Origin of the sequence: Moritella sp. 24 (assembly GCF_018219155.1) — a bacterium.
Classification (GTDB): domain Bacteria; phylum Pseudomonadota; class Gammaproteobacteria; order Enterobacterales; family Moritellaceae; genus Moritella.
In genome coordinates this window covers 2,998,917-3,056,587 of sequence record NZ_CP056123.1, presented here as the reverse complement: position 1 = coordinate 3,056,587, position 57,671 = coordinate 2,998,917, and the positions used below count along the sequence as shown (strand labels likewise).

The following is a 57,671-nucleotide window of genomic DNA, read 5'->3' as shown; positions in this document are numbered from 1 at the left end:
ATCTTCTGTTGCTGGTGGTAAAGGTGTGTATCCCCTAAGGTTAACTGACCATTATCAGGTGTTGATAACCCGCCAAGAATATTCACTAATGACGTTTTACCCGCCCCAGAACGACCAAATACAGCGCAAATCCCTTGCATCGGAATTTGTGCATTCACCTGTAACTCTAAATCGCCCAGTTGTTTATTTATATCAATCGTTAACATTATGAGGCAACTCGCTGTTGGGCTTTTTTGGCTAACCACTGTGATGCAGTTAATGATAATACGGCAATAATAATCGCAATGACACACAGGCGTGCGGCTTCATGTTCTGCGCCTGGGGTTTGAATAAAAGAGTACATGGCGAGTGGGATAGTACGTGTTTCACCCGGAATATTAGACACAAAGGTAATGGTTGAACCAAACTCGCCTAAGCTGCGGGCAAAGGCTAATACCATTCCTGAGACAATACCGGGCAAGGTTAATGGCAGGGTAATGGTAAAAAATACTCGTAAACGATTACTACCCAGCGTACGTGCTGCTTGTTCTAGGCGTATATCAACACTTTCAAATGACAAACGGATCGCACGTACCATTAACGGAAACGAGACGATCGCGGCTGCGAGTGCTGCACCACGCCAGCTAAAGCTGAAACTCCAACCAAACCAATCATAAAGAGCCGCGCCGATACTGCCTTGACGCCCCATCGAGATCAACAAAATGTAGCCAATCACTACCGGTGGAAGTACTAAAGGTAAGTGAATCAGGCTATCAAATAACGACTTACCCGGAAATTCACAGCGGGCTAGTATCCACGCGCACACGATACCAAAGGGCAAGCTGAATAATACGGCTACACCGGATACTTTTAAACTGAGCAGCAAGGCTGCAACTTCATAATCACTTAACAAAGTTATTACCTTAAAATAGAGTTGACCTTAAATAGAGAGTGACCTTAAACAGATCATTGACCTTAAATAGAGAGTTGACCTTAAACAGATCGTTGACCTTAAATAGAAAGCACCTCAAAACCGTATTTTACAAATATTGCTTGTACTGCTTTTGTTTGCAAGTATCGGTAGAATATTCGGGTGGCAAAATTAGTATTATGACCGACAATGACCAGCGGGTATTCAATGGCTTTGTGGCTATTTTCTGGGAAGGTTGCCACCGTTTTTACTTTTTGGGATACAAGTGCGTCAGTTGCATAAACAATGCCTAGTGGTGACTCACCACGCTCGACTAGCGCTAGGGCACCGCGCACATTACTTGCACGGGCTAATAGCGGCATCGCTTCTTGCCATAAATCTAAACTTTCTAATGCTTGTTTAGCATAGCGACCAGCAGGTACGTGGTCGGGATCGCCAACTGCGATACGACTAGAACTTACTGCGCTTGTGATATCCCAGTCTTTATTTAATTCTACGTTATTTAATAAACTTGAATTAGGGGCGACGAGTACTAAGGAATTACGTAATAAGGTTACCCTAGAATCAGCTGCTACCACTTTTTGTTTAACGAGGTAATCCATCCACTTTTGATTCGCTGATAGATAGATTTGTGCGGGTGCTCCTTGGGCAATTTGTCTTGCCAAGGCTGAAGATGAGGCAAAAGAGAACACTGGGTTTATTTTTGTTGGGTTGGCGATAGTGTCGGCTTTAAAAGTATCACCAACTTCAGTTAAGGCATTGGTTAATGATGCTGCAGCAAAGATGAGTACGCGATCTTCGGCCATGACACTACTACTGAAGGTAATCAGAATCATGGCGATGAGTTGTTTGAATCTACTGCTGTGTCGTTGTCTCATGAACTATCCCTTTGTATCGCTGGCTTAATATGAGTAGCGTATATGATATCGATGTATAGTTAACTATATATCGATTGGCAAATTTTAGCCCTGTTAACGTAAATTAACAAGGCTATTTTTAATCACTCCAACGTTAAGCTAGATCATAACGCGGTTACGGCCACGTTCTTTTGCTTCATATAATTTCATATCAGCATCAATGAGTGTTTCGTCAAATGAGGTTTGTGAGTGTTCATGTAAGGCGATACCCGCACTTAACGTGATCGTAAATTCTTTATCGTCATGCGTAAATACTAATTCAGACACTTGCTGTCTTATACGCTCTGCGATCGCAATCACATTCTTATTGTCGTCACAGGGACCAATAATAACAAACTCTTCACCACCATAGCGGATACAGTAATCACCTGTGCGTGTGCACTCCATCATCACTGCTGCAACTTGCTCTAATACTTTGTCGCCACAGTTATGACCATAAGTATCATTTACTTTTTTGAAATGATCGATGTCTAAAAATATGGCCGCTATCGCCCTGTTGTGACGTTTTTCATTTTCTAACATACCCGGAATAACTTCTTCTAAAAAACGCTTAGTATAGAGCTTCGTAAGTGAGTCTTTAACGGACTGCTCTGAGAGTTTATGCACAAAGTAATGGATGATGATAATGGCAGCGAAGATGAAGACAACAAAGCCAAAAAGTAAAAAACCGGATGCTTTTGCGACAGTCCAAAAGACATTTTTTTCCATATCGTCCAAGTAGATACCTGTGCCAACTAACCATTCCCAAGGTTCAAAATAGGTTACATAACCTATTTTAGGGAACTGCTCTAATGAATCGTTTTTAGACCAGTAATAATTGACCCAGCCTCCACTTTTGCGAATTTCTTTATCAATATTACGAAACGGATAAGTGCCATCGGAGTACTGCCAGTCTAATAAGCTCATACCTATCAGTTCTGGTTTATAAGGCTGTAATAATATTTCGCCTTCTAATCCCATGATCCAAAAATAACCATTGTCTCCATAGAGTGCATATTTTAACGCATCCATCGCGTATTTTTTAGCATCCTCATCTGATAGTTCACTTGATAAACTGAGGTCATGAAAATACTGAATGACACCCAATGCAGATTGGGTAAGGTGCTTGGACTGTGCTTTTTTTTCATTTTCTAAGCTAGTAGAAAAAGAATGATAAAAAAAGATCAAAAAGGCGATGAGGACTAAAAAAATTAACGCTGATAAACCGATCAATTTATTTTGAATTGGCAGGCGGTGCGATTTTATTGAGAGGTTGTACATGATGACACCGTGTCTGTTATAAGTATTGATATCTTATAATATCAATCGTCCTTGAATATATCGTCTAGAGAAAATTTACTGAAAATGAAATATTTAAATTGCGTAAATAGATGCTTTTAGACTATTAGACCGCTACACGATTACGTCCAGCTGTTTTTGCTTCATAGAGCTTCATATCTGCTCGTTTTAATGTGTGTTCAAAGCTGTCATTGCTGTGGCTATTATGCAGTGCAATACCTGCACTTAATGTGACGCCAAATTCAGAGTCATCGCTCATAAAACGAAGTTCAGATACTTGATGACGGATCATCTCAGCCATATTAACGGCCGACATTTCAGTATCGAAAAAGCCGATAAGAACGAATTCCTCACCACCGTAACGCATGCAGTAATCACTTTGTTTAGCGTTTTTATTCATTACGTTAGCAATGTGTTGAAGTACGTTATCACCATTATCATGGCCGTGTATATCATTGACTGATTTGAAATGATCAAGGTCGATAAATATTGCAGCAAGGTGATGTCCGGTGACTTTATCATGATTCAACAATGTCGGAATAATTTCTTTTAAGAAGCGTTTTGTATACAAACTCGTTAACGCATCTCGCACGGATAATTCACTTAATTGATGAACAAAATAATTAATAATTACAACAGTTGTAAAAATAAAAATGAGAAAACCAAATAATAAAACGCCAGAGGTTCTTAGTACGGCCCAGAAAATATTCGATTTCATATCATCAAGGTAAAGTCCCGTTCCAATGAGCCAATCCCAAGGTGCGTAGTGAGCCACATATGATATTTTAGGGTATTCTTTAGATGTATTTAATTTAGGCCAAGTATAAGAAACCCAGCCACCGCCTTTTCTGGCTTCTCGGTCGAACTCTTGAAAAATATACTTGCCGGTACTGTCTGCCCAGTTTGTCATATTTAAACCAACGAGATTAGGCATGTAAGGTTGAACAAGGATCTTGCCTTCGCTGTCGTTGATCCAAAAATAACCGTCATCACCATAAGTCGCAGAATCTAATGTTTGCATGGCCATTTGTTGTGCGTCGGCTCTGCTTAGTTTTTCAGATAACTCTAATTGATGAAAATGTTGAACGATACCAAGTGCTGATTCAATAAAATTTTTGGATTGGGCTTTTTTTTCTTCTTCTAGACTGGTTGAAAAAGAGTGGTAAAAAAATAATACAAAGGCAACGATCCCAATAATAATCATAACGGACAGGCCAACCAATTTATTTTGGAGTGGCAGTCGATACGATTTTGAAGATAGGTTGTGCATTATTACTCCAGAAAAGTGGAAACAGGCTAATTTCGACATCGTTATTTAAGATAAAAACGAGACTGGAATTATATACGTTATTGTTGTAACTCGCGCTATAAATTGTAATTAATTTACTTATTTGGGGGAATAAACTCAAATTGAGTCGATATCTCCGAAAGTGGTATCAGCACAATAATATGGTTAATATTGTGTGCTGATTTTTTTATAGCCTTTACGTCTATGCTGACATGATATTAATAATCGTGGTGTCTGTATTCATCATACCTGTTGTGACTAGCATTCCAATATTACGGATACTACTTTCAATGTCATGCGCGATGATGCCTTGATCAAATGCTTGAGTATCATTCATTGCCAACATAAATGCAGTAACAGCACTACTCGTCGATGTTTTTACTTTCATTGCACAGGTTGATTTTGCACCGTCACACACCATGCCAGAGCAATCACTGAGTACATTTTGAATGGCATAACATGATTGCTCATAGTTACCACCTGCAAGATAAACCATCGCCATCGCGGCCGCTGCACTTGTTACCGTATTACCACAGAATGCAGAGAGAGGCGGGTAATGCTGTTTAATATAAATTGCCCCTAAGTGGCTTAATATAAGTGCGCGGGCAAGTTGCTCGTCATTAACTTTATAATGTTTTGCAATCATTTCGACAGGGATTGTTGCTGCAATACCTTGATTACCACTGCCGTAATTACTCATTGCAGGTAATGTTGCACCACCCATTCTGGCATCGGATGCCGCGGATGTACGCATAATAATGTTGTTATTAAGATCGGCCGTCATAAATCCACTTTGGATATTTTTATTGATAGTACGACCAACTTGTAGACCGTAAGCACCTTTTAGCCCTTCATCGGCTAAATCTAAGTTTAATTTAGCGGCTTCAAGAATAAAGGCAATATCGACAAAATCAGCGCCCATGGCATAATCGTAAATGCCTTGGATACTGATATCGATATCGTTACAGATATTGCCTGTCGACTTAGCTGTACCGCTATTATTACTGAATACCATTTTGCCATTAAAGGTTGTTTTCGTTATTTTAGTGTGACCACCACTGATCTCTACGATTGCGATATCATTCTGATACTGCGCTTCTACATGGCAATAAATAAACTCGCTTGAACTTGTGCGTTTAACAGTGACCTTGCCTGTATCAATTAATGCTTGAGCTTCTTCAACTTGGCTTGCGTTTATTTTAGCAAGTACTTCTAGACCTGCGTTGGGATCACCTGCAATCGCGCCAACGGCAGCTGCAATAGGTAAACCTATTTTCCCTGTACCTGGTACAAATACACCCATTGAATTTTTATATAAGTTGTCTGAAACTTGAACGGTGATTCTTTCAGGTGTTTGTGGGAGCATGCTTGCTGCAACGGCAGAAGCATAAGCGGCTGAAATCGGCTCTGTACAACCAAGTGCTGGTTTAACAAAGGTGTTAAGTAGAAGTTTGTATTGCTGCCATTGATTATTCATTGGTATTCCTCATTGATGCTGAAGAACACCTTCAGCAACGCCGTGGTTGACGTTAATATACATTGGTTTACATTCCCTTACATTCTTATACTTTACGCCTATGCTTGGAGAATATTTTTTCTTATATCGACGGTTTTATACGATTTAAGAGAATAATATTTCCTATTTCAGCCCTGTTACTACCTATTTGTGGAGTGGTTCACACTTATTTAAGCTGTTTATTCTTTGCTATATAGCGGGGGGGGGGATTTGGTTGTGTGGTTTTAACACGTCTATTATTGACTGATACAGCCCTCTAGATAGAGTTGTTATTATTTTTCTGATAGCGCACAATATAAATCTTCTATTTAAGCTTAAGCTGATGATACACCATGGATTTGAAAGCATTATTGACCATTTCAGTCGCAGATAAAGTGTTTGCTAACCCAAAGCGGATCGTATTGCTGCAACAGATACAAGCCTGTGGTTCGATTAGTCAGGGAGCTAAACTTGCAGGAATGAGTTATAAAACCGCGTGGGATTCGGTTAAAGATATGAATACACGTTTATCTGAGCCTGTTGTTTTGAGTGAAAAGGGCGGTAAAGGCGGTGGCGGTGCAAAGTTAACTGCTTTTGGCGCACGTTTATTGCAAATGTATGCACTGACTGATCAAATGCAAGACATGGTATTAGCAGCATTACAAGATCAAGCGATACCCATGAACAGTTTACTGGATGTAATGGGCCATTTATCACTAAAGACCAGTGCGCGTAATCAGTTATCAGGGACTATTTTGTCTTTAGATAATAGTGTGGCTAACCTAAGTTCAGATCATGATAATTTAAATGTAAACCTTGAGGTTGAGTTGACGAGTGGACTCCGGCTTAATGCGTGTGTGACACAAAGTAGTTGCGCGCGTTTAGCATTAGTTGTCGGTAAGCCTGTATTATTACTTTTTAAAGCCCCTGCAGTCAGTATTTCCCTAAATAAAGAACATGGCGAACATCAAAATCAACTGCAAGGTCGCGTGCATGAAATCCATAGCAACAGCCAGACGACAGAGGTGAGTTTTGCTATAAATAAAGGGTTAAATAATGGTTCTGCCACTCAAATGATTTATGCTTCTATTGATACAGTATTAGCGAATGAACTTAAATTGGTTGTGGGTGGTGAGTATTATGCGGTGTTCTCATCAAGTCAAACCATCGTGGCTTGTATGAATTAGTCATCTATTTACCTATTTAGTCATCTATTTAGTCACCTATTTATCTCGTAACCAATTCAGTTATCTCCGTTCTATTTAACGCCAGTCTAGCCAGTAGTTGTAGTCAATACGTGCTGAGTTATCTAACGTTGTCAGGTATTGAGGACTGGGTTGTGTTGCACATTGCACCGGAATAAACTCTGGCTCAGTCCATCCTGTCATTCCCCCCAAATAATCACGACGAAACCCCCATGTACCACAAGAAAGTAATTGGTCATATTGCTGCTCACGCTGACAAACGACGCAGGTTTCAAATGTTACCTGTATATCTTCGCCTTCAGTGCCATAAGCATCAGATACATAAGGTGTATCATAAATTGCAACAGATGACGCGCGCATGACAGGTTTTGTCCACGGTTTATCTTGGTTATCTTTGGGCGTTTGATGCATACCATGACCGTGCTCTAGTGTGTGATTATCATAAAAAGGGAGTGTAAATGTATCTGGAATATCGATTTGCACAGGCAGTTCATTGATGAGATGTTTAATATTGGTTTGGCGCAGCTGAATGATACGATACTGCTGACAGTCAGCCACATTTTTACCTTTTATAAAGCCATTGTCATTTGCAAGAAAATGAATTTCAATGCCCACGCCAGTAGCATTGTCACGCGCTTGATAGCTCGCATTGCTGCCACCATCATGAAACCAGTGTTGAGAAAAAGCCAAAATACCCATCGATTTATTAGCAATGCCGGAGGTTGTTGAATTGACAGGACATACAGTACCCACTAACAGCTCATTTTCAGAGTGTTGATTATTACCCAACCCTTGTTCGTTGGCACTTAGTTGTCCAGAGTTAGTGGCACAAACTAATAAAATCACGGTATTGACGTAGTTACTCATGAGCGTTATCCGATTTCGATACTGACTATCTGAATAATAGTCAGCAACCATCACTTTGCTATGGATTACGGCACGATAACGGCAGTATGTGGGGATATTTCTAGGACTTACTGACATACTCTTACAATTACTTTTCGAAAGCTTATATAATATAACGTTATATCATATGTTGATTTATGTATTTTTATGGTTATAATGCGCGCAAATTAGCAGGCTTTAGCGAGTAGTTAGTTTGTAGATCTTTATTGATTGTGAATAAAACTAAATATTTTACGCTGGTGTGATACCGCTAACATTTCGAGCGTTTTTCGTATAAATGTTTCCTATAGGAGTTGTTATGAATCGATTTGTAATTGCACTAATATTACTGCTATCAGTGAGTGCGAATGCACAACAAGCTCAAGATGCTAGAGTGTTAACGTTGAAGTCGATTGAGCTGAATACGGTAGAGTTTAAAGCGATTGAAACATCGACAGCAGAATTTGTGAATTATACAGCCACTGGCCCTGAATCTAAGCGTATCATGGCGTTAGGTAAAGAAATTATCAGTGTGATTGATGCTGGGCTTGTCGCGTTACACAAAGTGAACCCAAAACAAGTAAAAGCAATACATCATTTGATGGAATATGTTGAAGGTGATCATCATCGATACATGAAACCGTATAATTTTGTTGTTGAAAGCACTCTGAATAGCAAGGCATTGTATGCAACACACGACACAGCTTTTAAAGTACGCGGATTATGGTTAAAAGATCTTTCTTATCGTTATACCAATGATACTTTTACTTATCAGGTGAATACTGACTCTAAATCAGCATTATATGTATCCTATCGTTTAACCGTAAACTTATCTGGTGCTATTACATTATGTAAAACAGATGGTATTGAAGAGCACTGTTTGCGTGAAAACTTGAAAGAAGAACGTGTAATTTATACCGATGGCTTAACGACGATCACAGGTGTTGTTGATTTTAATGGCTTTGATGGTGAATCATTTATTCATTTTTATAGTGATGATTCATAAATTTAAAATTATTTAAGTAATGCTAGATACTGATTAATAAAATCCATGACAAGTAATACATGATTATATTAAAAATATAACCATGTATTACTTTTTATTTTTTCTCTTTCTCTTCCTATTTCTATTATCTCTTCCATATCTAATACCTCTATTTGACTATTTACCCCTCGTTTATATTATATCTCCCCATTAGTTTGTTTTGTGCCTGATTTATATAGTGATAATTCACGATTAACCCATTTAAGTATATCTTTATAACTTCATTCCCATCGCTTACATTTGATTACAGTTGATTACATTTCAATAAATTCAGATAGTGTATATTGCTAGTTATTGTATGTTCGATCTATTGAGTGATTTGTAATTTAAATTATTCTGCATTATGGGTTGTTTTATTAATAAACAGGGACAATGATGAAATCACAAGTAGATAATTTAATTATGTTTATTTCAGCAGCAGAAAAGGGTTCTTTTAGTGCTGCAGCAAAAGAAATGAAAAAGAGTCAGGCATCAATAAGTATTGCAATTCAAAATCTAGAAATAGATTTTGGTTTCGAATTATTTAATCGAAATAAAAAATACCCAGTTTTAACCGAGAAGGGTGAAAAACTATTTAAGAACACTAAATTAATGATGTCTCAATATGACGAATTTATATCGCAGTCTCGTGAAATAGAAGAAATTAGTGATGTTAAAATACGAATTGGTATTGATCCATTAGTGTGTTCTGAAAAGATAACAAAAATATTATGTGAATTTTCAGAACTGTACCCGTTAGTCGACCTGTACATTATCCAGCAGAATAGCAAACAGCTTTATAATGAAGTAGTTGAAAATAAAATAGATTTTGCAGTCGGACTTTTTTCTGGTCTAGAAACGTTGAATTGTGAATTTGCGAGTGCATTTCACATGCAGAGTTCCTGGGTAGCGTCACCTGATTATAAAGGCGGTCATATTTCTAATGTCAATTTGACTGACATGGATAACACGCGATTGTTAACGCCAATAGACCTCAAGTATCCCGCTATGAGTGAGCTGAGTGTGGCTTCTCATGTATGGTATGTTGAAGATATACATACGATACTATCATTCTGTCGAAACAGTGTCGGCATTTGTAACTTACCTAATTTTGTGACTAAACATGACTTAAATGAAGGGCGCTTATCTAAAGCTTCGTTTGCATTTAATCAGCTTAATAATGAGCATTGGGTTGCATCTATTATCTGGCCTAAAAATGAAAACTTGAGTCCCTTACTTAATTGGATGCGTGACAAAATATCTAGTATTGACTTTATTTAGCCTTTATATCCCTCCTTTTTAGTATTAATTATCTTTCACTACACATATTTAATTGTAAGGGATGTAAGCAGTGTAAGGTTGAAGGCTAAGTTTTAACCATCTATATTAAAATGTAATAGGTTGTATTTGTATTAATTGAAAAATAAAGAATAGTATTCACTATTATTAAAAGTTGGCCTATTAATTAAGTAAATAAGGAATATAACATGTTCACTAAAATGTATGTAAACACAACCTCATTTCTAGCAACGTATAAAAATGATGAACGCGGTGTAACTGCGATTGAGTACGGTCTTATTGGTGTTGCGATGGCAACTCTATTAGGTGTTACGTTTGGTACTGGTGGTTCATTACTTACTGCGTTAACAACTGCCTTTGCTAATATTACAACTGCAATCGGTAAAATTGGTTAAGTTGACTTTAATAATGATGGCACTCTATTTTATTGGGGTTGTGTCAATTGGTGTTATCTATTCTGATTGCCGATATCGACATATATCAAATAAAATCTGCGCCATCATTTTTTTTACCTCTCTATATGTTTCGATAGAAAGAAATAATATACCCACCAGTCTGTTTAGTTGCTTTATTGTATTTTTGTCTACAGCTATGTTATTTAAATTTAATATCATGGGTGCTGGAGATAGTAAATTAGCAACAGCTTTTTCTATTGCGTTATTACCGAGTGAAATAGTTGATGCCGCAATGTTGGTTTTATTTCTAGGTGGTTTATTAGCGTTGTTTTATTTAATTAAAGACCGGCTGATTTTAAAACTATCACGAGAACATGAACGGGGTTTACCTTACGGTGTTGCGATATCGTTCGGATTTTACATAACAATTATTAACAGCTTAATTTGACGTGGTAGCGATATGAACTCGAAGATTATATTTATTGTTGCATTCTTAGCCATTGTTAGCGGTATCTACGGGGTTGTGGATATATTGTTTTTAACGACTGAAAAAGTGGAAGATGAAACACTTATTCAGGCAGAACCGCAGGCGCGTTACGTTACGCTTTGGCGAGCAAAACAATCGATAATGAAAGGTGAAAGCCTCACCGCTAGTATGGTTCAGCGTGAGCAAGTGCTGCTGAATGACGCGCTTGTACTCGGTATTAAGCAAGATGTGACTCTGGATTTTCAGTCTTCAACCTTAATAAATACGCCAGTTAAGACCGGTGAACTTGTTTTTGTTGAGTATCAAACAAGTAAAGATCAACCCGGCTATTTAGATCTATTAATTGTCGATGGAATGACTTTATATCCATTGACCATCTCTTCTAAAAATCTTATTTCTGGTTATATCAAACCAGGTGACAATATTGACATTATGGCAATAAGCTCACCAAAAACGAATTTATCAAATACGACCAATGAACTTGAAATATTTGAAGGTGTTACTGCGAGCCTACTACTGACTAAAGTACGGGTCATGTCAGTGAATACAAACGATGCTGATGTGATTAATCCGCAAATGAGCAGTGACGCGAATAGTGAATTAACGATTGTGATAGAAGTAAAACCGGATGACTTAGGCCGATTAGCGTTAGCACAACGCACGATGTATTTAGAAATAGTACGCAGTCAAACATACCAACAACCGCCTTATGCAGATGTCAGCGATATAGTACCTCACTATAACGGCGTTGTTGAATTACGTGGTCAGGCTAATGCAAGCTTTGAAGGGATATTATAATGCACCATCGGTTAGTTTATTTTATAGCAATTATCTTTTCCTTATGTGTTAACGCAAGTATCGCCTCTGAGCGGTACATTCCGTTAAACAGTGCCGTTAATATCGAATTTGATGATGACATTGCTACCGTGTTTATCAGTCAACCTAATATCGCTGATTACAAGATCATTAATAAACGTACTCTTGTTTTGTTCACCAATGAGATAGGGCAAAGCCAAATCGTGGTGTATGGCACTCAGCATCAGCCTTTGCTATCTCAGCTTATACACGTGGATATTAATCTGACAGACATTCGTCGTCAGATTGCGATCTACTATCCCAAGTTAGACCTTAAACTCACTTCTATCGGACGTAAGGTTGTAGTGAGCGGTAAGGTTTACAGTGAAGCGCAGCGTGATGATATTTATAGAAGTGTTGCAGAGTTGCTAGGTCGAGAAAAAGTAACGCGTTATAACGATGCTGATAACGTCACCATTAAGAATGGCGAAAGCGAATTTGATGAAATGCAATGGGTTAGCTTTCAGCGCAATTACAGCTGGGATGGCATTGTTGAGCGTTTAGAACTTGATAGTGTTAAACAGATTAATGTCAAAATATCGGTTGTTCAAGTGTCTAAAGAGTTCAATGAAACCTTGGGTGTTGACTGGAGTACGCTTGGTCGCTCGAATGGGCAATTCGCTTTCCAACAATTTGATGCTGCAAGCTTAACGACCATTGTGAGTGCGATCGGAAATGACAACATTGCTGAAGTACTTGCAGAGCCAAATTTAACCGTTATGTCAGGTGAGAGTGCGAGTTTTCTTGTGGGTGGAGAAGTGCCTGTCATTGTGACGAATCAGAATACAACCAACATTAGTTTTAAAGAGTTCGGTATTAAATTGAGCCTTTCTGCAAAGGTCGAAAGTAATCAAAAAATTAAACTTAATATAGCGCCAGAGGTGAGTGCTATTGAACGGATAATCAAAGCTGCGGGGATTGAAGTTCCGCAATTAAGTACGCGTCGGGCTTTGACGACGATAGCGCTTGCTGATGGCGATAGCTTTATGATTGGTGGCTTAATGAGTAGTGAAGACATTGAAGAAATAAGCCGTGTTCCATTACTCGGAGACATTCCGGTACTAGGGGCTGCTTTCCGTAAGGCAAGTACGAAGCGTAAAAAAACGGAGTTAATTATTGTTGCGACGGTGAATATTGTGAAACCAATTAAAAGTCAGCAAGTACGTCTTCCTACAATACATAAAACATCAACGCTTAGTCGTTTATTTCGTATCTATGGCCGTAAAGGTAGCCGTATTAATCGGGCTCAAGATGCATTAACTATCGAGATGTTAAATCGTGGAGGGTTTATTCAATGATACGACCAATATTATGTTTTATTGGGCTGTTGTTTTTACAAGGTTGTGCTGACCGGGTAATAGAAACACAAGGCGCAGAAGCAGTTATTTACCCTGAATTACAACGCTTTGATATTGATTTTAAAAAGAATGACTTAGCTGGTAAACATCGAGAGATTATCAGCATTATCGATGACGTGTTACCAGTTGCGCCTGATACGCAGTGGATTATTTCTTATCGCTTAAAACGAGACGCTGATGTTGTAAGAAATGCGGTTAAAAAATTGAAAGTCGTCGGTGTGATACCGGATCAAATTAGCGTGGCACTCTCGCCTGAATTAAGAACCGACATTGCGCTAGAAGTCAGACAATACCGTCTGATAACAAGTACCTGTCAGCCTTTTTCGTTTGAGAATAATCAGACCAAGAGTGGCTGCTTTGTTGATGTATTACGTATGCAGCAAATCGTGTCGCCAAGTCGATTGATTAACGAGAGTAAGGAATAGCTATGTTTGATCTTGCTAAAGCGGTAAGTAAATCGACAGAGAAGGAAAAGGTTCAAAGAGGTCCTTCTGGATGCAGTTTGTTTTATCAAACAAATGAATGCAAAGACTTATTACAAGAAGTTTTTCGTTTTGAAGGTTGGTCTGATCCTGATTGTTTACGCAATAATGTGTCCGCCGCGGATATGAATATTGGCAACCTGCAAGAAATTATCATTCTTGAACTTAATCAATCAAAAAATGTAGTTGAGGACGCTAAAGCGTTTGCGAGTCGCTTACCCAATCATAAAGGCATCGTTGTTATTGGCAAAGAAGATGCCATCACGACCTTACGTGGTTTAAAAGAGATGGGACTGTATTACTTGTTTTGGCCGATTAACAAACAAGATACCAGTGACTTCTTACGTCATATGCATAACAACATTGCACGTTTTGCTGGGGTTAGCCAAAACCGTAAAGCGAAGAAAGTGGCTGTCGTCGGCTCGAAAGGCGGTGTGGGTTCAACATTGATTAGTGCTGAAATAGCGTCAAAACTATCAAGCTTAGGCACTGATACTATTTTGGTTGACCATCAATATCATGATAGCAATATCGATATTATTCTGGGGTTGAAAAACTTTGAGAAACAGAATGTCGAGAACCTCGGCCTACAATTTCATGATGCAGACGAAGATAGCGCGGCTGACTATCTCTTACCCGTTAATCAAAAGTTACGCATATTAGCGTTGCAGGGGGAAAGCTCTGTCACGGACCTCCTTGGTTATAGCCACAATATTATTGATGTATTACACCGTGAAGCGAACTTCATCATTGAAGATTATTCCGCATCTGTTGACTTTACATTAGATATTCCATTATTGGTCAAACGTGTAGATATGGTTGTATTGGTTGTAGAACCAAGCGTGTCATCCGTTAGAAATGCAAAGAAGATGATTGACTCGATTACATTACAGCAGCAGTTGGGTATGAAAGAATTACGCTTATTTATCATGATTAATACACATCGCTCTGAGCATTATTTCCCATTGACGCCGAAAGAAATTGCAGATCACTTAGAGCATCCGGTTGATGTTGTACTGCCTTACTGTCGGCACGCTGCTGGCATGTTGTTACAAGGTAAGCGTTTGTACAAGCACAACGCGATGTTATCTAGTGCCTTTACTGATATTAGCCAGCTCTTAAATGGAAAATTATTGGATGGGCGTAAGAATAAATCAGTTATGAAAAATGTAATAAATTGGATCAAACGATGAATAATAACAAATCAATCTATCTTGATTTTAGAAATAAGATCTTTGAAGTACTCGATCCTCAAGCTGTTTCAAATATGGATAAGTCTGATCTTGAAGTGCAGATCAAGCAAGCGATTGAGATCTTAGCGAACAATTATTCACGCCCTATACCGAGCGTTATTCGTAGTGGCTTGGTTAAAAATTTAATTGATGAACTCGTTGGCTTAGGTCCACTGCAATCATTAATGGAAGACGATAGTATCAGCGATATTATGGTCAACGGTCCAAATCAGATATTTTTTGAACGTGGTGGCAAAGTTAAAAAATCTGATGTGAGCTTTGTGAATGAAGCGCAATTATTAGAGATTGCACAACGTATTGCATTTCGAGTTGGCCGACGGGTTGATGAATCCTCTCCGATGGTTGATGCACGTTTAGCGGATGGTAGTCGTGTGAATATCGTTATTCCACCGATTACACTGGACGGCACATCAATTTCGATTCGTAAATTTAAAAACAAAACCATTGGCTTAGAATCGTTGGTGGAATTTGGTGCCATGTCAGTTGAAATGGCCAGAGTATTAATGATTGCTTCTCGTTGTCGATTAAACATCTTAATTTCAGGTGGCACAGGTTCAGGTAAAACCACCTTGCTAAATGCGTTATCACAGTATATTAGTGAGGACGAACGGGTTATTACCATTGAAGATGCCGCAGAACTAAAATTACAAATTCCTCACGTTGTTCGCATGGAAACGCGTGCTGAAAGTATAGAAAATACAGGTGCAGTATCACAACGTGAACTCGTCATAAACTCACTGCGTATGCGACCTGACCGTATCATTCTAGGTGAGTGCCGTGGTTCAGAGGCATTTGAAATGTTACAAGCAATGAATACTGGTCACGATGGCTCTATGTCTACGTTACATGCTAATACGCCTCGAGACGCTGTTTCGCGTATTGAATCAATGGTCATGATGGCTGATTTGAACCTGCCATTAGAAGCTATTCGCCGTACTATCGTGAGTGCCACTCATTTAATTATTCAGGTTAACCGCTTACATGATGGCTCAAGAAAAGTCACCAGTATCTCTGAGGTGGTGGGACTAGAAGGTGATAATGTCGTGATGGATGAACTCTTTAGTTTTCAGGCCGAAGATTTACAATCCACTGATACAATTAAGGGCGTATTTATAACGCCTGGGATCATGCAGCGTTCTATCTTAATGCAACGTGCGCGTTACTGTGGTTTTCAAGACGAATTAAAAGCGGCATTTAGGCATTCTTCATGATACTTGCCTTCTCGCTTATTCTCTTTGGTATCGCAGCTGTGATGTATTACACACAGAAGTCGAGCTTGAAGACGCATTTTTTGGCAAAGCATATCGAACTCACTGAAGACGACCAACTTGAAGCTATTAACCTTGGTTACCTGCATCGCGCCCCGATATACCTCAAGCTAAAAATGTTATTAGGTCCTTCTTTTTCGATGCTGGGTAAGTGGGCTTGGATAAAGTTAGTGCTTTATTTTGGCGTGATCATCAGTGGTGTTACTTACATCAACCAACAAATTTTGCAGTTGGATCATTACTGGTTGCCAATTTTAGCGCCTGTATTAGGCTTTTTTATTGGCTGGAATTGGCTGTCTAATAAGCGTCGTGAAGACTTTGAAATGACGTTTCCAGATGCGCTCAATATGATGATGAGTGCGGTGACGGCGGGTGAGAGTGTGACTCAATCTATTAGCTATGTGGGTAAAACACTTGATAACGATATTGGCCACGTATTTTTACACATGTCTGAACATTTACAGTTAGGTGAATCACCTGAACAGGTATTTAAGCGTGCTTGTAAAAAGGTGCCTTATCCCGCTTTTCTATTTTTTATTGTCACTATTCGCGCAAATATGACGCGTGGTGGTCATCTCAAAAATGTAATGGCGCGATTAATTCGTGTGTTAGTTGACGCCAGAACACTTGAAAAGAAAAAGATGGCCATGACATCTGAAGCGCGCCTGTCTGCAAAAATCGTCGCCATTATTCCCGTTGTGTTTATGCTGTTACTTAACTACATCAACCCCGGTGATGTGCAGTTCATTCTGACTAATCCAGACGGTCGGTTCGTGCTTTATTACGTACTAGGCAGTGAGTTCATTGGGTTATTCATTGTGTGGTTATTAGTGAGAGGGGTACGTTAATGATTGGGATTATAGCCTTACTTGTCATCGTGAGTATCGCCATCGCTTACACAGTAACTGTCGTTATTAATAAGCAGTTATTGAAAAGTAATATTAATCATTTCTTGCATGAGCGTGAACAGCGAGCACTATCAAAAATAAATTTGTTTTTCACTTCAATCGGGCATAAGCATCATGTTGACCTTAAGAATAAACTGATTGATGCGGGTATTTATAATTCACAATTAGCCAAGTATTACTTACCGTTAAAATTCGGCACCTTGTTGGTGGCTCAGTTGCTGATCATCTTTGGTGATATTGAGTTAGACAGTAAAATATTATTAGGCACTGGTACCTTGATTGCCATCCTGCTTATACCTGATGGCATATTAGCACTGCGTAAAAAACACGTCGTGGCTAAAACGTCTCGTCAACTCCCGTACATGCTAGACATGATGGCAGTGTGTATTCAAACAGGGATGACAATCGAGTCATCACTTAGCTATTTGAGTAAAGAGCTGGATGATTTTGATAAGGACCTTTGTTATCACATTCGTAAAACCTCTGACGGTGCAAAGGTACAAAGTTTAGAAAAAGCCTTGTTTGACCTAAGTGAACGTTTACCTACACATGAAATCCGGAGTTTTACTCTAACGCTGATTCAAAACTTACAACACGGTACGTCGATTTCGAATGTGCTCAGTGATCTCGCTGAGGATATGCGAAAAATGCATGTATTAGGGATGGAAGAAAAAATCGGTAAGCTGGCGGCAAAAATGAGTATTCCTCTTATTTTATTAATTATGTTCCCAATCGTTATTCTTATTCTAGCCCCTGGGATGATGCAAATATCACTGGATGTTGGTAGCTAATGTATAAACTCGTTAACCAATTATTAATACAACGAAAGAGATTATCGCTAATGAAAAGTCGCCTGCTAATTGTCATTTTACTGCTCTCTGGCTGTGCTTCACAGACGCCAGTCGATACCCGAGAGGTAGACTTGATTGCGGCCAGTAATTATCAAGGATTAAGTCGCTACTATCAAAATCAATTACAACTTAACCCTAACGATAACGCACTAATGGCCAAAATGGCTGATACCTATTTTAAGCTTGATGATATTGAATCTGCGCGTTTTTATACCCAACACCTTACTGAATTGGGTTATGGCGATAGTGCATTCTTATATTTAGCTGGGAAAGTATATATGGCATCAGAGCAATATGAGCTGGCTATTAGTACATACCAAAAAGCAAAAGTTCAAGGCTATAACAATGCGGATCTTGATATCAGTTTAGGTGTGCTTTACGGCAGCTTAGGAGATTTCGATAACGCATTGGAGCAGTTTAACCAAGCACGTTTAAAAGGGTTTGATGATGTTGCGATAAAAAACAATATTGCCGTTATCTACATCGCTCGTCAGGAATACAAGCAGGCGATTGAGATGCTAACACCGATTTATGAACGCTCACCAGATAATGACCGACTACGCATGAATCTTGCTGTGGCATTGATTAAAGTCAAAGATTACGGCACGGCGCGTCAGATCTTGGAACGTGATTACAGTGATGCGGAGTTTTCACTGCTGCTTACTGCTATTGCAGCCTTGTAGAGGGTAGTTTGATGATTCGAATGAACAGCCAAAAAGGTGTATTCACGATTGAATTTGCACTTGGATCAATTTTATTATTTTTAAGTACATTTGCCATTTTTGAATTGTGTCGGTTTATCTACATTATAAATTTAACGGAGTCTTCACTGCGAGAATCTGCACGTGATAGCCGCCTTTATGAAGGCAGCCGACATAATGTGAATTATCAAACCCGCTTTGAACAGATGTTTGTTAAAAAAGGGCAGATATGGCAAAGCATCGTAAAGCCTAGTCATTACACGTTGAGCATTCGTTACTTTCGAGATTACCGAGCGCTGATCATGAAAAACAAGACAATTAACTGTCAAGACTGCCCGCTAGCTGAATACTCATTAACGTATCGTTATACGCCCATACTACGTCTGCCGTGGACTGGTGAACGGGCTGTGAAAAGCTCAATTGTCATGGTTCAAGAACATCAAGGTTGGGATGATAATGGGTAATAAACAGCAAGGCGTTTTTGCGATTGAAATGTCTTTTGTCTTATTTTTAATTGCTGCGTTATTGCTGTTTACTGGTGATATTGCTTTTAAGCTTTTTAACCGCGTTGAATTAGATCGTGCGAGTTACTCCTTGGTGAATATCGTCAAAGAAAGAACGCGTTTTTATCACAAACGTTTTGAATTAAATCGGCAAGATATTGATGATATGCAAATATTAGCCTCGCGTTTGCTAACGGGAAATCGACCTTATGGATTAAGAGTTGAATCGTTAAATAAAGGTGTACTTCAAACATTTAACCGTACCGTGGCACAAGGACCTACTTGTAATAATGCTGATTCTTTAAAGCAAACGAGTCGATCGCAATTAGTGCCTAAGAATTTGGCTGGTAAATTATTTCCACTCTATCAAGTCACACTTTGTTATGAAGTGGATAGTTGGTTTGAACAGTTTTTCGGAAAGCAAAAGCAAAAGCAAATGCATTTGCAATCCACATCTGTGATCGTAGGACGTTAATATGAGATTTAGCAGAGCGAAACAGCAGGGTACAGCCGCAATCTTTTTAGTATTTTTATTAGTGCCTTTGTTTGGTGCTGTATTCTTGGCTCTGGAAGGCACGCGCTATATTCAAAAGCAAAACCGGCTTGCTGATGCATCTGAAGCGGCTGCACTTGCGATCACGATGGCACATCGTGAAAATAAAACAGGTTATGAACAAGATCTCGCCACGAAGTATGTGCAGTCATATATTAGGGGTATTAAGGATGTACCGGTATTAGCGGTGACAGTTAAAAAAGGGGAAGATATTGTAGGTAAAGTGAGAAAGCCATTTTATCAATATAACGTGGATGCTAAAACGACGCATAAGTCTTGGTTTACGAGTTTACTTATCCCGAGTTTCTCATCGGTGGAATCAATCGTCAATAAAGCCATTGCAAGGAATTACCCTGAAATTGCGGGTGATAAATATGTGGATATTGTTTTTGTATCTGATTTTTCTGGTTCGATGAACCAAAGTTGGGATCGTTCGAATCGTAAAATTGACGTGCTTAAAAATGCGGTTCTAAAAATTGGCCAACAAATATTGGCTGAAAATGATGATAAAGGTAAAAATAGAATCGGTTTTGTCCCATTTAATATGCGCGTGCAAAGATACGTTAATGGCAAAAAACTGTGTGTGACTCAACTTCGCTATAAAGATTTCATTTCAGGAAATAATAGTGCGAATTATACCCCTTATGAAGATGTTAACTGGACAAGACAGGTAAGTAGCCTTACATACCAAATGTTTTCAAACTGCTGGAGAGATAGTCGATACTGTCGAGGTGTGACACAGAACGATTTGAGAACCATTTATAGTGTTGCTAATAAGACGCAATATATACACCCAGATCCTTATAAATATGTGGATGTCGCTAAAACCGTTAATAATGTATTTGTCGATAAAATAAGTAATATAAAACTGCACCCAGAAGCTAATTATTATAGCCGTAATAAGTTATGGAGTCAGTATTCTTGTAACTCAGCTTTTCATACGATTCCGATGACGGAGAATATAAATAAGTTAAATGCGATCAAAGGAATGAAAGCGTTTGGTGGCACGTCTGTGTATCAAGGGGTCATACAAGGTGCACAATTATTACAGCAAGAACGGAATAAATATGTCACGCCAAAAGAGAAAGAAGCCTATAAAAATAGGATTAAAATGCTGCTTATTTTGAGTGACGGTGTGGAATCTCCTTATACACAAACGTTTAAAAGTTTGGTTGATTACGGAGGGGTTAGTAAGGGCTTGTGTCAGAAGATTAAAGATGAATTTAGTGACGGAGATGTGCCTTTATATATGGCAGTGTTAGGCATTAAATTTGATGCCAGTAGACAGCAAGCATTTCAACATTGTGTTGGCAGTGAAAATATTGTGGACGTGAAAAATGTCGATGATCTGATTATTAAAATTAAAGACATGATTAAGAAAGGGACTCAGACCGAAGGCATCACTAAATTACATTACCGTCATTTAAACTAGTTTCATCAGAGGAATTAAGATGATAAAAAATACATTTTTATTACTAACATGCGTTACTGCAATGAGTGTTAATGCCGAGAGTAATTTTAATCAATTATTGGTGAAGTACTGTGGGCAAGAAAGTCATAATACGAGTCAATCAATAACGATAGAGCAAGTGACTGCAATTGGTTATCACCGTAATGGCTATTTACAAATAAACCAAGATGTAAATGATAAAGCACTCAGACTTACTTTAGCTAAACGCGCAGAGAAAGTGGGGGTTGATAGCCAGTGTATGGAATATTTAGATGCAATGCGATTATTATCAATCAACGCATCATCGGATAAGGAGTTGATTGCACGTGTTTATTTTGATTTTGATCGACATCTGCTGACCCCTGAATCGATTCTTATTTTAGACAAAGTCGTCAATAGTTTAAAAATGAACACCGATGTGATTGAGTTGACTGGTCACACGGATAGTACCGGAGATAAGGCCTATAATCGCCGTCTTGGGATGCAACGTGCTATCGCCACCAAGCAATATTTAGTGGATAAAGGCATGACTGAGAACAACTTCGAACTAGCGAGTGAAGGCGAGGGAGAACCCTTGGAAGATAACAAGAGTGCTGAAGGTCGTAAAAAGAATCGCAGAGTTGAGGTATTTTAAGAATAGAAAATAAAGTACTCGAATCATCTTTTATATCGAGTACTTTAATTCTAGAGGAGGTACTTAAGCTATTTTTTCGGGAGGTAGTATATTTAATAGTTCTTCATTAATATCGATTAATAGTTCCCCATTAATATCAAGCTTTAGCATACTGCCTGTGATTAAATTCATTTTATATCCGACAGTGTGGGTTTGGTACATTCCATTGACATCAAAACATTGCTCCACAAGGTTAAACTCGGTTACTTTGTGTCGCTTAAGCCCATCATCAAAAAAAATGTCTGTTGGTTGCGGTACCGCGCTATCTTTTAGTAACGCACAGATCGAACTGATAGAGTCTATCGTGAACACAATCATTTTTATTTCCATTCCATGTGATTATCGCAGGTTTCTATTATTAGCGCATTTTTAAGGTTTGTGCGCCTACTAATTTAGGGTTAAGCCATATTGATAATTAATAATACAAGGTCGTAAAATAGCATGGTGTATATTATAAAATAGGTGTTTTTTACGTAGCCTTACAAAAAACGATCCCTTTAGTCATGTGGGTGACTTAAGTGATTGTTAAATGCTATCAAAACTTAAAATATCGACTCATGGCATCGTTTTTGGTTTAGAGTTTGGCTTTGAATCGATAAAAGAAGTGACCTCAATACCTTGTTCATTTATCTGTAAACCAGTGTTGAAACGTAGATTGTAATGTTTTAAATCTTCAAGTTCTGGTGGTATATCTTGCCCGCTCAATTCCGCCGCAGTGACCAGTGGTGTAAATGCTTTACTGTAATCAATTGATAGGCTGTATAAGCCTGTTGCGGTAATTGGCTTTTCACCGAGTGCGATAGCCACTTTTTTTGCTTTATCACCGTTAAATATAACCATGTGCTCTTTATGCATGATTAGTTTGGGGTTGATCCCCGGTAGTGGTGACATGGGTATGAGTGATGATAGTTCGAGTATATTACCGTTTGCAGGTAATTTCATATCAGCCAACTCAGGTCTTAAGCTTGAGATTATATTAAATAGCGTTCTTGGATCATTAGCTGATAAGCTTATGATGGCATCTAAACTTTTAATGGTCACTGCACTTTTATTTTTATCTAAGCTGTAATCAATAATGGCGCCAGAAACGCCTTTAATACCATTGGCCATCGCAGTCATCACACTAAGCATGATTGGATTATATTGTTCAAGTGTGGATTGGATTTCCTGCAAAGGCGGGCAGAGGTAATTTGGTTGCTGTAACTCATTCCAAATATCACTGGCGGCTCGTGATAAATTACCGACATCGACACCGAGCCCAAGGGCTAAAACGGTATTGTTTAGATCGTTAACGTAATCAGGAATAAAGCCTGTCATTTGTGTTAAGGCGGTTAATATGGTCTGGTTGTTACTTTCCACGATCATTGACATATCGAATGTTGCCGAGTCTTCACCAACTTCAAACTTGTTAAAACCAAAGACAGTTCGTGGCCAATTATTGGCAATATTGGTGAATTCGCTTTTACACTGAGGAAGCTGATATATTTGTAGCGCTGCTTGATCTTGCTGTGCGCTTAGTGTCGAAATATGCTGACCAAGTAAACTGTCGCTTGGTGATGTGATCGCTTGAATTAGCGCTTGATGATTTATATAGCTAATGGACTGCGATACAAAACCGTGTTTTTCAATCAAATTATCAAGCGTATTTGAGTTGGCTAGTGAGTTAGCTATTGGGGTCAATCCGAGAGCATGTTCTAACAGTAATGGCGTATTTAACTTGGTATTAAAGGTAATAGTTAATACCTTATCATGCTGGCTAACAATTAACTCTAATAGGTCTGTGTTTGCCTCTTCTGTTAGCGCGTAAACACGGTAATCCCGTTGCTTTATTTGACGTTGTTTATGGGTAAATCCGCTCTCTGCTTCTGCGTTATCTAACAGTGCCCATATCGCATCGGGATCGATGACATCTATTTTTAATACAGGAATAGCACCTAAGGTATAAAAGTAACCTTGTATTTCTTCTGCTAGGCCGAACGTCGCTATAAATGCCTCTGCATCTTGCATGTTGTCGATATAGCGTTGAGCTAAGTTCAGAAAAAAGTTGAGTTTGGTATTTGTTGGATCGTAATTTTCACTTTCATATATCGATGTGATGATATCGTTAGGAGAATGGCTGTCGATACCCGCCATTGAGTTAATATAATTCTTTATAGGAAAGGGTGTTAATTGGCCTGAGAATAACGCGGTGTTTTCTGGAATGTAATTTAATACCGTTTGCGTACTAAGTGGTGTTTTTTGTGTGAGTAAATAACTCCCTGTTGCAATTGCTGCAACAAAAGTGCCTACAATTAAAATCCGTTTCATTGTATTTATCCATCTTCTATTTTGTTGTTTTTAGTATGGTATATTTATATCTCCTTAGTGGTTATTGTTCGTTTTAAAATTGAAATATAAACGATAACTATTAATAAGTGATTGTGGATTTATTATGGGAACACATAATGTATATTCACTCACTTTATAGTAACAGTAGTAAAATCAGGTTTATTATAAAGAAAAATATGGAATAGATTGTATTACATGCAGTCATGTCTATGTATATGATATATTTGATTAAACAAGGTAAATAAGCCTTTAAAATTTTAATGTTTTAGATTATAAGTATCTTTCTTATCGTACCGTTGTATTGCGTAATATTGAAAGAGTCATGTGACATGGAAAGCTATCGTAATCTTGAGATACCCTCAGAGATTCTGAAAAATTGGCAAGGATTAATTGAACATATCGCTGATATTTCGTCAGTGCCGACATCTCTTATCATGCGTTTAAGCAGTGATACTATTGATGTTTGTGTGACGAATCAGCATCAAGATAATCCTTTTTGTATCGGTGACCAAGAATCTTTAAACGCAAATTTATTGTGTAAAGAAGTCATTCGCTCACAACAACCTCTGATCATCGAAAATGCGTTAAAAACGTCGCGTTGGTGTGATAATCCAGATGCAAAACTTGGCTTGATTTCTTATTGCGGTTTACCGGTAAATTGGCCGACAGGGAAGCCGTTTGGCACGATCTGTATATTGGATAATAAAGAAAATGGTTATACTGACTCAGACCTTCAACTATTAAAGTTATTCAAACAGATGGTTGAAAATAGTCTTACCATTTTATATCAGCAATACGTATTAGAAGAAAAGGTAACGCAACGAACTGCAGAGCTTGAAGTGGTCAATAACCAATTGGCTAAAGCATTAGATAAATACGCGGCTGCAGAACAAGTTATTCAACATCAAAAATATAGAAACGGATTAACTGGATTACCTAATATTCATGAGTTAGAAAAATACTTTAATGAACATATTCTCATTAGTGAAAATAAAACGGCACTGATGCATTTACGTATCACTAATTTAACTCAAATTCGTAATAATTTAGGTTTGTTATGCTCACAGCATATTACTTGTTATGTGGCTGATAAATTGAAGTCGTTATGCCCTGAGGGTGTCTATCTTGCCTTATTATCAGATGACGATTTCGCTCTGGTGTATCAACAAGAGAATGAGAATTTAATTGTCACACTGATGGAGGCAATTAATAGCTTACTTGCTGAATTTAGTGAGACTGTTTCATTTCAACATCATTATATTAATTTAACACGCTGTATAGGCATTTCTTATTATCCTGAGCATGGTAATAGTTTTTTAGAACTCATGCATAATACCAGCGTGGCGGCGTCAGAATGCCAAACACACAATAGAGATTATCAGTTTTTTGATGTTTCTTTAAAAGCGGAATTAATGGATCGTTTTCAGCTTGAATCACAATTAATGCATGCGTTGGTGAATGAGGAGTTAAGTTTACATTATCAACCATTATTTGATGTGCAAAATGAAAAGCTGATCGGCTCTGAAGCGCTATTACGCTGGCATAATCCGTTACTTGGTTCTGTTGGCCCTGATACATTTATTCCTATTGCGGAAGAGTCGGGGATGATGATCGAAATCGGTTATTTCGTGTTACGCTCTGCAATTAAGCAACTGGCCAGTTGGCAGCGTTCATATGATGATGACTTCTTTGTTGCTGTAAACCTTTCGCCGTTGCAATTAACGGATTTAACCTTAGTTGATAAAATTGAAACATTATTGAAAACATATAATGTGAGTGCTAAATCACTTGAGGTTGAGATCACTGAAAATGTCTTTATGGATGATCAAGAAGTGATCTTAAATGTGCTAAAACGTATTGATGCATTAGGTATTCGTATTGCTTTAGATGACTTTGGCACTGGCTATTCTTCGTTAAGTTATATCCATCGTTTTCCGTTTAGTATAGTGAAAATTGATCGTAGCTTTATTGCTAGCTTAGAAACGTCTGTCGTCAATCAACATTTAGTGACGGCTATTATTTCAATGGCAAAAGCATTTAACTTGACGGTCGTAGCAGAAGGTATTGAAGATAAAGAACAGGCTAATTTTATTCAACGTGCGGGTGGGCATGTGTATCAAGGCTATCATTTTGGTCGGCCTATGAGTGTGGGTGCATTTTCACGCCAGTACATGCACAATTCGTTAAATAGCTCGTTAAATAGCTCGAGCAATAAAATAAATAATTAGCAGATGTAAAAAAGCCTATTCGAGTTAACAAATAGGCCGTGTGTTTACCGCGACTGTTATTTATTAAGCCGTCGTTTGCTCTGCAGTGTTAGCCGTTAACTTGTCTTCTTTTGATTTTAATAATCGACTTGTTATTGTTCCTGCAGTCATCGAACCACTGACGTTTAATGCTGTTCTCGCCATATCAATTAAGGGTTCGATCGAAATAAGTAAGGCTGCAATCGTCACAGGTAAGCCCATAGCAGGCAATACAATCAGAGCCGCAAATGTAGCACCACCACCCACACCAGCAATACCAAATGAACTCACCATAATAATCGCAACTAAAGACAGGATGAAGCTAAAGTCCATCGGGTCAATACCGACACTTGGTGCGACCATCACTGCTAACATTGCAGGGTAGATGCCCGCACAACCATTTTGACCAATCGTCGCACCAAATGATGCAGACAAGTTGGCAATCGCAGGTGGCACGTTTAGTTTGTTGATTTGTGCTTCTACATTGAGTGGGATTGTTGCTGCACTACTGCGAGAGCTAAATGCAAACGTGAGCACCGGCCATATTTTCTTGAAATATTCAGTAGGTTTAACACCCACGAATGAAACTAATATGCCATGTACAACGAACATTAATAAAATGGCAACATAAGAGGCAACGATGAACCCGAGTAAATTAAGAATGTCACTGGCACTTGATGTTGCAACCACCTTCATCATTAACGCTAAGATACCGTAAGGTGTGATCGCCATGATCATTTTAACCAAACGCATAACAATAGCCTGTGATACATCAACAAATGTATTAATTGGTTTTGCTAACTCCGCATTTTCAGAGCTAACTTTAAGCGCTGCAATACCGACTAGAATACCAAAGATAACCACTGCAATAATTGATGTTGAGCGTGCGCCTGTTAAGTCTGCAAATGGGTTTGTAGGAATAAAGCTAACTAGCATTTGTGGTATGCTTAAATCACTGACTTGACCTGCTCGTGATTCAATGACTGCGACACGGGCAACTTCACGTGCACCTTCTGTTAAGCCTTCTGCTGATAAACCAAATACTTGTGTGATACCAATACCAATAAGTGCTGATATCATCGTTGTAAAGAGTAATACCGTAATTGTTAAACCGCTAATTTTTCCCAGTGATCCTGAGCGGTCTAATTTTACGACTGCAGAAATCATTGATACTAATACTAATGGCATGATCACCATTTTGAGCAGGCCAACGTAACCTTTGCCAACGATGTCTACCCAAGCAAGGGTTTCTTTAATGACGCTACTGCCTTCACCATAACCAACCTGTAGTAATAATCCAAATACACTACCTGAAATTAGGCCTAGTAAGACGAGACGAGAAAGAGTATGACCCTTTCGTTGTTGACCATTTATTAAATAAATGAGGATACAAAATATCGCTAAATTAGCGATAACAACTAATGACATGATAAATTCCTGTGGATGATTTAAGCTTAAACAACCGGATAGCACTACCTTGTGCAGTGTTTTTAAGCTATTCAATAACAATGGGTTGGACTAATTTCAGCAGATTACACTAGCTGTTGATGAACCCAAAGGAACTAAAATTCATTAGATATTACGTTTGGTAATATAAAAGCCATAACGACAGTGGTTCGCTAGGGCTTTATATTGTGGGGGATGTGTTCTATTTTATGCCTTGATTTTGTAAGTCTGAGTCGTTATTCAAATGAGAACTGAACGCCTAAGTTATAGCTAAACTCGCTGTCGGTTCGGTTGGCATATTCAAGGCCTGCAACGAGTCCAAAGCTAGAACCAAGCTGGAATACATTTTTTAAGCCAATCGTATTCTTATTCTCTTCGACGGCTTCATATTGATATGATAGGTCGACCATCCATTTTCTTGCGATCTGCGACTTTACACCCACTTTGCAGTAACCAGCAGTTTCATTGAAAGAAGTAAGGTGTTGTCTCTGTGCGGTATAGTTGATAACACCACAAGAAACGGGTACTGACAATGTGGGAGAACGTTTAAGTACATAACCGACGCCTGCAGACCAACTATCGACATCAGAGCTTAATCTCGTGCTGAAATCTGCATACCCTTCAATAAACACATCGCCAGCAATATTGGCGCTGGCATCAAGATATAGCCCTGCTAAATCTTTACCCTCGGCGTTATTGTATTTATCACCAAAATAAGGCGTCATTGCATCAGATGAATAATTTGTTGCTTTATAACCGAAACCAATATGGGAAAAATTATCAGCGATGTCGTTACTTGCATAGACATTGCTTGATAATAATAACGTGAGTAAGAGTTTTTTCATGTGAGACCTTGTTTTTCATATGCGTGTTATGTTCTTTCGCCACTACTTTATAATAAAATATAATACTTTATACTATTTAGGTTGTAAGCTTCTGTAAGCGTATGTACTTAGTTAATAAATGGGTTGTTTTTATATTAAATAATGGTGCTGGGGTACTGTATAGATAGTTATAGACACAGGTTTACTAGAAATACTGAGTTTACTTGCTAAGATGAAGATTGTTGTAGGTCAAAGTACGGAAATATGTTTTGAGCTAGAATTTTTGCTTCATGTTATTACAAATTGCGTTGAGAACTGTCACAGATCAACGAAATGTCGGCTGTTTATCATCTTAATGTAAAATTAAGTTGAATTATTCAAAAAATATTGAATAATAGGGTCACAATATAAGTGACTCAAGTCACAATAATTAGTTTGAAACAGGAATCATATTCACATGTCTAACTCATTTGTACTAGTGATCAACTCTGGTAGCTCATCTTTAAAATTCGCGGTTATCGATTCAAATACCGGTGATGCAGTTCTTAGTGGATTAGGGGAGTGTTTTGGCCTTCCTGAAGCAGTAGTTAGCTGGAAATATGAAGGACAGAAGTCTGAAGAAGCTATCACAGGTGAAGGTAACCATCACGAACTTGCGATTAAGCGTATTGTTGCACTAATCGAAACGCTAGGGCTAACTTCACAGATTGTTGCTATTGGTCACCGTATTGTTCATGGTGGAGAGAAATTCACTAGCACAGTACAGATTGATGAGTCGGTATTAAACGAAATTCGTGACTTGTCTGATCTTGCGCCACTACATAACCCTGCTGGTGCAAAAGGTATTGAAGCTGCAATGCAAGCTTTCCCATCATTACCACAATTTGCCGTATTTGATACAGCATTCCACCAAACGATGCCACCAAAAGCATTTACGGGCGCAATCTCTCACAAACTTTATAAAGACTATGGTATTCGTCGCTATGGTTTCCACGGCACAAGCCATTACTTCGTTAGCCGTGAAGCTGCGAAAATGATTAATAAGCCTGTTGAAGAAAGCAGCTTTATTTCAGTTCATTTAGGTAATGGCGCATCTGTATGTGCAATCCGTGATGGTCAAAGTGTTGATACAAGCATGGGCTTCACACCATTAGCAGGCCTAATGATGGGCACGCGTTGCGGTGATTTGGATCCAGGCATCATTGAGTTCTTACTTAAAAAAGGTTGGACACAAGACGAAGTTTATAAAGAACTGAATACTAACTCAGGCTTTATGGGCGTATCAGGCTTAACAAGTGATTGTCGTGGTATTGTTGAAGCAATGGAGCAGGGCCATAAAGGCGCTACATTAGCATTCCAAGTATTCACATACCGTGTTGCTAAATACATTGCATCATACATGGTATCGCTTGAATCTCTTGACGGTATTATCTTTACGGGTGGCATCGGTGAAAATGCATTACCAATTCGTCGTGAAGTATTAGCTTACCTTAAAATCTTCGGTTATAAAGAAGATGAGAAAGCAAATGAAGCAGCACGATTTGGTAACGGTGGCGTAATTACTGAAGCTGGTACACCTGCTGTTATGGTTATTCCAACCAACGAAGAATTCGTGATTGCACAGCAGTCTGTTGAATTATTGTAACAATCATTTAAATTTTAAGTGATGATGAAGCCCGCTGCATTAGCGGGTTTTTTTTATGTTTTTTTTATCTTCTCTTGCTCTTCATTTCACTCATTCATCCCGTTAAGTTTGATGTTGTTAAATATAACAAATTTATTTTGGTTAACATTCCATTAACCTGGCTGTTAACTGTAAATTAACACTAAATGCCGTCATATGACCATTTATGTTTATTATATCTCGTGCGATGCGCTATATCCATGTCTAGTATAGTTACTATGTGTTGATGGTATGTTCTTTTAATGTTGTATGTATTTACCATTTTCTTGTTTGTATTTGACTCTTGTTATTGAAGTGTTAGGGATAAAAACATGAAGAAAAAATTACTAGTTGTAGCTTTAGGCTTATCAAGTTCTATTGCACTTGTTGGGTGCGGTGGTAGTGATGATACGAGTTCGGGGTCGGTATCAGCGCCTTCATCTGTTTTGTATGATATAAAAGTAATTGATGGTTATTTAAAAAATGCGCAAGTTTGGCTTGATGTCGATGGTGATAAACAACTTGATGCGAATGAACCTGCGGCATATACCGTTAGTGGAGGTGTTGCTACATTAGATGTCAGTAATATCGCCAACCCAGAGCAATATGCTACATTCGCAAAAATTACAGTCGGCCTAACGGTGGATGAATCGAGAGGACCTGTCGTAAGCAACGCTATTATGTCTGCCCCCCCAGGTGAAAGAGAAATAACCCCTTTGTCTACATTGGTACATATTGAAATTGAGCAAAATACAGATGGAACTGAAACCGCTGACGAATTAGCGACAATAAAACAAACTGCAATAGCTAAAATTGCAAGTGACCTTGGACTACAAGACGCTGACGTATTATCGGATTACATTGCTAATGGCAGCGGTGATGTTAATTATGCTGCTGAGAATATTGTTAATTCAAAAGTGTTACCAGAGGACACGGCTGAATATACGACTATTATTGCCGATGACACTGAAGGTGCGACATTTAATAAGCAGATTGCTGTTGTTAGCAATATGATTAAACAAGTTGTCGATACGACTGCAGAAGATGACTTTGATAATCAGGTGTCGATATTTAACATCGAAGATGATTTAGATACGGATACGGATGGTGATGGGATCCCCGATGCACTTGATGCTCTGCCTAATGATGCAAGTGACTGGCTTGACTATGATGGTGATCTGATTGGTAATATTGCCGATACAGATGATGATAATGACGGTGTTATCGATGAACTTGATATCGATCCACTGGATCCAACGCTTGGTCTCTCTGAAGTAAAACAAGTGCTTAAGTTTATACAAGACAGCGGTACTTTCTATACGGTATCAGCGGAAACTAATAATAATGCCTCAGGGTTGTATGTCGATGGTTTTGTGGTTAATGGCGATATTGCCATTACAGAGACATATCAGCGTATTAGAGCGGACAATTCATTAGCGTCGCTGCCGTTAAATATGGCGTCAGATATATTGTTAACAACATCTGGTTGGAGCAATGTGGCTGGTGGTTATACTATCGATTTAGCCGATGGGATGATAACGACTTACCCGACGAATAATACCGATATTTCATATAAGATCGACAGTGTTATGTCTGATCTTACTGGGTTGAACATTGCTCAAAATAGCCTAGATGATGTTTTTTTTTCTGATGACAGTACGATATTCCCCGAAGGTGCTACCTCCGCTTCACTTAATTTAACTGCGAATCAAGATACCTATTCCCTCTCTGGCGATAGCCCGTGGATCTTACGTGGGGACGATGGCGCGAGTGATGGTGCAGATGCCGTTGCATTGAATGAACTGATTAGCGATTCAACTGCTGGTGACAACCCCAGTGTAGGTCTTGTTCATGCCGTCTCGTTAGGGGCTGATATTGCTGTAGAGTTAGTTGCTGATAATACTGCTAATTTTTATACGTTTGATTTTTCTGAAACACAGACAGCACAAAAAATCGCATCAGCTACATGGGCGTTAGAAAGCCTTAATGGTGAAGAGATCCTTTCCCTGACTGTTCCGCAAAGTGCGATTGATAGTTGGAACGATCGCTGGGAGCATGATAGTCCATACATTTTATTTAGTACGTACAAAAATCAGGTTATCGAAGGGTCATTCTTGAAGCTCGGCGAGTCAATCGAACTTGATAATGCTGTATTAATGAATGATGTTGCGAAAGTTGCGCTAGTGAATGCTGTTGATGTTGATATTGCAGCTTGTGATACGGGAGATATTGACTCCAATGCAACACTTGATGATTTTGAACAAGCGTTAAGTGATTGTGGTGGGGTTTCTCAAGCTATTACAGCAGAGATGCTTGTTGCACAAGATTTCCACCGTATTACCAATTCAGGCGAGAGTCGAAATCATGTATTTAATGAAGACGGTACCGTTGTTGTCTATAAACAAGGTATTGCCGCTTACACTCAAGATTGGAGTGTAAATGGTGATAACGTAGTGTTAAGTAATGAGTTTGGTGAAAATAACGAAGAAAGCAACATGAGCATTTGGGCATTATTGGATAGCACACCATCTCAGTGGTCAATTAAGAGCTATGATTCAGCGACATACCGTGATGATGAAGGGCAATTGGCAACGGATATAAGTGTGTGGTCAAGCTTATTAGCGATTCAAAGTGAAGGTTCTGAATATGACTGTGATATTAAATATCAGGCGAGTGGTGCATCAGTCGCTGATTTTAATACTCAACTTGCAGGCTGCGGAATATTACCAGAGATGGATTTAGCGGGTAATTCTATTATTCGTATTACCGGATCATCTCAAACGCGTTCGTATGTCTTTAATGAAGACTACACAGCAAGTTATTATCGTAATGGTGTTAAATATAACCGTATATGGGCAATAACCGATGATGGTAATTTAGCGCTTTATAATGGTGAAGAACAGCCATTAAATTACCTTATGCGTCTTGTTGAGGACTCTAACGGTAACTTGAAATTTGCAGTATACGATAGTAACCGTCAATCAATCTGGAGTACGACGTATAAAGCGGTTGATGTATCTGTCGATATATTGGCTTGTGAAGACCTCGATTCTGATTGGGATGACGTAAATAATGCACCACTGACTTACCGTAGTTACGAGGAATTTAAGCAAGCGGTTACCACTTGTCAGGATGGTAAACTTGTCTCTGCTTTCAGTGATGGGTTTATTGATCAAGGCATCACGCTATCGACAGGTGATAGCTCAAACCAAGCTGATGATGTTGATACGTATCAATTCAATCAAGATGGTACTGGTGTATTAACTTCTGATGCAGTGAGCTCACCAATGACTTGGTCTATGCATGAAGAGGGTGTAGTTAAAGTTATTTTTGATTACACAGATGAAAATGATGTTGTGCAGACTGGACATGATTACCTCGCGATGGTTGAAACGAATGGTATTCACTTTAGTGTTAAATTGTTTAGCCGTACAACAGGATGGAACGGTTTAGCTGACAACTCACTCGGTGATTTATGGAGTGGTGTGTTGAGAGTGACTGAATAACGAAGCATAACTAAAACATATGTAAGATCATGCCCATCAGTTTAACTGGTGGGCATTTTTATTGAACGAGATTAACGTAATTGACTGTCTTTACTACCACGACGATTATATCCCTCAATCGCTTTTTCTTGTTTATCCGTTATTTCTTGGCAAGCTACGCACAATTCCACCCCTGGAATAGCTGCCTGCGCGCTTCTGGGATCAGAATGCCACATTCGTTACACTCATTGGTTAAATTGTCATGATGAAGTCGACTGCGTGCTAGATTAACTGCATCGTCAAGGGTGGCATCAATTTGTTCTTGTACGCTACCGTCTTTCGCAAAACCACCGGCCATATAGTCGTTCCTTTTGTTGTTGATTATAATTCAATAAAGATGTTAATGACCACTTTTGCTATATTGTGGTGAGTATAAGCTAAGTTATCTCACCATTATGGTGAAATAATCTGATTATTGGTGTTTAGAGGGGGTATTCTAAAGTTGTTATTTACCTGTATTTTAAATAAATAAACCTGTTTTATCATTTTAATGACCTACCTCTTATTGAGTGATTTATTATGCGTTAAGGCTAGATGAAACAAGGCGTGGGGCGTTATTTTAATATCACTAAAGAGGTGTGTTTTGATCGTTTAAACTGTATGTACTGTTCGTTAAATGTCTACTTAATGTTTATTTTGGCTTTCTTCTTGCTCTGTTATGTATAAGTTTATTTATTTTAATATCAATTAATAACAGGGATGATAAATATGATTAAGCCACTTAAGAAATTAACATTAGCGTTATGTGTCGCGTCTATTTCACAGTTTGCGATGGCTGAAGTTGAAACCGCAGAAAAACATATTGTGAAACCTCACGGAAATGTAAAAACGTGGGAATGGGGAACACAGTATGGCTATCACGGCTACAGTTATATTCGAGAAAGCTTTCTTGCTCAAGATGACAAAGAGATCACGATTCCAAGAATATTTTCACAGGACCCTCTGTTCACAGGTGACTATACAGAAAAGAATGTATCTAATGCTTCAATAGCGTTAAAAGTTTTTGTTGAACCCGGTTACCGAGATCCACTGAGCGTGACGTTAAATATTGTGGGTGAATATAACAAAGTGAAATATAACGTTTATAAAGTGGGGGCTACAATGCCGCTAGAAGGTGGAGATTGGAAAGAATATGCTTTCCAAATTCAATCTCAATCACAAAAATTACCTGATGGTTGGCATGTGTTTGATATGGATAACATCGATAATAACGATCGTAATATCGATGTTAACACATTAAATGAAATTTATCAGGCAGTCATGACCGATGTTCGTGAAATCTCTTACACCATAGGTAAAAGAAATGCCTTCTACTCAGTGATGAACCAATGGGATGTAGGTGCTAAAAATATGAGATTAATTCAAAAACGTCAGTAGTATATCAACAGTGAAAGCAGAGTGAGGCCTATTTCCAGCGGTTGAAAATAGGCTGTAATCGTCAACTACTTAATACGTATTTTAACTCGCTACTCGTATTACAAGTTATCGCACCTGCATTCCCCATACCCGTTATCGCGACTATTCCACCTTCAGGCGCAATAATTGCGTTAGATAAATTGTCCGCTTAAAATAACAAGTCACCTTGTACATATCTGCAAGGTGATTATCCCCCCATAATCATCACGATTAAAACTTTCTCTTGTTAATCCATACCTTGATGGCGCATTATAATAATGTATATTTACATATTATAACCGTTAAGGAAGGCAACTAGATGGATCGTGAACAAGCTTATCAGATAGGTACTTCGGGACAGAAATGGACAAGTGAAGATAAAGCAGCGTGGTTAGCTAAACAAACAATTGTGCGCACTTATCAGCAGGAAGTACTCGATAAATTAGCACCATTACGTCAATATTTTGATATTGAGCAATATGGTGCGCTGTCTTATGAACCAACTCGTTATCCATTATTTATTGTTAAAACTCGCAATTGGGATAATAGTAAACCGACTGTGCTTGTTACTGGTGGTGTGCATGGTTATGAAACAAGTGGCGTTCAGGGCGCAATCCGTTTTATAGAAACACAAGCGCAGCATTACAGCTCACAGTTTAATATTGTTGTTGCACCTTGCGTAAGTCCTTGGGGTTATGAAACGATTAACCGCTGGAACCCAAACGCTGTTGATCCAAATCGTTCGTTCGTTGAAAATAGTCCTGCTGAAGAATCCGCGGCATTAATGCAGTGTATTGCGAAACTTGATGTTCAGATTACTGCACATATCGATTTACATGAAACAACGGATACAGATAACAGCGAGTTCCGACCTGCATTAGCGGCAAGAGATGCTGTTGTGCATGATAATTGGAACATTCCTGATGGTTTTTATTTAGTCGGAGATACGCTCAATCCGAACACTGAATTTCAAACACATATCATTAACGCTGTCAGTGGTGTTACTCATATTGCTCCTGCTGATGATAGTGGCCGTATTATTGGTGAAAAGCTGGCTCAGTTCGGTGTTATTAATTATGCAACAAAAGCACTTGGCTTATGTTCTGGGTTTAGTGATTGTATCTACGGTACAACGACTGAAGTATATCCAGATAGTCCTTTAGTGGATGATGAGAACTGCATAAAAGCACAAGTGATGGCGATTACGAGTGGGCTTGATTATTTACTAAAACAAAATAATTAGCGCGTTGCAATACAATGCAATGTTCATATTCGTATGACTTCACATATGTGTAAGCTTATGTCAGTGAGTATTAAAATTAACTATTAAATACTTTATAATATTGTTATTTACTCTGTTTAATCGTATCAGTTCAACATAAAATCTACATTATGTTGGCTAAGATGCGATTAAATCACCTAAGACTAGCAAGCATTATGACTCAATACTCAGAACCTAAGTTTACATTCGCCTTACTGCATCCAAAGTATTGGTCTATTTGGCTAGCGGTTGGGTGTCTTGCATTAACGGTGAACTTACTCCCTTATTTCATATTACTCCGTCTTGGTAGAGGGCTGGGTTTTATCGTCACGAAAATAGCAAAAAGTCGTGTACGAGTTGTCCTGCGTAACCTGCAATTAGCCTTTCCTGACATGGCAGATACTGAACGCCATAATATAAGTGAAGAAAATATAAAAAATACCGGTTTAGCCATTATTGAAATGGGGATTGCCTGGTTTTGGCCTGATTGGCGTTTTAAAAAACACATCAAAATTACGAATAACGAGGAAATATTAGCGCTCGATAAAGCAGGGCGTGGTGCCTTAATTGTCGCTGTCCATGCGCTTAATCTGGAAATTACGGCCCGTGCATTTACTTTTTTTGCACCTGGATATGGTGTTTATCGTACACACAGTAATCCTGCCTATAACTTTATTCAGCATTGGGGGCGAACACATCATGGTAATAAAATGATCGACCGGAAAGATGTTAAAGGCATGCTCAGAGTGTTGAAAAAAGGCGGACGGTTATGGTATCTCCCTGATCAGGATTACGGTTTTGAACATGCCGTATTTGTTCCCTTTTTCGGGGTTGAAGAGGCTGCAACTACTTCTGGTACAAGTGTTCTTGTTGATGCGAGTAAGTGTGCTGTGATTACCGCATCAGGTTTCCGTAAAGGTAATACCTATACGCTAGAAATTGATCATGATATTAGTGAGCAGTTCCCACGTCGTGACCCGGAAGGTGCCGCGCGCGTGATGAATGCAGCGTTAGAGAAAGTGATATTACGTGGTTTAGATCAGTGGATGTGGTTACATCGACGCTATAAAACGATGCCTGATAATAAAAACCGCGGTATCCGCTATAAATAATAAATTTATCCTAATATAAAGTAGCGGTAATTTTGTACACGATTCGATCTTTGGCGGTAAAACGATTACCATCATGGATTGAATAGTGTCGCTATGAATTATCACGTTATAAGGATAAGTGTTGGATTTATTAAATGATGAAAAGTTTATGCTTCGCGCATTAGAACTTTCTAAGTTAGCCTTGCCAAATTGCCGTCCTAACCCGCCAGTGGGTTGTGTCTTGGTGAAAAATAATCGGATTGTTAGCGAGGGCTTTACTCAGGCTCCCGGCTTACACCATGCTGAAGCACAAGCTATCGCACAGTATGATGATTCCCTTGAAGAAGTGACTGCTTATGTGACGTTAGAGCCATGCTCATTTGTTGGCCGTACTCCATCGTGTGCACATACGCTTGTTGGTCGACGTATAGAACGTGTGGTTGTCGCAACTGTCGACCCTGATCCACGTAATAGTGGCAAAGGATTAACAGTACTGACAGATGCTGGTATCACTGTAGATGTCGGTGTTTGCCAACGTGAAGTTGCTGAGTTTATCACGCCTTATTTATTGAAATAGTCTCCTTACATTATTCTATTTAACGGAATATAATCAACATCTTAATTTCGTATTTAATTGATAGATGGACTTACCTTAATGAAAAAATTAGCTGTTATTATTACTGCATTGACATTCACGTTTGGGCTTACTGCTTGTGCAGAGTTAAAAACGGTTGGTCGTGATATTGGCCATGCAACGAAAGATGTAACGACATCAATTGGTCATGCTTCTCGTGATATTGCTAAAGATGTAAGTAACGAAGTTAAAAACTAAGTTATAGATATTTATCTACAGTACGCTGGCATTTAGTCGGGTGCAATTTTTGTTAAGCCCGCTTTTGCTAAGAACAAATGTTGTTAAGTTCTATTTTCAGATACTGTAGATACATCCCATCCATAATTTTTGCGTGTGTTAGCAATATACTTTTTTAGCTTTACGACCTAAACGGATCCCATCTCGAATATTTAAGCCAATCATTGTTAGATTTACCAACCCGGTGATGATCTCTATCCCTTGTACTGTCCAATACAATGTATCGAATTGACCTTGCTCAGACCATCTCGCTAATATGACTGCGGCAGGTAATAAAACAAATATCCCATTAATTGCAGCAATCTTCATCCGTGTTTGTTTTGTTTTAAATACTCCTTTCATCGTACCTGTATAGAGTTTATTTGCAGATATTCCTGTGGCCATCATTGCCAACATGAGTACTGGCACAAAAACCAATATGGTGCTTTTTACATCTGCAATCAGCCTTTCAGTTGCAAATGTATCAGCTAAAATCGTACTAACTTGAAATGTCGCTATCAATATAAATGCGAGTGAAGCGGCGATTTTATGGATATTTTTGAGTGTATTTCTGTTCATGATAATACCTGCTTATGAGCTAAAAATGATGGTGTATGAATCGAGATAACTTCTACCAGCGCGATCTGTATTGACGGTGACAGTTTCGACAAGTTTTATTCGCTTGTTTTAATGCACTTTTAGCTGCACTTTTATCTTGTTGTGCAATCGCGTTATCCATCATTACAAAGCTATTATCCATTTTCGCCAATGCGGCTTTAAATTTTTGATTATCACTCCATACTTTATCCTTTGCTTTACTGTCTAACTGACTTCCTGATACGAATAAACGCTGTAATGATGCAGAACTAGTCGTGATCGATGCACTGGTATTCTCTAGCTCTTGCCAGTTAGGTATAGCGCTATCAAGCATGCTATCCACTTTTTCTTGCAACTCTTCTATTTGCGAAAAGGCTGCTTGGCGTTGCGCTACATCTTGTTCCAATGTTGGTGTTTTATCTGATGCCTGCGCTGTCATGATTGTGAAAGCAAAAGTGAGTGTGGTGATGAATGTTGCGACCTGTTTAGATACCTGCATGTAGTGCTCCTGATTAACGATTGATGTTGCCTCTGTTGACTTGGTTTTAATTTACATGACAACTGTTGCGTGCGCAACTGTTTTAATGTAAATTGTTGTCATTGTTAATTTATCACTGTTTTTAAAGAGGTTGAAAATGAAGATCTGGGATTTACCAACACGTCTATATCATTGGTTACAAGTTATTGTATTTTTGGGACTTGTTATTACTGGGTACAATGCTAACGGCCCTCACATACAATTAGGACTAGGGTTATTTACACTTATTATTTGGCGAATGATGTGGGGTTTTATAGGCAGTGAAACAAGCCGTTTTACGCAATTTATACGCTCACCAAAAGTAATGTTACAATATTTACGTGGGCAGTCAGCAGAAGGTGTAGGCCATAATCCTGCTGGTGGTTGGATGGTCGTCAGCTTATTATTTTGTCTATTATTGCAATGTATTTCTGGGTTAGTGATCGCGGGATTTATGGATAACGCTCCATTTGCAGATATATGGTTAACTGATGGTTTATTTGATATTTTCTATTTAGTCCACAGTGCCTTATTTTATCTATTACCGATATTAGTGTGCTTGCATGTTGCTGCCGTTATTGGCTATAAACTGTGTGACAAGCCATTGGTATTAGCAATGGTGACGGGTTATCAAGCAAAGTTCACTGCAATATCGGTACGATTTGAATCAAATTTAAAAGCCTTATTGGTGCTAATTACGGCGGTATTAGTTACCATAGCAATAGTTGCGCTTTCTTAATGAGTAAAGGTATAAAATGGAAAAGAAATTTGACCGTCAAAAAAGTTTTGGTTGGTTGCTTAATGTGGTTGCGAATAAAGCCGCAAAAGACTTTGACAGCGAATTAAAGAAACGAGGCTTATCGTTAGCGTTATGGCCGACTTTAATGTGTTTGTGGGAAGAGGAAGGGATTACGCAACGAGATATCGCGTTGAAATCAAAAGTTGAAAGCTCAACAACGACACGTACATTGGATAAATTAGTTGCTTTAGCGCTTGTTGAGCGCCGAGATGACCCAAATAGCCGCCGCTCTTTTCGTATTTATCTTACTGATGCGGGCAAAGCGTTAAAAACAGATTTGTTACCGATTCCACTCGCGCTTAACGCTGATTTACTCAGCGCATTAGATGCGAAAGAACAGCAAGATATCATCCGTTTATTACAGAAGATTGTTACTGATATTTAAGCGCTATTTCTGAGTTCACAGCCTCATTTTAGCGTTTGGTAACCAGCCCAAATTCGTGAAAAGGTTGTGAACCAGCAAAGCGTCGCGAAGGTGTAAGCTATTGCAGCAAAATGTGCGGGGAACAAACACAGTAAGATGAAACAAAAAATGGTTTCAGTTCCCTCTGTTAGCCCGCCCATGTAATACAGCGATTTGTTTTTATAAACGGGATTTTCAATTTCTTGTTTACTGGCCATAATTGCAAATGCTAAAAAACTAGAACCTGAGCCAACAAATGAAAAAATCAGAAATGCACCCGCGATAGCATTTACATTCGGGTCTGCAATCACAAAACCAAACGGAACAAGTGAATAAAACAAAAAGTCTAAGGTGATATCTAAAAATCCACCACTGTCTGTGATCCCCTGTATTCGAGCGACGGCTCCATCAATTGCATCAAGTACACGATTCAAAATAATGAACACCAAAGCAATATTGTATTCTTGTAGTGCTAACGCAGGAAAGCTCATCAATCCAAGCAGAAAACCGAATAGGGTTACCTGATCTGCTTTTATACCTATTTTGTCTACGAGCTTCGCGGCGGTATTGACTGGCCAGCGAATGATTCTAATTGAGTAACGATCAAGCATGTTGTGTTTCCTTATCCCATGGCCAGTGCAGACAACGACTGCCGCTAGGGACATCGTCAGCATCGTGTGTCACCATTAATACTGGCAGCTTTCTGTTTGTTGTTTGCAGGAATACCCAGTTTCTAAATTCACTGCGTAATGATTTATCTAATTTGCTAAAGGGTTCATCGAGCAATACGACTGCGGGTTCAGCAAGTAACATTCGCATCATACTAATACGCGCACGTTGGCCTCCTGATATTTGCATCGGGGTTTTATTAGCCAGCGCTAACAAGTCTAATTGTGTTAGCGTATCGAGAGCCTGTTTTTTTCGTTGTGCTTTTTTAACATGATTGGGCAGGGCGATGGCTAGATTTTCCCAAATGTTAAGATGGGGAAATAATAGATCATCTTGAAATAAAATACCGATATTACGCTTTTCTGCAGGTAAATTATTGAGTAACTGTTGCTGATAATAACACTCACCTTGATAGCTAAAATCAGCAGATCCATGTCCTGCAATCACACTTAACAAGCTTGATTTGCCACAACCACTGGGGCCCATTAATGTTAATACTTCACCTAGTTCAACAGTAAAAGAGACTGGTGAGAATAAAGGTTGCTGATGATTATCAAGGATGCTTAGATTGTTGACTGACAGAGACATTTCGCGTCGTTACCCTAATTTTTGATGTTGATGTTGATGTTGATGTTGATGGCTGTTGCTCTAATGATCCCGAGCGACGACTCGCTACAATGGCGATGATATAAAAAACAAACGGTGTTAATGATTGCAATAATGCATAAATGGCGCTGATACGACGATCTTGCCCGCTAGACAGGGCGACAGCTTCCGTCGTTAAAGTTGATATACGCCCTGCACCTAACATTAATGTTGGTAAATATTGTGCAAGACTCACACTAATACCGACGGCCCACGCGATCCAAATGGCGGGTAGTAATAACGGACCTTTAACTTTCCACCACGTTTTGAAAGGAGACATGCCTAAACTGAGTGCGACCTTATCTAAACGTTGATCATAGCTGCGCCAAGGGCCATCTAAAGCAAGGAAAATATAAGGGAAAGCAAAGAAGATGTGTGCCCAAATAACCCATAAATAATAATACTGATTTGCGATGTATAGCGTGGCAACTTGAATGCCGAATAAGAGTGATAATTGTGGGGCTAGCATTGGGATTGAGATAAGTAACCTTGGCACTTTCAAAAAGCGTTTATTGGTCGTCGCTTTGATACTATGTTCATGTATAACAATGGCAAAAAATAATGCTATCGTGGCACTAATAACCGCGATCATGATGCTATTCGCTATTATCTCTAATAAATATGTCCATTCTTGTTGCCAAAATCTAAGTGACCAACGAGACGGAATAATATCAGGAAATCGCCAGCGTTGCGCAAAGGTCCACAACATTAAAATGGGCAAGGTAATAAGCGTAATTAAATAAGTAACTGAAATTATCGTTTTACCGCCAATAGGTAGTGAAAAACGCCCATTTGTCTGCCAAGTTCTGCATTTTATCGTTATTAACCATTCTGAAGCACGAATGCTGAGAAGAATTATAAGGCAGATGACTAACAATACTAAAGCACCAGCCGAGGCTTTAGGTAATGTCGCTAGGTCAGCATCATTCAACCACTGCCAAACCAGTACTGATAACGTGGGTGGCCGTGTCGGGCCGATGATTAACGCGACATCCACCACTGAAATACTGTATGCCATCACGGCAAACAGTGAAAAACGAATTTTAGGTAACCACTGCGGTAAGATAATTTTTTGCCATGCTTGTGCGTTGTTATAACCTAAGCTTTTTGCGGTAATGAGTGTGGTATTGATGTTCAGTTGCTTGAGTAATGGGATACTCATAAACAGTAAAAAGGGTATTTCTTTCAGCGTTAATGCTGCAATTAAGCCGAGGCCATATTGGTCATGTACTAGCTGTAAGTTGATTTGTTCACCAAAGATCCGGGCGATAAAACCACTGGGAGTAAACAAAAAGGCAAAACCAATCGCGAAAGCAACATGGGGAAGGGCCATGATGGGAGCCAGCAGCGTTTCTATTTTATGCCACCATCGGCTACGCCAGCAGGATTGTAAAATTGCAAAGCAGCATAATGCGGACAATAACGTACTCGCGATACCAACAAATAGAGTTAATAAGATCGACTGTTGTAACCCAGGCCAAGCCAATAAATCAGTAAAGCCATCGAGGGAAAATGTGTATTTATCTATCGCGGGGATATAGCCAAAAGCGGCGAAGCCTAATCCGCTAAGTCCGGGTATTAAAGGTAAAAAACAGATAATAACAGTCAGCAATACAATTATATTAAAAGTAATGGATGCGACTGACTGCTTTTTTACCGATTCAAATAAAGTGTTCAATTAATGCCCGTAGCGTTTTTGCCATTCAGCTTCAAGTGCAGTTTGCCAGCTTGGATGTGGCTCCGGAATCGATTTGAATAACTTGGTATTTTTCGCTGAACCTGTGATGTATTGTGGGGCTAACACCGTTGGATCGCCCCAAATCGCTAAGTCGCCTTTACGTGATTGTGCTTCTGGACTTAATAAGAAGTTAATCGCGACTAGCGCCCCTTCTTTGGCTGTCGCATTCCATGGAATAGATAAGAAGTGGATATTCGATAAAGCACCAGCCTGCATCGCATAAGCTGTTGCTGTTTCGCTGAGTTTACCACTTTGTTGTGATGTGGTTGCTTCGTTAGGGTTAAATGAAATGGCGATATCGAGTTCACCATCATCTAATAATTGAATTGTTTCTGCAGCACTGGCCGGGAATTGTTTACCCTTACGCCATGCGACTGTATGGAATTTGTCGAGATAATCCCACAATGGCGCTGATATGCTAGCGAACGTCTTATTATCAACAGGTAGGTATAGCGGTGAGTTATCGTTCGTTAACTCTAATAATGCGGCTTTTAGAAAACTGGTGCCATGAAATGAAGGTGGCTTAGGGTAGCTGAGTTTATTTGGATGCTTGATTGCGTAGGCAAGCATGTCATTAAAGCTTGTTGGTGGCGCTGTTAATGTTTCGGTATCATAAATAAACACCAATTGACCGACACCCCAAGGTGCTTCTAGTCCTAGTGTTGGCTCAGAGAAATCACTGTCGACAGGTAATGTTTTATCGACATATTGCCAGTTAGGCAGTTGTGTTGCGAATGAGTCGGTTATGAGGTTATAGCGTTTCATTGATTTGAAATTTTCACCGTTTACCCACACCATATCAACGCTGCCATTGGTATTTTTTTTAGCAGTTTTTTCTGCGGCTAAACGCGTGATCGCTTCGGCAATATCACCGACCTTTACATGGGTTAAGCGCACGCCGTATTCGCTGTTTAAGCGTTTGTCTACCCAACGTAAATAGTTGTTAATTTCTGGACTTCCACCCCATGCGTAAAAATAAACTGTTTGGCCTTTTGCTTTTTGTTCAACAGCTTGCCAGTCAAGCGTTGTCGCTTGGCTAAAAGCACTGATGACTAATAAACTTAGACTGACGAATAATTTCCGCATGAAACTTCCTTTTCTTAAGTTGCTGCACATTGCTATCTACAATGTTTATAGTATTTAATTATAACTGATTGTAATCATATTCATATAGTTGCGGCTTAGATACTCAAATAACAGAATCACCTACTGTGAATTATGGTGTAAAGTAATGAGTTCATTTTTGATAGTGGGGTCGAAGCGAAAAGAATGACTAAATTTAAACCCGCCTTGGGACTGAGTAATAATCATCTTCAATCAATGTTATCGAGTTCTGGCCCAAGACAAATTTTGGAAAAGCGTCGTGCAGCGGAGCTGTTAAACCGAGCGGTGCAGCATATTATCACCACGCCTCAAGGGGTTAAACTCGAAGGTTTTCTTACTCGAAAGGTGAGTGGTAGCTCATCGTTCAAAGGACTCGCGATTATTCTTCATGGTTGGGAAGGCTGCGCTGACTCACTGTATGTATTATCTAGCGGGCAGAAATTACTGGATGCGGGTTACGATGTGTTTCGTCTTAATTTCCGTGACCATGGTGATACGCACCACTTAAATACTGAATTATTTAACTCATCACGGTTAGAAGAAGTCGCCGAAGCGGTGAAGTATCTATGCGCAGAGTTTGGTGGAAAGCACAATGTATTATGTGGCTATTCACTCGGCGGTAACTTCTGTTTACGGGTGGCTAATATGGCTAAATCAGCAGGTATTCAGCTGCATCAAGCCATCGCTATTTGCCCTGTACTGCATCCTCGCACAACAATGGCTGAGTTAAGTTCTGGCTTCCCACTATATGAGCAATACTTTGTCGCTAAATGGAAGCGTTCATTAATCAAGAAGTTACGTCACCATCCTAAATTAGGCTACGGTAACGCATTAAAGAAACTAAAAACGTTAGATGAAATGAATCTATTTTTTGTTGATGGTTATACGCACTTCACAAGTCGAGACGAATATTTTGAGGCTTATTCGATTATTGATGATGGATTGAGTCAGTTGGCTATTCCGACAACGATTATTACCTCTGAAGATGACCCCATGATTCCACCTGGACACCTTAATGATTTACACCAATCTAAGTGGTTGAGTATTGATTTACAAGTGAAAGGCGGGCACTGTGCGTTTATTAAAAATTGGAAGTTTGAAAGTTGGGCAAGTGATAGAATTGCCGAATTAGCGATGTAATTCGACAACCCAATGCACACTGCTTATTTAACGTGAGCAGTGTTTATTAATACTCGCCATGAAGTTGACCAGAGACGGGATATTATTTGCCACAAGGGGTAAACCAGTATTGAGTAATGATACCGAAATATCACGGTCTGGATCAGCCCACAGCAATTTATTAATTAAGCCAAGATGACCAAATGCCTGGCCACTATTTCTGCCCCATATTCCTACCGGATTCGCGCCTAGCATGAGTCCCGCACTATAACGCATTGGGATCATTAAGGTGCGATCAAACTCTAATGAACCATATTCACGAATCATGCGTCTTATTGTCATTGGCTGGCAGATTTGTTTACCTTCCCAGACGCCATTATTCAGTAACATTTGATAGAAACGCCCCATTTCTTCTGCGGTACCCATCAAGTTTGCTGACGGTATAACGGCTTGTTGAAATATGGGGGTATTACTGACTTCAGCAACACGTTCAAATGAATCACCCAATGCGCGTTTGATAAAGTATGAAACAGGGTACATCGCTTTTATACCCGTCGCATAGTTATCTGCTAAGTCAGCAGCTTGAGTCTCATTTAATCCATAACTAAAGTATTTCATGTTCATCGGTTGGCGAACTCTGACATCAAGAAATTCTTGTATGCTCAAGCCCGTTACTTTATTAATGATACGTTCTAAAACATACCCGCCACTGAGGGCATGATAGGCAAGGCTACCTGTTTGCGTCGCAGGTACTTTTTTGGCACATAGCTGTCGCCAAATTTCATCTTTGTCTGCGATTGCACTCATATCCAAGGTTTTAGGCATGACAGATATACCACTGCGGTGTGATAGTACCTGATGAATACTGATATCTTCTTTACCGTTCTGACCAAACTCAGGTAGATGAAAACTAACTGGATCGTGTAAATCGATAAGCTTGTCTTCATTTAATAAATGAATGAGAAAGGCGGTAACAGCTTTAGACCCTGAAAAATAACAAATAGGCGTTTCAGGCTGCATAAGTCGTGCATTTATTTCTGCTTTATTATTTGGCTTATGCCCGGTCGCATAGCCAATTGAACGGCTTAGAATAATCTTGCCCTGACGGCGAAAACAAAGCGAGATAGCGGGGTGTGTCGCTGTTTTATAAATTTCTTCAATCGATTGCCAGATTTCATCAACGCCATCTTGAGTCATTCCTACGGTTGTCGGATCGACTTCTTCTTCTCGATTGATGGTAGTGACAGCTGATAATGATTCTGGTAAATGGATTGTATTACCAAGGCGTAAATATCTACTTGTATGAACTAAACTTTTCAATCCAAAATCGATAAACATATTCTTAACTCAAGTGTAAGGGGATAACAATGAAGATAGAGTTATATTTTAGAATAAACAATTAGGTTTATTATTTAAAATGGTGAGAGTCTATGATTTGGTATTTACGTGAATGTGTTAGCGATACTTTGTAAAGCCAGTTTTTGGCTTGAAGAATAAAATTCTATTAATTTTGATCTATGTACTTGTTTAGAGTTATAAAGTTCAATACACTCGATGGGTGATTAATGAGTATGATGTTGACACTAACGACATATAAAGTACTTGATAATAAAGAAAATTATGAATGTATAACGGGATCGGTATGGAACAAAAAACGCAAGATTATCTCAATAACTATTTAGATACATTAACTGATTCTGAACGTAAACGTTATACGTCATTTAGTGCTGACTATTTTTGTGGTGATGAAATCAATGCTAATTTGTGTGCCGATCTCGTGAGTCAGGGTATCAAAACGGCCACGTCGAGTATGAAGCATTGGTATGACTCTGGCGAAGAAATGATGCCAACAGAAGGGCATTTATTAGTGGTAACGAATTGGGACGGTGAACCGCAATCAATCGTTGAGATTACCGCAGTGAGTGAATGTAAATATTCGGATGTGACGGCTGAGTTTGCGTGTTCAGAAGGAGAGGGCGATCGTACTCTTGACTGGTGGCGTGCGGCACATTGGGACTTCTTTTCAAACGAATGTGTTGCTGCTGACATCGAAGCTGATGAAAATATGGTATTGGTATTAGAGCATTTTCAAGTCGTGCATGGCGCTGCCGCATAGTATTTTTTGAAGGTTACAGTACGAATACTGTAACCTTATTATTTATTATTCAGCTGTTTCCTTTAGCCTTAATGCAATAACCGCAGAAGCCGCGATAAATAGCGCTGATATCCATAAACACATCTCTAATCCATATAGCTGATACACCCAACCTGATAACACTGTACCAATAAGTCGTCCCATTGCGTTTGCCATGTAATAAAAACCAACATCCATGGACACACCATCGCTACTGGCAAAGTTAACAATTAAATAGCTGTGTAACGATGAATTAATGGCAAACAAACCACCAAAGATCAGTAAACCAACAATAATCGAAAATTGCACATAAAATTGATAATGTAATGCGATCGCAATTAATACGGGGGTCACGGCTAAGTATCCAGCCCATAGACCTGCTGATCTTGGCGATGGAGATTGTCCTGTGAAGCGTGGGGCGATTGATTGTACGAAACCATAACCAATGACCCAACTTGCCATGAACCCACCAACCCACCAATGATCCCAGTTAAATGTGGTTGCTAAGAAAACCGGTAGCGCTACAACAAACCAAACATCACGGGCACCAAATAGAAATAACCGTGCTGCTGATAACCGGTTTATTGCGCTACTTTTAGAGAATATTTCGGTAAACTTAGGTTTGCTTTTCGCTTTACCCAGTTCCGTTTTTAAGCCGATTAAACTGCCCAGCCAAACGAGAAATAGCATTACGGCCATGAGTTGAATTGCCACTTTAAAGCCGAATGTTGTTAGCAAGACACCGCCTAAGAAAAATCCCACCCCTTTGAGTGCATTCTTAGAGCCTGTTAATACTGCAACCCATTGATATAATTTGTTACTGTTATCATTACTGTCTTTTGGAACGAGTAATTTAATCGCACTTTTGGCACTCATCTTATTCAGATCTTTGGCAATACCCGATAAGGCTTGCGCTAACATGACATAAATAACAGTGAGGCTATCAGCGGGAACGGTTAACATCAGCAATGCAATAATTTGCATCGCTAAACCAATATTCATGGTTTTGTTTAACCCGAGGCGTGCGCCTAGCCAGCCTCCAAGCAAATTGGTGATGACACCAAATACTTCATAAAACAAAAATAACATGGCGATATTAAAGGGGCTGTAGCCTAGCTGGTGGAAATACAGTACCACTAACATACGCAATGCGCCGTCAGTTAAGGTAAAAGCCCAATAGTTACCGGTAATCATTAAATATTGTTTTATTTGTGGCGAGATCCCCGCTAATGTTTTCATCATTTGTCTGAGCGACCCACCATTCGAGCTAATTCCGCTGCACGGTTTGCATAACCCCACTCATTATCATACCAAGCGTATACTTTTACTTGCGTGCCATTGACTACCATCGTTGACAAGGCATCAATGATGCTAGAACGTGGGTCCGTTTTATAGTCAATTGATACTAAAGGACGCTCTTCGTAACCAAGGATGTCTTTCAGTTCGTTTCCTGCTGCTTGTTTGAAGTAACTATTCACTTCTTCTGCAGTTGTTTCACGCTCGACTTCAAACACGCAATCAGTCAGTGACGCATTCGCTAACGGTACTCGGATAGCATGGCCGTTTAACTTACCTGTTAGTTCTGGGAAAATATTTGTGATTGCTGTTGCAGAACCTGTCGTCGTTGGAATGAGTGAGGTACCACAAGCACGTGCTCGACGTAAATCTTGATGTGGTGCATCAAGAATAGTTTGGGTATTGGTAATGTTGTGGATTGTCGTCATTGAGCCATGTTTAATACCCAACTTTTCTTTTAATACTTTAACGACAGGTGCGAGGCAGTTAGTCGTACAAGATGCAGCAGTCACAATCGGGTGTAGGTCTTTGTTGTATAAGCTATCATTAACACCCATGACTATGTTCAATACACCTTCTTCTTTGACGGGTGCAGTCACAACAACGCGTTTAACGCCTTGATCTAGGTAAGCTTGTAGCAGTGAAGAGGTTTTAATTTTACCAGATGCTTCAAGCACCACATCACAGCCAGACCAATCTGTATCAGCAACGGCTGTATTACGTGTGCAAGGAATAAAATGATCGTTAATAATCATACGATCACCAAGGAAGTCTGCTTGATGTTCCCAGCGTCCATGGATGGAATCAAAATTAAGTAAATGAGCCAGTGTTTCCGCGTTACCCGCTGGATCATTGATTTGTACAATTTCGATATCATCCCAATTGAACGCTGCGCGCATCGCTAAACGCCCCATACGACCGAAACCGTTAATGCCTATTTTTATTGTCATTTTACTCTCCATGAGACAGATTTAATTATATGTGATTTTCATTAATATATTATGACTAAGTTTAGTGTCTAAGCTTTTGAATAGTCAAATGAATTTTGGCTACGGTTAATTATAGCAACGAGCGATAGCATAATGGGTACTTCGACAAGTACACCAACCACTGTCGCCAGTGCTGCGCCAGAATGTAGACCAAATAACGAGATAGCGACTGCGACCGCGAGTTCAAAGAAGTTCGAAGTACCAATTAAACATGCAGGACCTGCGATGTTATGTGGCAACTTAAGGCGTTTTGCAGCGAAAAATGTGATTGCGAAGATCATGTAGGTCTGCAAGGCAAGGGGGATGGCAATAAGCACAATGGTCTTTGGATCATTAATCAAGGTATTCGCTTGGAAGCCAAAGAGTAAAACTACCGTTGCTAGCAAGCCTAAGATAGACCAAGGTTTTAACTTCGCCAGGGTATGTTGAATCGCTTCTTTGTCATCTGATTTATTTAATCTTTTACGTGTGAGGATACCTGCTATTAATGGCAGAACGACATAGAGTACAACAGAGAGTAGCAAGGTTTCCCAAGGCACATTGATATCACTTACTTCTAATAAAAATGCTGCGATAGGTGCAAATGCAAAGACCATGATGATATCGTTCACGGATACTTGTACTAAGGTGTAGTTAGCATCGCCTTTTGTCAGTTGTGACCATACAAATACCATCGCGGTACAAGGCGCGACACCCAGTAAGATCATTCCGGCAATGTATTCTTGAGCAGAACTAGGATCAACCATTTCAGCAAAAAATACTTTAAAGAATAGCCAAGCAAAAGCAGCCATGGTAAAGGGTTTGATGATCCAGTTAATGAATACAGTGAGGAATAACCCTTTTGGATTTTTACCTACATCTTTAATCGCAGAAAAGTCGATTTGCACCATCATTGGGTAAATCATGATCCAGATAAAGATAGCGACAACTAAATTAACGTGCGCAATTTCTAAACCAGCAATAAGCTGGAATACATCTGGTTGCCAAACCCCTAAAATAACCCCAGCGGTAATCGCAAGCGCGACCCAAACTGATAAATACCGTTCAAATATACCCATGATCATCTACTCGCAGTGTTGTTTTCGTTCTGGGCGGCTACCCGTATCGTTAAGTCGCTGTATGTCCGCAGTGATTAAACTGTTATTTTGTTGCGAACTCAGATCTAGAATTGCTTTTTGCCATGCTGGCAATGTTGGATTGATGGCATAAAATACCCATTGTTTGTATTTTCTATCAACGAGTAAGCCTGATTTACGGAGTTGTGCTAAATTACGTGAAATACTCGGCTGACTTGCACTGATGGCTGAAATTAATTCACATACGCAAAGTTCTTTTTCAATATCAATTAGCATCAATATTCTTAGTCGAGTTTCGTCAGAAAGAATTTTAAAAAGTTGTGTCGGTTTCATATTGTGTCACTCACATACGATTTTTGTTATATTCAGTATATGTTCAAAATATTATATGCGTCAAATGTTATATTCGATATTTGTTATATTGTATTAACCGCTTGGATATGAATAATTGTTATATGTAATATAAATTTAATACCTAAGTAGTATAAACAGATTGTTCTATTCCATTAATTATCTTAAAATTAACAAACTAATTTAATGTTTTAGTTCAAGAAAATTGTTATTGCCTTGATCATGACAAATACTTTATTTTGATTATTCTCAGTCGCTCGTTCACTTCATATAGGCCACCGTTCATGGATACGACTCTTTTACTTTTTATCGCCACAGCATTTAGCTTTGGTATGGTTGTTAATCTAACGGGTTTACCGCCCATGGTTGGCTTTTTGTTAGCAGGCTTTGCGCTTAACTTTTTTGGTTTTGAAGCGACTGAAGGATTACAAACTTTTGCTGATCTTGGCGTCACACTGTTATTGTTCTCTATTGGTTTAAAGCTCGATATTCGCACCTTATTTAAAGCGGAAGTGTGGGGTGGGGCAAGTATTCATATCTTTGGTAGTATCGCTTTTTATGCGGTTTGTTTGTTCATCTTAAAACAAGTCGGGCTCACCTTCTTCATTAACTTAGATACGTTTTCGCTCGTACTGGTTGCGTTTGCGCTGAGTTTTTCAAGCACGGTATTTGCGGTTAAAATTTTAGAAGAAAAGAGTGAGACAAACTCGTTATACGGGCGTATCGCGATTGGTATCTTGATCATGCAAGACATCTTTGCTGTCGTTTTCTTAACGGTATCAGTGGGTAAAATCCCGTCTCTTTTTGCGGTGATATTGTTAGCGCTACCTTTGATTCGTCCACTGTTGTTTAAGTTACTCGATAGAGTTGGTCATGGTGAGTTACTGGTCTTATACGGATTCTTCCTTGCATTAGTATTGGGGGCTGGCCTATTTGAATCGGTAGGGATGAAAGCTGACCTTGGTGCCTTGATTGCTGGCATGTTGTTAGCTGGTCATGGGAGTGCGAAGCAGATGGCGAGGGCACTGTTTAATATGAAAGAGATGCTGTTGGTTTGTTTCTTCCTCAGTATTGGTTTAGGTGGATTACCAACGGTTGATCACTTATTAGTTGCGGGTATTTTAGCTGTATTCTTATTCGGCAAAATTGCTTTGTACTTCTTCACGTTAGTTAAGTTTAAATTACGTTCTCGTACTTCATTATTTGCAGCGTTTTCATTGGCAAACTACAGCGAGTTTGGTTTGATTGTTGCGGCACTTGCGACTTATAAAGGCTGGTTATCTCAAGATTGGCTGATTATTACAGCGTTGGCTGTGTCGCTCAGTTTTGTTATCGCATCATTACTGAATAAGTATGCGGATGCTATCTATAATCGTTTTACGGACAAGTTAGCACGTTTTCAAGCCTCTGATTTACATATTGATGATCGCCCTGTTTCCCTTGGTGATGCTGAAATATTGGTGATGGGTATGGGTCGTATTGGTATGGGTGCCTACGATGAATTGAAAACCCAATACGGTGACAAAGTATTAGGGCTTGATTACAACAATCAAAAAACCTTAGCTCATTGTGAATCGGGTAGACGAGTGATTACGGCCGATGCGTTAGATACTGATTTTTGGAATAAGTTAGAAATGACTGATAACATTAAATTGGTATTATTAGCGATGCCAGATCATCATGGTAATCATTATGCCGCAGAGCAGTTACATAAAATGGATCGTTGTAGTTTTCAGGTGGCGGCACTGGCTCACTTTAAGAGTGATGAAGATGAATTGAGAGCGCTTGGTGTTAACCCTGTTTATAACATGTATCAAGAAGCGGGCTCTGGTTTCGCACACCATGTGTGGACTGAACTTAAAATTCCAGCAACTGGTGTTGTTGATAAGTAATATGAATGACCGTTAATCAAGGGTTGTAAATACAGTAATAAGGCACGCGTATTGTAAATGGATACGAGTGCCTTTTTCTTTAGTTATGCATCGCCAGCTTTAACTCGAGCTTGGTTCGCACCTAGCATGTTGTAAATATCATATCGAATAAAACCAATCCATTCGTGCAGGGCAAAATCAGTCAACGCAAAGTTATAACCTAATGGTATCCATGCTACTTGAGCAGACATGTAGTCAGCTCTGATTGGTGTAGCACGCACGCCAAAGTGTTCAAAATACAGCTGGCTACGCTTTATGTGTAATCCTGACGATACCAGTACGCTATTATCGAAATTACCTTCTCTCAATATCTCACTGGTGAATTGGGCATTTTGCCATGTATTAAGGCTGTTGGGTTCGGTAATAATATCAGCAGAGCTAATGCCAATCTCAGTTAAGCGTTTTTTATAAACGGCGGCTTCTGTTGTCCCTCGTTTATGGGTATCGCCACCACTGACAATAATCTTACATTGTTGTGCTACGCCAATACATTCGTTGTAAAGTTTAGCGGCTTCGTGGATACGTCCAAATGCATGAAAAGGTGGTTCGATAATCGCATTAATATTGTCTCCGACTTTTTCTAAACCTGCACCAAGCATAATAATGGCGTTATTATCTTGCCATTGTATTGTTGGTTTTTGCGCATAGTCTTGCTGTAATTTATCCAGTAAATATTTAGGGATAACATCTGTGCTGATAAGCAGTATGAGTAAAACAGTACCGTATAATACAACTGACTTAGCGCGATTAAAGTTAAAGAAACGGAGTAATAAGAAGATAATAATAAGTAATGAGATAAGCAGCAGGCTCATTGATTGTCCTTGTTGAAGTCGGTAAACACAGAATTTTCATCGCAGTATAAAGCAATAAAATAATTTATCATTGTTTAAGTTTCTGGTCGGATGCTTATAAACAGCTGAAATTTAATATTAATATAAGCATGTTGCTTTTATACTACTGCACATAAACTTAATTAGGGACAGATTATGGATAATTCAACACGACAGGGATATTTGGCTGCATTTGGTGCAGTGCTGATCTGGTCAGGGTTTATTTTAGTATCAAGGATGGGAGGGATCAGCCCGCTACTATCTTATGATGTGATTGCTATTCGTTATGTAACATGTGCCGCTTTGGTATTACCTCTCTGGTGGTTTAAATTCCGATTTCGTTTATGGCAACCCAAGTTCATTATTTGCAGCTTATTTGGCGGCTTAGGTTATGCGTTATTCGCCTTTCAAGGATTTGAAACAACGCCGGGTTCACAGTCCGCAGTATTGTTACCTGGCTTGATCCCTGTGATGATTATTGTTTTATCTGTGGTGATAAATAAACAACGTCACCCGTGGAGTAAGTGGCTTGGCGTAGGCATCATCACATCTGGTATTACGGTGTTATTTTTACAAGAATTCCTCGCGCAAGGTTCATTATCCATTGGCCATTTAAGCCTGACTGGTGCTGCGTTTTGTTGGGGGATATTTTCGGTGCTATTAAGCCGCTGGCAAGTTACACCGTGGCAGGCAACGGCAAGCCTCGCGATGATTACGTGCAGTATTTACATGCCGATTTACTTGCTTTGGTTACCGAGTAACATCAGTTTGGAGTTGATTAATGCAGGATTGTGGCGCGATATGTTATTACAAGGCTTTTATCAGGGTTTCATGGCAACAATAGTACAAATGCTGTTGTACGTGCGCGCGGTGCAAATTATTGGCGCTGCGAACATGGGCACTATGATGGCGATGGTCCCTGTGATTGCCGGTATCAGTGCGTTATTTGTGTTTGATGAACCGGTTAAGTTAAGTCTGCTTGTAGCTATGGCGGCGGTGAGTATCGGTGTTTGGTTTGCGAATACGCAGTATTTTAATCGTGGGTAGTGTGTGGTGGACTGAATTTAAATATAGGTAACATGTTAAACTTAGCAGGCTATTTAAGAACATGAACAAATCAATCACGAGGAATAAAAGTGGAAATCAGCATCGATGATATTATGGAGATAGAAACACCATCTGCGGTGGCTTGATCATTCATTTCCATTTTATAACTCGCGTCTTAAATTATATTAAACACTGGTACTGTATTATGAAACTATCGTTTTTCGAACTTAGCTATTTCAATTCTATTAGATACTTCATTGTTTGCTTTTTTGTATGTTGCTCAACATTAGTGTCGGCTGAAAACATGAGCCAATCAACGGCGAGTGAATCGCCTTCTATTAGTAAGTCTGTCGATCAACAGATGTCAATGTTATCTGACACACAAGCGAGAGTGCTATTGCGCGAAGAGCTGAATAATAATCAGCTTAAGAAGGCAAATGAATCAAGTAACATGACGGTGTTGACTGTTATAAATGCGAGTTTGGGAAATACGCTTTTTGCTTTTGAAGATGCCTTAAGCAAGATCGTAAATATAGATAAGGCTATTGATGATTTAACTGCGGTATTTATTCAAGATTTTAAACAACCTCAGCAGCTGCTCTACTCTTTTTTGCAACTTATCATATTATTATGTGTTGCCTTTGTTATCGAAATTATATTCCAGAAGCTTTTCCAACAGTATAAAGCAAAAACTAAATATAATGATAATACATTAAAAGTCAGCCGCTTATTATCATTAGGAAAAATTACGTTTTCTAGATTAGTTGGTATAGCTGTTTTTTATGGTACTTGTAAATTAGTGCTGCCTTATATATTTACCCAGCATAGTATGCTTTTAACTGCAGGCGCCTTGTTAGACTACATAATGATTGCCCGTTTAACTTATATTGGTTGTGCATTCTTTTTCGCACCTAAGCATTCAGATTTGCGTTTGTTCAACCTAAATGACACTTTAGCTCGAAATTTACTTAATCGGTTAGTTTTAGTGAGTTTACTTTCTGCCTTAGGTGTATTTATAGAGTTGTTTGAAGATCTCGGAATACCACAAGAGCTATATAAATTAGGTTTTTGGACAAATGTTGCTTCTTATCTCGCCATGATTATTACCGTCTATCTCAGCAGAGAAGGCATCAAAAAAATGCTATTACACCATGATATTCAAAATAGTAAACAACGGACTTTATTCGCTAATATCTGGCCAGCATTAGTAATCACTTGCATTGTATTGGTCTGGTTCACCTTAGAAATAGTGATGGCTAATGTGGGCTTTGATGATGATATCGTCTACGCGGCGACTTTTACTATGCTAGTTATATTAGCAGTGCCCTTTTTTGATATTGTACTTATAACACTCGTGGATAGCCGTAATCCTATTGATATTGACCAATCAAATACTCAGCATGAACTCAACTTGTCGTTAAAAATAAGTATTTTACGTATATCAAGAATTGTTACTTTTATGAGTATTGTGTTTATATTATCTCTGCTATGGGGGATAAATTATTTAAGTATTAGTTCTCAAGGCCTTATTGCGACAACGATCATTAGGGTTATCGAGGCGGCTACCTTCTTACTGTTTGGCTTGATTTGTTGGGAAATCGTTAATATCTATATTCAGCGTAAATTAGCGCAAGAACTACCAGATGGAAATGAGGATACAATGGATTCAGAGGGAGGGCAGGGATTATCTCGAACTGCAACCTTGCTGCCTCTTATTAAAAATACAATGGCATTTTTCA

55 protein-coding genes and 1 pseudogene (2 of these 56 cut by a window edge) are annotated in these 57,671 nt (G+C 39.0%); 32 read left to right on the top strand and 24 right to left on the bottom strand.

The annotated features are described in order from the left end of the window. The 6 genes from modC to HWV00_RS13600 all read right to left on the bottom strand — a co-directional run. Window positions 1-206 carry the 5' portion of a molybdenum ABC transporter ATP-binding protein ModC gene (modC, locus tag HWV00_RS13625; RefSeq protein WP_211682088.1) on the bottom strand. Its footprint begins 883 nt before the window's first position, so the window shows 206 of its 1,089 coding nt (coding positions 1-206); its start codon is at window positions 204-206; its stop codon lies beyond the left edge, outside the window. Next, a complete protein-coding gene (gene modB, locus HWV00_RS13620) occupies window positions 206-892 on the bottom strand; it encodes a molybdate ABC transporter permease subunit (RefSeq protein ID WP_211682086.1) in 687 nt (228 codons plus the stop codon). The genes modC and modB overlap by 1 nt, the downstream gene beginning before the upstream one ends. A 98-nt stretch (window positions 893-990) precedes the next feature. Continuing rightward, the gene (gene modA, locus HWV00_RS13615) at window positions 991-1,788 is read right to left on the bottom strand and encodes a molybdate ABC transporter substrate-binding protein (RefSeq protein WP_211682084.1); all 798 of its coding nucleotides are present in this window, start codon (window positions 1,786-1,788) and stop codon (window positions 991-993) included. Between the two features lie 138 nt (window positions 1,789-1,926). Continuing rightward, window positions 1,927-3,087: a diguanylate cyclase gene (locus HWV00_RS13610; protein WP_211682082.1), complete on the bottom strand. Its 1,161-nt coding sequence runs from the start codon at window positions 3,085-3,087 to the stop codon at window positions 1,927-1,929. Between the two features lie 124 nt (window positions 3,088-3,211). Then, window positions 3,212-4,375, bottom strand: a complete 1,164-nt coding sequence (locus HWV00_RS13605) for a diguanylate cyclase (RefSeq protein WP_255554563.1) — start codon at window positions 4,373-4,375, stop codon at window positions 3,212-3,214. Between the two features lie 220 nt (window positions 4,376-4,595). Further along, on the bottom strand, window positions 4,596-5,870 hold the full coding sequence (locus HWV00_RS13600) for a serine dehydratase subunit alpha family protein (RefSeq protein ID WP_211682080.1): 1,275 nt from the start codon (window positions 5,868-5,870) through the stop codon (window positions 4,596-4,598). Window positions 5,871-6,241: 371 nt separating this feature from the next. Here HWV00_RS13600 and HWV00_RS13595 point away from each other — a divergent pair, with 371 nt between their 5' ends. Further along, entirely contained in the window at window positions 6,242-7,075 is an 834-nt protein-coding gene (locus HWV00_RS13595; protein WP_211682078.1) for a TOBE domain-containing protein, read from the top strand. 75 nt (window positions 7,076-7,150) lie between these two features. On the opposite strand, the gene HWV00_RS13590 is transcribed toward HWV00_RS13595, so the two are convergent. Beyond that, a complete protein-coding gene (locus HWV00_RS13590; RefSeq protein ID WP_211682076.1) occupies window positions 7,151-7,960 on the bottom strand; it encodes a hypothetical protein in 810 nt (269 codons plus the stop codon). A gap of 337 nt (window positions 7,961-8,297) precedes the next feature. On the opposite strand from HWV00_RS13590, the gene HWV00_RS13585 reads away from it, so the two are divergent. From HWV00_RS13585 to HWV00_RS13510, 16 genes are all read left to right on the top strand, one after another. Next, window positions 8,298-8,984, top strand: coding sequence for a hypothetical protein (locus HWV00_RS13585; protein WP_211682074.1), 687 nt, complete (start codon window positions 8,298-8,300; stop codon window positions 8,982-8,984). Between the two features lie 411 nt (window positions 8,985-9,395). Then, the gene (locus HWV00_RS13580) at window positions 9,396-10,283 is read left to right on the top strand and encodes a LysR family transcriptional regulator (RefSeq protein WP_255554561.1); all 888 of its coding nucleotides are present in this window, start codon (window positions 9,396-9,398) and stop codon (window positions 10,281-10,283) included. 206 nt (window positions 10,284-10,489) lie between these two features. Beyond that, window positions 10,490-10,696 carry a Flp family type IVb pilin gene (locus HWV00_RS13575; protein ID WP_211682072.1) on the top strand — a complete coding sequence of 69 codons (207 nt, stop codon included), beginning with the start codon at window positions 10,490-10,492 and terminating at the stop codon, window positions 10,694-10,696. Window positions 10,697-10,709: 13 nt separating this feature from the next. Then, on the top strand, window positions 10,710-11,144 hold the full coding sequence (locus HWV00_RS13570; RefSeq protein WP_211682070.1) for a prepilin peptidase: 435 nt from the start codon (window positions 10,710-10,712) through the stop codon (window positions 11,142-11,144). A gap of 12 nt (window positions 11,145-11,156) precedes the next feature. Next, complete coding sequence (locus HWV00_RS13565) at window positions 11,157-11,981, top strand: RcpC/CpaB family pilus assembly protein (RefSeq protein WP_211682068.1); 825 nt, start codon at window positions 11,157-11,159, stop codon at window positions 11,979-11,981. Continuing rightward, a complete protein-coding gene (locus tag HWV00_RS13560) occupies window positions 11,981-13,336 on the top strand; it encodes a type II and III secretion system protein family protein (RefSeq protein WP_211682066.1) in 1,356 nt (451 codons plus the stop codon). The genes HWV00_RS13565 and HWV00_RS13560 overlap by 1 nt, the downstream gene beginning before the upstream one ends. Then, window positions 13,333-13,821, top strand: coding sequence for a hypothetical protein (locus tag HWV00_RS13555; protein ID WP_211682064.1), 489 nt, complete (start codon window positions 13,333-13,335; stop codon window positions 13,819-13,821). Before HWV00_RS13560 ends, HWV00_RS13555 begins: the two co-directional genes overlap by 4 nt. A gap of 2 nt (window positions 13,822-13,823) precedes the next feature. Further along, complete coding sequence (locus HWV00_RS13550) at window positions 13,824-15,071, top strand: chromosome partitioning protein ParA (protein ID WP_211682062.1); 1,248 nt, start codon at window positions 13,824-13,826, stop codon at window positions 15,069-15,071. Beyond that, entirely contained in the window at window positions 15,068-16,342 is a 1,275-nt protein-coding gene (locus tag HWV00_RS13545; protein WP_211682060.1) for a CpaF family protein, read from the top strand. Before HWV00_RS13550 ends, HWV00_RS13545 begins: the two co-directional genes overlap by 4 nt. Beyond that, the gene (locus tag HWV00_RS13540; RefSeq protein WP_211682058.1) at window positions 16,339-17,247 is read left to right on the top strand and encodes a type II secretion system F family protein; all 909 of its coding nucleotides are present in this window, start codon (window positions 16,339-16,341) and stop codon (window positions 17,245-17,247) included. The genes HWV00_RS13545 and HWV00_RS13540 overlap by 4 nt, the downstream gene beginning before the upstream one ends. Continuing rightward, window positions 17,247-18,098 (top strand): type II secretion system F family protein, encoded by an 852-nt coding sequence (locus HWV00_RS13535; protein WP_211682056.1) that lies wholly within the window; start codon window positions 17,247-17,249, stop codon window positions 18,096-18,098. Before HWV00_RS13540 ends, HWV00_RS13535 begins: the two co-directional genes overlap by 1 nt. Before the next feature lie 50 nt (window positions 18,099-18,148). Then, window positions 18,149-18,841, top strand: coding sequence for a lipopolysaccharide assembly protein LapB (locus HWV00_RS13530; RefSeq protein ID WP_211682054.1), 693 nt, complete (start codon window positions 18,149-18,151; stop codon window positions 18,839-18,841). Window positions 18,842-18,852: 11 nt separating this feature from the next. Further along, a complete protein-coding gene (locus HWV00_RS13525; protein ID WP_211682052.1) occupies window positions 18,853-19,323 on the top strand; it encodes a TadE family protein in 471 nt (156 codons plus the stop codon). Next, window positions 19,316-19,837 (top strand): tight adherence pilus pseudopilin TadF, encoded by a 522-nt coding sequence (gene tadF, locus HWV00_RS13520; protein WP_211682050.1) that lies wholly within the window; start codon window positions 19,316-19,318, stop codon window positions 19,835-19,837. The genes HWV00_RS13525 and tadF overlap by 8 nt, the downstream gene beginning before the upstream one ends. A gap of 1 nt (window position 19,838) precedes the next feature. Next, on the top strand, window positions 19,839-21,347 hold the full coding sequence (locus tag HWV00_RS13515; protein ID WP_211682048.1) for a pilus assembly protein: 1,509 nt from the start codon (window positions 19,839-19,841) through the stop codon (window positions 21,345-21,347). 19 nt (window positions 21,348-21,366) lie between these two features. Further along, on the top strand, window positions 21,367-21,999 hold the full coding sequence (locus tag HWV00_RS13510) for an OmpA family protein (RefSeq protein WP_211682046.1): 633 nt from the start codon (window positions 21,367-21,369) through the stop codon (window positions 21,997-21,999). A 63-nt stretch (window positions 22,000-22,062) separates the two neighbouring features. On the opposite strand, the gene HWV00_RS13505 is transcribed toward HWV00_RS13510, so the two are convergent. Continuing rightward, window positions 22,063-22,356, bottom strand: coding sequence for a hypothetical protein (locus HWV00_RS13505; protein WP_211682044.1), 294 nt, complete (start codon window positions 22,354-22,356; stop codon window positions 22,063-22,065). A gap of 237 nt (window positions 22,357-22,593) precedes the next feature. Further along, the gene (locus tag HWV00_RS13500) at window positions 22,594-24,345 is read right to left on the bottom strand and encodes a hypothetical protein (protein ID WP_211682042.1); all 1,752 of its coding nucleotides are present in this window, start codon (window positions 24,343-24,345) and stop codon (window positions 22,594-22,596) included. Window positions 24,346-24,695: 350 nt separating this feature from the next. On the opposite strand from HWV00_RS13500, the gene HWV00_RS13495 reads away from it, so the two are divergent. Continuing rightward, window positions 24,696-26,594, top strand: coding sequence for an EAL domain-containing protein (locus HWV00_RS13495; protein ID WP_211682040.1), 1,899 nt, complete (start codon window positions 24,696-24,698; stop codon window positions 26,592-26,594). 63 nt (window positions 26,595-26,657) lie between these two features. Here the strand turns inward: HWV00_RS13495 and HWV00_RS13490 are convergent, their stop codons facing one another. Together HWV00_RS13490 and HWV00_RS13485 are read right to left on the bottom strand one after the other, a co-directional pair. Beyond that, window positions 26,658-28,040, bottom strand: a complete 1,383-nt coding sequence (locus HWV00_RS13490; RefSeq protein WP_211682038.1) for an L-cystine transporter — start codon at window positions 28,038-28,040, stop codon at window positions 26,658-26,660. A 254-nt stretch (window positions 28,041-28,294) separates the two neighbouring features. Then, window positions 28,295-28,903, bottom strand: coding sequence for a hypothetical protein (locus HWV00_RS13485; protein ID WP_211682036.1), 609 nt, complete (start codon window positions 28,901-28,903; stop codon window positions 28,295-28,297). Window positions 28,904-29,339: 436 nt separating this feature from the next. Between HWV00_RS13485 and HWV00_RS13480 the strand changes: the two genes are divergently transcribed. Continuing rightward, window positions 29,340-30,527: an acetate/propionate family kinase gene (locus HWV00_RS13480; protein ID WP_211682034.1), complete on the top strand. Its 1,188-nt coding sequence runs from the start codon at window positions 29,340-29,342 to the stop codon at window positions 30,525-30,527. A 350-nt stretch (window positions 30,528-30,877) separates the two neighbouring features. Next, a complete protein-coding gene (locus HWV00_RS13475) occupies window positions 30,878-34,051 on the top strand; it encodes a hypothetical protein (protein WP_211682032.1) in 3,174 nt (1,057 codons plus the stop codon). A 71-nt stretch (window positions 34,052-34,122) separates the two neighbouring features. Here HWV00_RS13475 and HWV00_RS13470 read toward each other — a convergent pair. Then, window positions 34,123-34,388, bottom strand: a pseudogene (locus HWV00_RS13470) (DksA/TraR family C4-type zinc finger protein). 410 nt (window positions 34,389-34,798) lie between these two features. Between HWV00_RS13470 and HWV00_RS13465 the strand changes: the two are divergent. The 5 genes from HWV00_RS13465 to HWV00_RS13445 all read left to right on the top strand — a co-directional run bounded on the left by HWV00_RS13465 (window position 34,799) and on the right by HWV00_RS13445 (window position 38,669). After that, window positions 34,799-35,467 (top strand): hypothetical protein, encoded by a 669-nt coding sequence (locus HWV00_RS13465; RefSeq protein WP_211682031.1) that lies wholly within the window; start codon window positions 34,799-34,801, stop codon window positions 35,465-35,467. Window positions 35,468-35,804: 337 nt separating this feature from the next. Next, complete coding sequence (locus HWV00_RS13460) at window positions 35,805-36,728, top strand: M14 family metallocarboxypeptidase (protein ID WP_211682029.1); 924 nt, start codon at window positions 35,805-35,807, stop codon at window positions 36,726-36,728. Between the two features lie 194 nt (window positions 36,729-36,922). Beyond that, window positions 36,923-37,858, top strand: coding sequence for an LpxL/LpxP family Kdo(2)-lipid IV(A) lauroyl/palmitoleoyl acyltransferase (gene lpxL / locus HWV00_RS13455; protein ID WP_211682027.1), 936 nt, complete (start codon window positions 36,923-36,925; stop codon window positions 37,856-37,858). Between the two features lie 121 nt (window positions 37,859-37,979). Beyond that, window positions 37,980-38,414, top strand: a complete 435-nt coding sequence (locus HWV00_RS13450) for a bifunctional diaminohydroxyphosphoribosylaminopyrimidine deaminase/5-amino-6-(5-phosphoribosylamino)uracil reductase RibD (protein WP_211682025.1) — start codon at window positions 37,980-37,982, stop codon at window positions 38,412-38,414. Between the two features lie 78 nt (window positions 38,415-38,492). Next, entirely contained in the window at window positions 38,493-38,669 is a 177-nt protein-coding gene (locus HWV00_RS13445) for a hypothetical protein (protein WP_211682023.1), read from the top strand. 138 nt (window positions 38,670-38,807) lie between these two features. Here the strand turns inward: HWV00_RS13445 and HWV00_RS13440 are convergent, their stop codons facing one another. Together HWV00_RS13440 and HWV00_RS13435 are read right to left on the bottom strand one after the other, a co-directional pair. Beyond that, window positions 38,808-39,266 (bottom strand): hypothetical protein, encoded by a 459-nt coding sequence (locus tag HWV00_RS13440; RefSeq protein WP_211682021.1) that lies wholly within the window; start codon window positions 39,264-39,266, stop codon window positions 38,808-38,810. A gap of 52 nt (window positions 39,267-39,318) precedes the next feature. Next, window positions 39,319-39,783, bottom strand: a complete 465-nt coding sequence (locus HWV00_RS13435) for a cytochrome c (protein ID WP_211682019.1) — start codon at window positions 39,781-39,783, stop codon at window positions 39,319-39,321. 136 nt (window positions 39,784-39,919) lie between these two features. On the opposite strand from HWV00_RS13435, the gene HWV00_RS13430 reads away from it, so the two are divergent. Both HWV00_RS13430 and HWV00_RS13425 read left to right on the top strand, forming a co-directional pair. After that, window positions 39,920-40,540, top strand: coding sequence for a cytochrome b/b6 domain-containing protein (locus HWV00_RS13430; protein WP_255554558.1), 621 nt, complete (start codon window positions 39,920-39,922; stop codon window positions 40,538-40,540). 16 nt (window positions 40,541-40,556) lie between these two features. After that, window positions 40,557-40,985, top strand: a complete 429-nt coding sequence (locus HWV00_RS13425) for a MarR family winged helix-turn-helix transcriptional regulator (protein WP_211682015.1) — start codon at window positions 40,557-40,559, stop codon at window positions 40,983-40,985. A gap of 23 nt (window positions 40,986-41,008) precedes the next feature. On the opposite strand, the gene HWV00_RS13420 is transcribed toward HWV00_RS13425, so the two are convergent. The 4 genes from HWV00_RS13420 to HWV00_RS13405 are packed head-to-tail and all read right to left on the bottom strand — an operon-like array spanning window position 41,009 to window position 45,141. Then, on the bottom strand, window positions 41,009-41,614 hold the full coding sequence (locus HWV00_RS13420; protein WP_211682013.1) for a CDP-alcohol phosphatidyltransferase family protein: 606 nt from the start codon (window positions 41,612-41,614) through the stop codon (window positions 41,009-41,011). Then, window positions 41,607-42,260 (bottom strand): ATP-binding cassette domain-containing protein, encoded by a 654-nt coding sequence (locus HWV00_RS13415; protein WP_211682011.1) that lies wholly within the window; start codon window positions 42,258-42,260, stop codon window positions 41,607-41,609. The genes HWV00_RS13420 and HWV00_RS13415 overlap by 8 nt, the downstream gene beginning before the upstream one ends. After that, a complete protein-coding gene (locus HWV00_RS13410; protein ID WP_211682009.1) occupies window positions 42,226-43,995 on the bottom strand; it encodes an ABC transporter permease in 1,770 nt (589 codons plus the stop codon). Before HWV00_RS13410 ends, HWV00_RS13415 begins: the two co-directional genes overlap by 35 nt. Continuing rightward, window positions 43,996-45,141, bottom strand: coding sequence for an ABC transporter substrate-binding protein (locus HWV00_RS13405; protein WP_211682007.1), 1,146 nt, complete (start codon window positions 45,139-45,141; stop codon window positions 43,996-43,998). It lies immediately after the preceding gene. A 183-nt stretch (window positions 45,142-45,324) separates the two neighbouring features. On the opposite strand from HWV00_RS13405, the gene HWV00_RS13400 reads away from it, so the two are divergent. Beyond that, window positions 45,325-46,299, top strand: coding sequence for a YheT family hydrolase (locus HWV00_RS13400; RefSeq protein WP_211682005.1), 975 nt, complete (start codon window positions 45,325-45,327; stop codon window positions 46,297-46,299). 27 nt (window positions 46,300-46,326) lie between these two features. Here the strand turns inward: HWV00_RS13400 and HWV00_RS13395 are convergent, their stop codons facing one another. After that, a complete protein-coding gene (locus HWV00_RS13395) occupies window positions 46,327-47,616 on the bottom strand; it encodes a serine hydrolase (RefSeq protein ID WP_211682003.1) in 1,290 nt (429 codons plus the stop codon). Between the two features lie 304 nt (window positions 47,617-47,920). Between HWV00_RS13395 and HWV00_RS13390 the strand changes: the two genes are divergently transcribed. Beyond that, window positions 47,921-48,394, top strand: coding sequence for an ASCH domain-containing protein (locus tag HWV00_RS13390; protein WP_211682001.1), 474 nt, complete (start codon window positions 47,921-47,923; stop codon window positions 48,392-48,394). Window positions 48,395-48,439: 45 nt separating this feature from the next. Here the strand turns inward: HWV00_RS13390 and arsJ are convergent, their stop codons facing one another. From arsJ to HWV00_RS13370, 4 genes are all read right to left on the bottom strand, one after another. Then, on the bottom strand, window positions 48,440-49,654 hold the full coding sequence (gene arsJ / locus HWV00_RS13385) for an organoarsenical effux MFS transporter ArsJ (RefSeq protein WP_211681999.1): 1,215 nt from the start codon (window positions 49,652-49,654) through the stop codon (window positions 48,440-48,442). Further along, window positions 49,651-50,658: an ArsJ-associated glyceraldehyde-3-phosphate dehydrogenase gene (locus tag HWV00_RS13380; protein ID WP_211681998.1), complete on the bottom strand. Its 1,008-nt coding sequence runs from the start codon at window positions 50,656-50,658 to the stop codon at window positions 49,651-49,653. Before HWV00_RS13380 ends, arsJ begins: the two co-directional genes overlap by 4 nt. A 68-nt stretch (window positions 50,659-50,726) precedes the next feature. Continuing rightward, window positions 50,727-51,755 carry an ACR3 family arsenite efflux transporter gene (gene arsB, locus HWV00_RS13375; RefSeq protein ID WP_211681996.1) on the bottom strand — a complete coding sequence of 343 codons (1,029 nt, stop codon included), beginning with the start codon at window positions 51,753-51,755 and terminating at the stop codon, window positions 50,727-50,729. Between the two features lie 6 nt (window positions 51,756-51,761). Then, the gene (locus tag HWV00_RS13370; protein ID WP_211681994.1) at window positions 51,762-52,106 is read right to left on the bottom strand and encodes a metalloregulator ArsR/SmtB family transcription factor; all 345 of its coding nucleotides are present in this window, start codon (window positions 52,104-52,106) and stop codon (window positions 51,762-51,764) included. A gap of 302 nt (window positions 52,107-52,408) precedes the next feature. Here HWV00_RS13370 and HWV00_RS13365 point away from each other — a divergent pair, with 302 nt between their 5' ends. Continuing rightward, window positions 52,409-54,016: a cation:proton antiporter gene (locus tag HWV00_RS13365; RefSeq protein WP_211681992.1), complete on the top strand. Its 1,608-nt coding sequence runs from the start codon at window positions 52,409-52,411 to the stop codon at window positions 54,014-54,016. 83 nt (window positions 54,017-54,099) lie between these two features. Here HWV00_RS13365 and HWV00_RS13360 read toward each other — a convergent pair whose 3' ends face one another. Further along, window positions 54,100-54,867 (bottom strand): YdcF family protein, encoded by a 768-nt coding sequence (locus HWV00_RS13360; protein WP_211681990.1) that lies wholly within the window; start codon window positions 54,865-54,867, stop codon window positions 54,100-54,102. Between the two features lie 174 nt (window positions 54,868-55,041). Here HWV00_RS13360 and HWV00_RS13355 point away from each other — a divergent pair, with 174 nt between their 5' ends. Continuing rightward, window positions 55,042-55,932, top strand: a complete 891-nt coding sequence (locus tag HWV00_RS13355) for a DMT family transporter (RefSeq protein ID WP_211681988.1) — start codon at window positions 55,042-55,044, stop codon at window positions 55,930-55,932. Window positions 55,933-56,236: 304 nt separating this feature from the next. Further along, on the top strand, window positions 56,237-57,671 hold the 5' portion of the coding sequence (locus HWV00_RS13350; protein WP_255554556.1) for a mechanosensitive ion channel family protein. 707 nt of this gene lie beyond the right edge of the window; the window shows 1,435 of its 2,142 coding nt (coding positions 1-1,435); the start codon lies at window positions 56,237-56,239; the stop codon falls past the right edge of the window.

Bases quoted from the DNA above. Each gene is read 5' to 3' on its own strand.
- HWV00_RS13605 (WP_255554563.1), bottom strand. From the start codon at position 4,375: ATGCACAACCTATCTTCAAAATCGTATCGACTGCCACTCCAAAATAAA.
- HWV00_RS13490 (WP_211682038.1), bottom strand. From the start codon at position 28,040: ATGTCATTAGTTGTTATCGCTAATTTAGCGATATTTTGTATCCTCATT.
- HWV00_RS13525 (WP_211682052.1), top strand. From the start codon at position 18,853: ATGATTCGAATGAACAGCCAAAAAGGTGTATTCACGATTGAATTTGCA.
- HWV00_RS13560 (WP_211682066.1), top strand. From the start codon at position 11,981: ATGCACCATCGGTTAGTTTATTTTATAGCAATTATCTTTTCCTTATGT.
- HWV00_RS13600 (WP_211682080.1), bottom strand. From the start codon at position 5,870: ATGAATAATCAATGGCAGCAATACAAACTTCTACTTAACACCTTTGTT.
- HWV00_RS13370 (WP_211681994.1), bottom strand. From the start codon at position 52,106: ATGAAACCGACACAACTTTTTAAAATTCTTTCTGACGAAACTCGACTA.
- HWV00_RS13585 (WP_211682074.1), top strand. From the start codon at position 8,298: ATGAATCGATTTGTAATTGCACTAATATTACTGCTATCAGTGAGTGCG.
- modA (WP_211682084.1), bottom strand. From the start codon at position 1,788: ATGAGACAACGACACAGCAGTAGATTCAAACAACTCATCGCCATGATT.
- HWV00_RS13485 (WP_211682036.1), bottom strand. From the start codon at position 28,903: ATGAAAAAACTCTTACTCACGTTATTATTATCAAGCAATGTCTATGCA.
- HWV00_RS13530 (WP_211682054.1), top strand. From the start codon at position 18,149: ATGAAAAGTCGCCTGCTAATTGTCATTTTACTGCTCTCTGGCTGTGCT.
- HWV00_RS13580 (WP_255554561.1), top strand. From the start codon at position 9,396: ATGATGAAATCACAAGTAGATAATTTAATTATGTTTATTTCAGCAGCA.
- HWV00_RS13515 (WP_211682048.1), top strand. From the start codon at position 19,839: ATGAGATTTAGCAGAGCGAAACAGCAGGGTACAGCCGCAATCTTTTTA.
- HWV00_RS13430 (WP_255554558.1), top strand. From the start codon at position 39,920: ATGAAGATCTGGGATTTACCAACACGTCTATATCATTGGTTACAAGTT.
- HWV00_RS13360 (WP_211681990.1), bottom strand. From the start codon at position 54,867: ATGAGCCTGCTGCTTATCTCATTACTTATTATTATCTTCTTATTACTC.
- HWV00_RS13475 (WP_211682032.1), top strand. From the start codon at position 30,878: ATGAAGAAAAAATTACTAGTTGTAGCTTTAGGCTTATCAAGTTCTATT.
- HWV00_RS13545 (WP_211682060.1), top strand. From the start codon at position 15,068: ATGAATAATAACAAATCAATCTATCTTGATTTTAGAAATAAGATCTTT.
- HWV00_RS13480 (WP_211682034.1), top strand. From the start codon at position 29,340: ATGTCTAACTCATTTGTACTAGTGATCAACTCTGGTAGCTCATCTTTA.
- HWV00_RS13595 (WP_211682078.1), top strand. From the start codon at position 6,242: ATGGATTTGAAAGCATTATTGACCATTTCAGTCGCAGATAAAGTGTTT.
- HWV00_RS13355 (WP_211681988.1), top strand. From the start codon at position 55,042: ATGGATAATTCAACACGACAGGGATATTTGGCTGCATTTGGTGCAGTG.
- HWV00_RS13550 (WP_211682062.1), top strand. From the start codon at position 13,824: ATGTTTGATCTTGCTAAAGCGGTAAGTAAATCGACAGAGAAGGAAAAG.
- HWV00_RS13465 (WP_211682031.1), top strand. From the start codon at position 34,799: ATGATTAAGCCACTTAAGAAATTAACATTAGCGTTATGTGTCGCGTCT.
- arsJ (WP_211681999.1), bottom strand. From the start codon at position 49,654: ATGATGAAAACATTAGCGGGGATCTCGCCACAAATAAAACAATATTTA.
- HWV00_RS13460 (WP_211682029.1), top strand. From the start codon at position 35,805: ATGGATCGTGAACAAGCTTATCAGATAGGTACTTCGGGACAGAAATGG.
- HWV00_RS13535 (WP_211682056.1), top strand. From the start codon at position 17,247: ATGATTGGGATTATAGCCTTACTTGTCATCGTGAGTATCGCCATCGCT.
- arsB (WP_211681996.1), bottom strand. From the start codon at position 51,755: ATGGGTATATTTGAACGGTATTTATCAGTTTGGGTCGCGCTTGCGATT.
- HWV00_RS13395 (WP_211682003.1), bottom strand. From the start codon at position 47,616: ATGTTTATCGATTTTGGATTGAAAAGTTTAGTTCATACAAGTAGATAT.
- tadF (WP_211682050.1), top strand. From the start codon at position 19,316: ATGGGTAATAAACAGCAAGGCGTTTTTGCGATTGAAATGTCTTTTGTC.
- HWV00_RS13445 (WP_211682023.1), top strand. From the start codon at position 38,493: ATGAAAAAATTAGCTGTTATTATTACTGCATTGACATTCACGTTTGGG.
- HWV00_RS13425 (WP_211682015.1), top strand. From the start codon at position 40,557: ATGGAAAAGAAATTTGACCGTCAAAAAAGTTTTGGTTGGTTGCTTAAT.
- HWV00_RS13365 (WP_211681992.1), top strand. From the start codon at position 52,409: ATGGATACGACTCTTTTACTTTTTATCGCCACAGCATTTAGCTTTGGT.
- HWV00_RS13510 (WP_211682046.1), top strand. From the start codon at position 21,367: ATGATAAAAAATACATTTTTATTACTAACATGCGTTACTGCAATGAGT.
- HWV00_RS13575 (WP_211682072.1), top strand. From the start codon at position 10,490: ATGTTCACTAAAATGTATGTAAACACAACCTCATTTCTAGCAACGTAT.
- HWV00_RS13565 (WP_211682068.1), top strand. From the start codon at position 11,157: ATGAACTCGAAGATTATATTTATTGTTGCATTCTTAGCCATTGTTAGC.
- HWV00_RS13590 (WP_211682076.1), bottom strand. From the start codon at position 7,960: ATGAGTAACTACGTCAATACCGTGATTTTATTAGTTTGTGCCACTAAC.
- HWV00_RS13555 (WP_211682064.1), top strand. From the start codon at position 13,333: ATGATACGACCAATATTATGTTTTATTGGGCTGTTGTTTTTACAAGGT.
- HWV00_RS13390 (WP_211682001.1), top strand. From the start codon at position 47,921: ATGGAACAAAAAACGCAAGATTATCTCAATAACTATTTAGATACATTA.
- HWV00_RS13540 (WP_211682058.1), top strand. From the start codon at position 16,339: ATGATACTTGCCTTCTCGCTTATTCTCTTTGGTATCGCAGCTGTGATG.
- HWV00_RS13505 (WP_211682044.1), bottom strand. From the start codon at position 22,356: ATGATTGTGTTCACGATAGACTCTATCAGTTCGATCTGTGCGTTACTA.
- HWV00_RS13415 (WP_211682011.1), bottom strand. From the start codon at position 42,260: ATGTCTCTGTCAGTCAACAATCTAAGCATCCTTGATAATCATCAGCAA.
- HWV00_RS13380 (WP_211681998.1), bottom strand. From the start codon at position 50,658: ATGACAATAAAAATAGGCATTAACGGTTTCGGTCGTATGGGGCGTTTA.
- HWV00_RS13610 (WP_211682082.1), bottom strand. From the start codon at position 3,087: ATGTACAACCTCTCAATAAAATCGCACCGCCTGCCAATTCAAAATAAA.
- HWV00_RS13400 (WP_211682005.1), top strand. From the start codon at position 45,325: ATGACTAAATTTAAACCCGCCTTGGGACTGAGTAATAATCATCTTCAA.
- HWV00_RS13420 (WP_211682013.1), bottom strand. From the start codon at position 41,614: ATGCTTGATCGTTACTCAATTAGAATCATTCGCTGGCCAGTCAATACC.
- HWV00_RS13435 (WP_211682019.1), bottom strand. From the start codon at position 39,783: ATGCAGGTATCTAAACAGGTCGCAACATTCATCACCACACTCACTTTT.
- HWV00_RS13440 (WP_211682021.1), bottom strand. From the start codon at position 39,266: ATGAACAGAAATACACTCAAAAATATCCATAAAATCGCCGCTTCACTC.
- HWV00_RS13500 (WP_211682042.1), bottom strand. From the start codon at position 24,345: ATGAAACGGATTTTAATTGTAGGCACTTTTGTTGCAGCAATTGCAACA.
- HWV00_RS13495 (WP_211682040.1), top strand. From the start codon at position 24,696: ATGGAAAGCTATCGTAATCTTGAGATACCCTCAGAGATTCTGAAAAAT.
- HWV00_RS13405 (WP_211682007.1), bottom strand. From the start codon at position 45,141: ATGCGGAAATTATTCGTCAGTCTAAGTTTATTAGTCATCAGTGCTTTT.
- HWV00_RS13570 (WP_211682070.1), top strand. From the start codon at position 10,710: ATGATGGCACTCTATTTTATTGGGGTTGTGTCAATTGGTGTTATCTAT.
- lpxL (WP_211682027.1), top strand. From the start codon at position 36,923: ATGACTCAATACTCAGAACCTAAGTTTACATTCGCCTTACTGCATCCA.